Origin of the sequence: Xenorhabdus yunnanensis (assembly GCF_028598805.1) — a bacterium.
Classification (GTDB): Bacteria; Pseudomonadota; Gammaproteobacteria; order Enterobacterales; family Enterobacteriaceae; genus Xenorhabdus; species Xenorhabdus yunnanensis.
The window spans coordinates 1-49,687 of the sequence record NZ_JAQRFI010000035.1 but is presented as its reverse complement, the minus strand read 5'-3'; the positions used below and the strand labels follow the sequence as shown (position 1 = coordinate 49,687).

Sequence of the window (49,687 nt, the reverse complement as noted above, 5' to 3'; positions counted from 1 at the left end):
ACGCGTTTCGCCTCCGAAGTCAAGCGCTTATTTTCGCTTTTCTTCGCTGCCCGCCGCGGCGTGTCTCAGCTCAGCGTCGGTCAGTGGTGGCGCATTATAGGGAGTTTTCCGCGGCTGGCAAGAGTTTTTTTGAAAAAAATTATCGTTTGACTAATCACACAGCAAAACCCCTATTTATACCAAGTTACACACACAATTATCCACAGAGCAATATTTTGATGAAATTTATCGAGCATCACGCAAACGTTTTCGTTACAATCTCGAAGGAAAAATCACCAAGTATTTTTTCCAGATTGTTTTGAAGTGTTATTGAAGAAACCATTTTTTCTATAAATCAGTGGATTTTCCCCAATAGCACATTCTTGTTTTATGAAATTCGAAGGATCACACCAATGCAACAGCTTCGTCCAATCCGTCGTGCCCTGCTAAGTGTTTCTGACAAAGCGGGAGTTATTGAATTTGCCAAAGCCTTATCCAGTCGCGGTATCGAACTGCTTTCAACGGGTGGCACTGCTCGTCTGCTGGCCGAAGCAGGATTGAATGTCACTGAGGTTTCTGACTACACAGGTTTCCCCGAAATGATGGATGGTCGCGTTAAAACACTGCATCCCAAAGTTCATGGTGGCATTTTGGGTCGGCGTGGGCAGGATGATGAAGTGATGGCACAACATCAAATTTCGCAGATTGATATGGTAGTCGTTAACCTTTATCCCTTTGCTCAAACTGTGGCAAAACCAGATTGCTCTCTGGAAGATGCCGTAGAGAATATTGATATCGGCGGCCCGACAATGGTTCGCTCCGCTGCCAAAAACCACAAAGATGTGGCGATTGTTGTTAATAGCCAAGATTACGCTAAAATTATTGAGGAGATGGATAACAACCAAAATTCACTAACACAATCCACTCGTTTTAATTTAGCCATTAAAGCATTCGAGCATACCGCCGCATATGACAGCATGATTGCCAACTACTTTGGCAAACTGGTTCCTCCATATCATGGCGAAATTGATCAACCATCTGGGCGCTTCCCTCGCACGCTAAATCTGAATTTCATTAAAAAGCAAGATATGCGCTATGGTGAAAATAGCCACCAAGACGCAGCCTTCTATATAGAAGAACAAATCGCGGAGGCTTCAATTGCTACGGCAACCCAGTTGCAAGGCAAGGCTCTCTCTTATAACAATATCGCAGATACTGATGCCGCACTGGAATGTGTCAAAACCTTCTTTGAACCTGCCTGCGTCATTGTCAAGCACGCCAATCCTTGTGGTGTTGCGATTGGCACTGACATCCATACCGCCTATGACCGCGCTTTTAAGACCGATCCTACTTCCGCATTCGGGGGCATCATTGCGTTTAACCGTGAACTAGATGCCAATACCGCCCAGATCATCATTGAACGTCAGTTTGTTGAAGTCATCATCGCTCCTTCTATTAATGAAGCAGCTCTGCCAATTCTGGCAACCAAACAAAATGTCCGCGTTTTGGCATGCGGTGAATGGAACACTCCTGTTGCCAACTTAGATTTCAAACGTGTCAATGGTGGCTTACTGGTACAGGATCGTGATTTAGGCATGGTGACAGAAAATGATCTGATTGTTGTATCCAAACGCCAGCCAACAGAACAAGAAATGCAAGACGCCCTGTTCTGCTGGAAAGTCGCTAAATTCGTCAAATCCAATGCTATTGTTTATGCCAAGGATAATATGACCGTTGGCATTGGAGCTGGGCAAATGAGCCGTGTTTACTCTGCCAAAATCGCTGGTATTAAAGCCGCAGATGAAGGTTTGGAAGTTGAGGGCTGTGCCATGGCTTCAGATGCATTTTTCCCATTCAGGGATGGTATTGATGCCGCAGCTGCTGTAGGAGTGAGCTGTATTATCCAGCCAGGTGGTTCCATTCGTGATGATGAAGTAATTGCCGCCGCCAATGAACACGGTATTGCCATGATTTTCACTGGCATGCGTCATTTTCGCCATTAACAACCTCTGCCTTATTAATAGGAGCCTCAGATGAACATATTGATTATTGGCAATGGTGGAAGAGAACATGCATTAGCCTGGAAAGCGGCGCAGTCTCCTCTGGCAAACAAGGTTTATGTCGCACCGGGTAATGCGGGCACCGCGTTGGAAGCAAATTTAGAAAATGTAGACATTGCCGCGACAGACATTGAAGGGTTGCTGGCCTTTGCCCAAGACCATGAGATTGGCCTGACTATTGTAGGGCCTGAAGCTCCACTGGTTATCGGTGTGGTTGATACTTTCAAGCAGGCAGGGCTGACTATTTTCGGCCCAACCAAAGCGGCTGCCCAATTGGAAGGTTCCAAAGCTTTTACCAAGGATTTCCTTGCTCGTCATCATATACCCACGGCAGCCTACCAAAATTTTACAGAAATTGACCCCGCACTGGTTTATTTGGAAAAGATGGGCACACCAATCGTCATTAAAGCCGATGGCCTCGCGGCGGGTAAAGGCGTAGTGGTTGCTACAACCATGGAAGAAGCACAAAGCGCCGTCAAAGATATGCTGGCTGGTAATGCGTTTGGTGATGCAGGGCATCGTATTGTCATCGAAGAATTTCTGGATGGGGAAGAAGCCAGTTTTATTGTCATGGTGGATGGCAAAAATGTAGTTCCTATGGCAACCAGTCAAGATCACAAGCGCGTGGGTGACGCTGATACAGGGCCGAATACTGGAGGAATGGGAGCTTATTCACCAGCGCCGGTAGTAACGAATGAGATCCACCAGTGTGTGATGGAAAAAATCATTTACCCTACTGTGGAAGGAATGGCAGCCGAAGGTCATACCTATGTTGGTTTTCTCTATGCGGGGTTGATGATTGATAAACAGGGTGAACCGAAAGTCATCGAGTTTAACTGCCGATTTGGTGATCCTGAAACTCAACCTATCATGATGCGTCTACGCTCTGATTTGGTCGAATTGTGCCTTGCTGGAGCCAAAGGCCTGTTAGACGAAAAAACATCTGCATGGGACGAACGTCCTGCCTTAGGGATAGTACTGGCAGCGGGAGGTTATCCGGCCAGTTATGCCAAAGGTGATGTTATTAGTGGATTAGTACAAAAATCAGATACCAGTGAATCAGATACAAATGAAAAGATCTTTCATGCTGGAACAGCTTTTAAGGACGGAAATGTTATCACTGCGGGTGGGCGTGTTTTATGTGTTACTGCTTTAGGTTGTGATATTGCTGACGCCCAGAAAAAAGCATATCTGAGGGCTGAACAAATTAACTGGGAAGGTTGTTTTTATCGTAAAGATATTGGCTATCGGGCAATTGTTCGTTTGAAATAGTTCCAAAAATAGATCAACCTAAGCCGACGGAAGTACAGAATTACAGCTTATCTTTCGTCGGCTCCCAACGACAAAAATCATCATTGGCGACCAACAATAACTGTTTTCCTTTAGGCGAATCCAGCCATGCAATAGTCAGTAAAGTGGAGCTGTTACTACTCCTTTCTTCGAGCCACTTCTGATCATAAGGCTCAAATTCAATGAACAATTGTTTTCCTGAACAGGTAGTCACTCTTCCATTCAACCAGTGCCCTTGTAATAACTCAACCTTATCTGCAATTAAAGCGTCACTAATTTTCTCTATTTGCTCAGCATCAGATTTCAGACGAGCCATATCATCATCGGATAACGGTTCATTACGTTTTTGCAATTGACGCAGCTTAAAAATGACAGAGTTATCTTGATCGATACGTAACGTTTCTGCGATTGGAGGGTTATCAAGCACACTACGGCGGATTTGCCACAAGCTACCATGACGATATTCGTAGAAAGTCACCATAGTGTTTCTATTATAAGTATCTTCAATATGGATATTTTGATTGCGGATATCTTGATTATGGTAAGGACTGTAAACACTCATAATAACCTGAGGTTTACCATTTTGATCATTCAAACGCCATAAGCGAACAACGCCTCCGCTCTCGATTACAGAAGCAGTGGCGCTGAAAAGAGGTGTTTTTAGTTGAGTCGAGCAGGCGCTGAGCAAAGAGATGCCTCCTAATGCTAACAGCCCCTGTAGAATCAACAAAAGGGGTTTATTCCCCCCTCTTATTTTTTTTAGCAATACGATTACTTAACTGCGTCTTTCAGTGCTTTACCAGCAGAGAAAGCAGGTACGTTTGCTGCTGCAATTTTGATTTCTTTACCAGTCTGTGGGTTGCGGCCTGTGCGCTCTGCACGGTGGTTAACTTTGAAAGTACCAAAGCCTACCAATTGCACAGCATCACCATTTTTCAGTGATTCAGTGATTGCATTTAAAGTTGATTCCAGGGCAGCTTTAGCCTGAGTTTTATTCAGATCTGCGCCTGCTGCAATTGCATCAACTAATTCAGTCTTATTCATAGATTATCCTTACAGTGTGTTTATCGTTTGCAAAGCATCGAGTGCGACGGATATGCCGATTTGACAGCACCCCTGCATACACGCACCGATAGCCACTTCTTTTCGCCCCCCAATGTAGAACAGAGTGAGGGCAAAAGTGAAGCCTTTAAATGCGGCAAATCAAGCATTAAGTCACGTTTTATGAGTTATTGCTCCAAATTTATGCCGATATTACTAACCTCCGCCTCACGGAGATCAGCCTTTAATCCTTTAATTAATTCGATATCCCGTTCTTCGCAATTTGCCAATAAACGGTAAATCTCCCATTGAATATCCCATTCTTCCTCAATGGCAGGTAGTATTTTCAACTCATCCTCAGTCATTTCCCTACCAGCCTGCGTCATTTCCAGCATAGCAACAGTACGGATAGATATTTCACTGACGGCTATTGTATGCTCTAACGTCGAGCCACTCAGACGAGAATGAATCACTTCACCCAGTGCAATACACGCATCAATCGCTGGGTACACACCATAAATATCATAATCTTCTGATGATGGGATAATAGCTTCCAATTTTTCCAGCTGATTATCAAAATTTATTTTTACATCTTTAACGACCAATACTTCCCACACAAGATCTAAAATGCGTCGATATTGTGCAGGATCTACAAACTCGCTTTGGCGACAAAACACCTGATAATTCGGGTACATTCGCTCACATAGACTAGCCATAAAAGTCAAATGTTGCCAACTTTCGAGTTTCTCCAACCTCAGGTGGATCGGGTTTCTTAACATTGGTCGTTACTCATAATGCCTAATTTGCGTCGAAGTTTACCTGAAAATCAAGAATATCCACACTTTTACGCCAAAATTATAGATTTTTCTGCATTGTTTGCTTAAAAAATGGTCTATTTGAGGCAATCCCATCCGCCCAACGGATTGGTTCAGGCAACTTATAGCCCTTCAGACATTGCTCAACCCAAAATACCGCACTATCAATACTGACCTTATGACCGAGGGAAATATAGAGGGGATTGCATCTTTTTTTGCTTCTCAATACGACACCGATCTGTTCACCATGATCCATCAACGGCTGACGACTTCCCTGAATCTCTCCTACCAGTGCATGCTCACCACACAAACGGCTTTTTGCCACTCCAATTGTTGGGATATCCGCTAATACTCCAAAATGGCTAGCAACTCCAAAACGCCGAGGATGAGCAATGCCCTGACCATCCACCATCACCAAATCAGGCCGCAAGCTTAATTTTTGCCATGCAGCCATCAGTGCAGGATATTCACGAAATGAGAGTAAACCGGGGATATAGGGAAGAACCGTATCAATTCTGGCAATTTGGTATTCGACCAATTCTAGTGAAGGATACTGCAACACCGCAATGGCGGCACGAGTCACCGTACCGCTCTCTTCAAACCCAACATCAGCACCCGCAATGAACTTTGGCATAAAAGATGTAGAAAACGCATCATGGCGGATAACCTGCCGCGATTTTTCTATCTGTTCCTGACGCAATGCTTTTGTCTTAATCATAGAATCATTGATGGTATTTTGCTGAAAGTCGGTGTACTGCTTCGACAAATGCACCTGCGTGCTCTGGTGGAACATCCTGATGGATGCCATGCCCCAAATTGAAAACATGCCCGTTGCCCACACCAAAATCTTGTAAAATTGTCGAAACTTCTTTTTCAATTCGTGCTGGCTGAGCATATAGCATGGAGGGGTCCATATTGCCCTGCAAAGCGACCTTATCGCCAACGCGCCGACGTGCATCAGCAATATTTGTCGTCCAATCCAAGCCAAGGGCATCACAACCGGTTGCTGCCATCGCTTCAAGCCATTGCCCTCCCCCTTTTGTAAACAGGGTAACAGGCACACGACGTCCTTCATGTTCGCGGATCAACCCATCAACAATTTTATGCATATATTGCAGGGAGAATTCCAGGTAATCGCGCCGGGACAAAACGCCTCCCCACGTATCGAAAATCATGACAGATTGAGCGCCCGCTTTTATTTGCGCATTCAGATATAGAATAACGCTGTTTGCCAATTTATCCAGTAGCATATGCAACGTAGCAGGCTCCGCATACATCATGGATTTAATTTTGGTGAAAGCCTTGCTGCTTCCTCCCTCAACCATATAAGTTGCTAATGTCCACGGGCTACCAGAAAAACCAATCAGAGGAACCTGCCCCGCCAATGCCTTACGAATAGTACGTACGGCGTCCATCACATAGCCCAGTTCCAATTCTGGATCGGGTACAGGTAATTTTTCGACATCAGCATGATTTTGGATCGGAGAATGAAAACGTGGCCCTTCACCCGCTTCGAAATAAAGCCCCAGCCCCATGGCATCGGGAATAGTCAAAATATCAGAAAACAGGATAGCCGCATCCAGAGGAAAACGACGCAAGGGCTGGAGAGTGACTTCACAAGCCAATTCAGTGTTTTTGCATAACGAGATGAAATCTCCTGCTGCCTGACGCGTAGCTTTATATTCAGGTAAATATCGACCGGCCTGACGCATCATCCATACAGGTGTTATATCGACGGGCTGACGCAATAAGGCACGCAGATAGCGGTCGTTTTTCAACTCATTCATGACAAGCTCCCTTGATTAATTGGTCACAGCACTTTTCTACAGCGCCGTTCCGCTGAAATATGCACGAAAAACAATATGCACAATAATGACGCACAAAAAACTGGCGCAGTTTAACATGCCTGAAATTGAACTTCTGACATAACCGCCAATAACGTGATTTGCTCACCTATCGCCAAATTACTGATGACAGCATAACGCAACCGTATCTTCGATTAAACGGCGGGCAATCGTGTCAGGGGGAGGAATCAGGGGAAGGTTATCATAACGATACCAATCTGCACTGATAAGCTCGACGGGATCAACCTTGATTTCGCCACTCTCATAATCAGCCAGAAAACCTGTCATTAATGAATTCGGGAAAGGCCATGGCTGAGAAGCAACATAACGCAAATTACGGATCTTAATTCCACTCTCTTCCATTACTTCACGGTGCACAGCCTCTTCCAGCGTTTCCCCCACTTCAACAAAACCGGCAAGCACGGTATGGATGCCATTGCGGTGACGCTGATGCTGTGCCAAAAGAATATGGTCATCACGCCGGATACCAACAATAATGCTGGGAGCAATTTGTGGGTAATAACGCTCATGGCAATGAGCGCATAAACAAGCCCATTCATGCGGGCTGTGCTGCATTTCATGACCACAATAACCACAATAGTGATGCGAGCGATAAAACTCAGCCAATTGGACGCCGCGTCCTACCAGTTGAAATAATTTATCATCCCTACCAGCAATTAAACGGGGGGAGGACATATCAGAAGCCATTTTCTGGCGAATCAGCCAAACCGTTTCTCCCAACCACTCGCCGATGGGCAACGCCATATGGCCTTGCAATGACCATTGATTGGCAGTGCCTGAAGGTAATTCTCCTTGTGGCAGCCAAACTCGATTCTCAAGACTGACAATCCACCAACCCTGCTCTGTACCCGCCAGTTTTTGTTGCATCATCTGTTTCATCATTAGTTATGTGATTGTTCCCACGATACTTTGCCCAAAATCAATACAAACAAAGCATACTCTTTTTTATCTTCTTTCGTATTTAATCTTGTTATATTAACCCTGTTTCTGAATACCCTTTCTCAATTAGGAGTCACAGTAATGTCAAAGAAAATCGCTGTATTTGATCTGGATGAAACACTGATTTGTGGGGATTCCGGCCGCCTCTGGACGAAATATCTATGGGAAAAAAGAATTATTACCGACCCTCGTTTTATAGAGGCAGATAAGAAAATGATATCTGATTACTGTGCAGGAAAGCTGGATATGCAGGAATATCTGGCATTCAGTTTACAAGCACTCAAACAAATTCCCTCTGAACAAATAGACATCTGGTTGACAGATTTTGTGGAAACAAAGATCAAACCGCTCTTATATCCCGCCGCCAAAAAACAATTAGAAATCTACCGCCAGCGAAATGTTCCCATCATTATTATCTCTGCCACAGTTTCCTTCGTAGTCAAAAAAATTGCGGCTGCGTTTGATGTACAAACCGCGATGGGTATCGATATGGTGATGAAAGAGGGTTGTTATACAGGTGATATTCAGGGAGTTCCGACCTTCCGTGAAGGCAAAGTTGCCCGTTTACAACAATGGCTTGCAGAGCAGCAATTATCTCCTGAGCACATTGAATTTTATACAGACTCGATAAATGACTTGCCAATGTGTTTATTTGCCAATGAAGTATTTACCATTAATGCAGATAAGAAATTGCAATCAGAAGCAGAAATTCGCGGGTGGAACCAATTGAATTGGTTGCTTTAAAAAGAGTACAAGTTTTAGGTTGTAGTTTTCACAATCCCCTTTATACTTTAGGGTGTTTTTTTCTTGTCGGAGTGCCTAGCGTTCAACGTATATCACGATGAACACAGGCTGAGACCGTTAATTCGGGATCCGCAGAACCTGATCGGGCTAATACCCGCGAAGGGAACAAGAGTAATCATCCCACTGCCAGTATTATCGTACATTCATGCTAATACCGTGTACAAATACTAGTCAGCACCAACCATTACTCCCTGCGAGCTCCAGACAAGCAATTTTCTCAACTTAAGCCTGTTCAGCAATGAGATAGGCAATAACACAGTCAGGAATTTGCTATGTCTAAGTCCAACGATACCGTTATTTCAAATAGCGCTATTTCAAATGCTACTATTTCCAACCCCATTATTCCAACGGCTGATATTTCGTCAAAAGACCATCCAGCAAGGCCACGTAAGGCTCAGCGAGATGCCGCACAAGCGTTTATTAATTCCGTTCAAGGAGTGGCTTTCCCCAACTCAAAGCGCATTTACCTTGAAGGTTCACGTCAGGATATTCAAGTCCCGATGCGCGAGATCCAACTTTCTCCCACACTACTTTCTCCTGCACCAATAAGTGGCACGAAAGAGAATCCCCAATTTGAGGAAAACGAGCCTATTCCCGTTTATGACACTTCTGGCCCTTATGGTGATCCGACTTCCGTACTGGATGTACAAGTAGGCTTAAATAAGATCCGCCAGTCGTGGATTAATGAACGCAATGATACCGAACCTGTTCCAGTACTCAGTTCTGATTTCACCCAACAACGCCTTGCCGATGCGGGATTGGATCACCTGCGCTTTCACCATCGCCCACATCCACTGAAAGCCAAGCCGGGCAAACGAGTCACTCAATTGCACTATGCGTGCCAAGGTATCATCACACCAGAAATGGAATTTATCGCACTGCGCGAAAACATGGGACGCGAGCGCATCCGCAGTGAAGTTCTGCGCCAACAACATGCAGGACAAAGTTTCGGTGCCAACTTACCGGAAAACATCACACCGGAATTTGTTCGCCAAGAAATTGCGGCTGGTCGCGCGATTATCCCCGCCAACATTAATCATCCTGAATCTGAGCCAATGATTATTGGGCGCAATTTCTTGGTGAAAGTGAATGCGAATATCGGTAACTCCTCCGTCACATCATCCATTGAAGAAGAGTTGGAAAAACTGATTTGGTCTACCCGTTGGGGTGCAGATACTGTGATGGATCTCTCTACCGGACGCTACATCCACGAAACCCGCGAATGGATACTGAGAAATAGTCCTGTTCCGATTGGTACTGTACCGATTTATCAAGCACTGGAAAAAGTCAACGGCATTGCGGAAAACCTGACATGGGAGATGTTCCGCGATACCTTGCTGGAACAAGCCGAGCAGGGCGTAGATTATTTCACTATTCATGCGGGAGTATTGCTGCGTTACGTGCCAATGACTGCCAAGCGTCTGACCGGTATTGTTTCCCGTGGCGGCTCAATTATGGCGAAGTGGTGCCTTTCCCATCATCAGGAAAATTTCCTTTACACCCACTTCCGCGAAATCTGTGAAATTTGTACCGCCTATGACATCTCCCTCTCTTTGGGGGATGGATTGCGTCCCGGCTCAATTCAGGATGCCAATGACGAAGCACAATTTTCAGAACTGCACACGCTCGGTGAACTGACCAAAATCGCATGGGAATACGATGTTCAGGTCATGATCGAAGGGCCGGGGCATATCCCAATGCAACTCATCCGCCGCAATATGACGGAAGAACTGGAGCATTGCCATGAAGCACCATTTTATACCTTAGGGCCACTGACAACCGATATCGCCCCCGGTTATGACCATTTCACCTCCGGCATCGGAGCCGCCATGATTGGCTGGTTTGGCTGTGCCATGCTGTGTTATGTCACCCCCAAAGAACACCTCGGTTTGCCCAACAAGGAAGATGTCAAACAAGGTCTGATTACTTACAAGATCGCGGCACATGCGGCGGATCTTGCCAAGGGTCATCCGGGTGCCCAGATCCGTGACAATGCCATGTCGAAGGCACGTTTTGAATTCCGTTGGGAAGATCAATTTAATCTGGCGCTTGATCCCGACACCGCCCGCGCCTATCACGACGAAACCTTACCGCAGGAATCAGGCAAAGTTGCCCACTTCTGTTCCATGTGTGGGCCAAAATTCTGCTCAATGAAAATTACGCAGGATGTGCGCGACTACGCCGCAAAACTGGAACAAGAATCGGGTATGGAACAGATGTCAGAAGAATTCCGTTCCCGTGGCAGCGAACTCTATCACAGCGTGGAGAAAGTAGTTCATGAAAAGTCAGCCCATAAAAAACCAGTCTGATACATTTGTGATAGACACATCTGTGATAAATAATAAAGCAGGAGTGCTCCCACAAGCTCCTTTTGCTCCAACCGAGCATCGGTTGGGGCTTTATCCTGTTGTGGACTCCCTAACGTGGATCGAGCGATTACTGGAAGCTGGTGTCAGAACCCTGCAATTGCGCATCAAAGACCAACCCGAAGAACAGGTAGAGAAAGATATTCAAGCTGCCATTGCACTTGGTCATCACTATAACGCCCGTTTATTTATCAATGATTATTGGCGTCTGGCGATCAAACACCGAGCCTATGGCATTCATCTGGGCCAAGAAGATCTCGATATCGCTGATCTCAATGCCATCCAGCAAGCCGGATTGCGTCTGGGCATTTCTACCCACGATCAACAGGAACTGGCGCGGGCAAAATCCCTGCGTCCTTCTTATATCGCACTCGGGCATATTTTTCCCACCACCACTAAAAAGATGCCCTCACCACCACAGGGCCTCGAAGCACTCAAACATCAAGTGGATATGACACCGGAATATCCCACCATCGCCATTGGTGGCATTTCATTGGAACGAGTACCAGATGTTGTTGCAACGGGTGTTGGTGGTGTGGCATTGGTCAGTGCTATCACAAAGGCAAAAGACTGGCAGCAGGCAACAGCCAAATTGCTTCATTTAATTGAAGGTCAGGATTTGATTGAAGGCCGGAATTTGGCTGAAGATCAGAAACGGGGGCTTTTATGTTAAACGATCAAGAATTCATGCGTTACAGTCGCCAATTAATGCTGGAAGACATTGGCCCGGAAGGACAAGAAAAATTAAAAGCCAGCAAGGTGCTGATTGTCGGTCTTGGCGGATTAGGATCTCCGGCTGCGCTCTATCTCGCAGCAGCAGGAGTGGGAAACCTTTATCTTGCAGATGATGACAAATTGCATATATCAAACCTGCAACGCCAGATTATCTACCGCACAGCAGATATTCCTGCCAACAAAGCCCAATTAGCGGCAAAACAACTGGCTGAGCTGAACCCGCAGATCAATATCACTGATCTAACGGAACGACAAGATTGTGAGTCTTTGATTAATGCTGTCAGACAAGTCGATCTGGTACTGGATTGCTGCGATAACATGGCAACCCGCCATGCCATCAATGCTGCCTGTATCGCAGAAAATAAGCCACTCATCAGCGGCAGCGCCGTCGGTTTTAGTGGTCAATTGCTGGTATTGACACCGCCTTACCAGCACGGTTGCTATGCCTGCCTTTATCCCGATCAAGAAGAACCTCACCGAAACTGCCGGACAGCCGGAATCTTAGGCCCCATTGTTGGTGTGATCGGTACATTGCAATCATTAGAAGCAATAAAAATGCTGGCAGGTCTTCCTTCTCCATTAAACGGAAAACTCCGGCTGTTTGATGGCAAGCAGCAAAGCTGGAGCACACTACAGCTTACTCGCTCATTACGGTGTCCCATTTGCAAAGCTGTCGGCAACGAAATAGCTGCCGGAGACAATGATAGTGATGAAACACGGTCAGGAACAGAAGTCGCATGAACATTATCGTCAATGATCAAGCCATTACACTAAGTGCGCCCATGACGGTGCAACAATTGCTGGAACATATAAAGCGCACTCAATCAGGTACTGCTTTGGCTATCAATCAAACCATTATTCCGCGCTCAGGGTGGCACACCCATCAGATTAATGACGGGGACAATATCTTGCTGTTTCAGGCCATTGCTGGTGGCTAATATTGCTGGAGGCTAATTTTATGTTAAAAATTGCAGATACCACCTTCCACTCCCGCCTATTTACCGGAACAGGCAAGTTCGCCAATGCCAGCGTAATGATCGAGGCAATCCGCGCCTCTGGTAGCCAATTGGTAACAATGGCAATGAAGCGCATTGATCTTCATGGCAATGACGATGGCATTCTTACACCACTGCAACAGTTGGGTGTCAAACTGCTGCCAAATACATCCGGAGCAAAAACCGCAGAAGAAGCGGTATTTGCCGCCCGTCTTGCACGGGAAGCATTGGGAACTAACTGGATTAAATTGGAGATCCACCCCGATGTAAAATACCTGCTGCCCGATCCGATTGAAACGCTGAAAGGCGCGGAACAATTAGTGAAAGAGGGATTTATCGTCCTGCCCTATTGTGGTGCTGATCCTGTCCTGTGTCGTCGGCTGGAAGAAGTCGGTTGTGCTGCTGTCATGCCATTGGGTGCTCCCATCGGCTCAAATCAGGGACTGCTGACTCGCGATTTTCTACAAATCATCATCGAACAGGCCAACGTGCCCGTTGTTGTGGATGCAGGGATCGGAGCACCGAGCCATGCACTAGCAGCCATCGAACTGGGTGCAGATGCTGTGCTGGTCAACACCGCCATCGCCGTTGCCCGCAATCCAGTGAAAATGGCCCAAGCATTCAAAACCTCTATTGAAGCGGGTGAACTTTCACATCAAGCAGGCTTGGCAAACCAGAAATCCCATGCTGAGGCTTCCAGCCCGCTGACTGATTTTCTGGGGGTACTATGACAAACCGAACATTTAGCCAACGCTGGCAACAACTGGATTGGGATGACATCACCCTACGCATCAACAGTAAAACATCACAGGACGTTGAACATGCACTAACCAGTGCTCGCCTGACCTTAGATGATTTCATGGCCCTGCTTTCTCCTGCGGCATTGCCTTATCTTGAACCGCTCGCCCAACGCGCACAACAACTCACTCGCCAGCGTTTTGGAAATACTGTGGGGTTTTTTATCCCACTCTATCTTTCCAATTTATGCGCCAACGACTGTACTTATTGTGGCTTCTCCATGAGTAATCACATTAAGCGCAAAACGCTCAATGAACAGGAGATTGAGGCGGAATGTCTCACGCTGAAACAACTAGGATTTGAGCATATCCTGCTGGTGACAGGGGAACACCAAAACAAAGTTGGTATGGATTATTTTCGTCGCTATCTTCCCCTAATCCGCCGCCATTTCAGCTCTGTCTCAATGGAAGTCCAGCCACTGGCACAAGAGGAATACACTGAACTGAAAACTCTGGGGTTGGATGGCGTGATGGTCTACCAGGAAACCTACCATCAACCCAGTTATCAATTACATCATTTGAAAGGCAAAAAGCAGGATTTCCACTGGCGCCTGGAAACACCGGAACGCCTTGGGCGGGCAGGAATAGACAAGATTGGGCTAGGAGCCTTGATTGGCCTATCCCACAATTGGCGAACAGACTGCTATATGGTGGCGGAGCACCTCTTTTTCCTGCAAAAACAGTTCTGGAAAAGTCGTTACTCCATCTCTTTTCCGCGACTGCGCCCCTGTGCGGGCGGCATAGAACCGGCTTCTTTAATGAATGAAGCCGAGCTGGTACAACTGATTTGTGCTTTCCGCCTGCTGGCACCCGATGTAGAACTTTCCCTCTCCACCCGTGAATCACCTTTCTTCCGTGATCACGTTGTTCCTCTCGCTATCAACAACATCAGTGCAGGTTCAAAAACTCGGCCGGGCGGCTATGCCGATGAGCATCACGAGTTGGAACAATTCGCTCCCCACGACAACCGTTCTGTTTTTCAGGTCGCGGAAGCCTTGGTCAAATCAGGGTTACAACCTGTTTGGAAGGATTGGGATAATTATTTAGGTCGATAATTATTAGCAAGAAAGTGTTTCTCTTTGGCCTAAATTAGCCAAAGAGAATGAAGTACCAGTATCATTGATCGAAGAAGTTAAATCGAATCTTCATCCGGATATTTAATTGAGCCACTAACTTAAATCATGCAGGTGTTTTTTCAACGATGATGTCAGCCTGAAATCTGAAAACCTCACCTGTAATCCTTCACGTTCTGGCGAGCAGCACATCGCACCGACAAAAATACGCTGGTTATTGTCAATCGTAAAAGGAGACAGTCTCAGTAACGGCCATGTCTCGCCATCAGTGGAATATTGCAACCTGAGCGCTCCATCCCCGTATGTGAGCCGTAACCAGAACTTATCTGGATTACCGGGGAAAATCCCCATGGCCCAGTCAGAACCCCCATTTGTCAATACACTACCGATAGTTGCCTGCCCATCAGAATGTTCAATACCCGCTTTTAGCCAATGTTGCTCATCCACCAACAACATAACTCCGGCCTGATCATACAATTGTTCAAATTGGCCTTCGATACAAAACTGGAAAGTAAAACCTTCTTCAAATTTAAAATCATCAATATAGCCACCAAATACGTGACCACTATGACGCTGAAAACCATACCATGTATCACGCCAGAAATCGGTTTTATTGTCCGTCGTGACATGAAGCTCATCATCCTGACGCTGCCATGAAGCAGGTTCATTCAACCAATGACATTGCTGCAAATTCATCAATATTTACCCTGTTATTTTTTGGTAGGATTAATCAAACCATATCCTGCTAACAATGAAAGGGAAAGCACAGCAATACAGGCAAAAGCACCATGCAACGTTACCTGATGCGCCAAACCACCAATAATTGCCGGCCCAAGCAGAATCCCTGAATATCCCATCGTCGAAACGGCAGAAACTGCCAATGCATCAGGCATCACTTTCTGCTGGCCTGAAGCAGTGAAAAACATCGGGGCCAAATTGGATAACCCTGCTCCTATCATCAGGAAAGAAATTCCCAACTGAGTCATGCTTGATGCCAGATAAATCAGAACAAAACCAGACGTTGCCAAAATCGCGCTGCCTAAAAACACGCGCCGATATCCACACGCCGCAATGATTTTATCGCCCAAAAATCGTCCCGCAGTCATGGTAATGGCAAAAAGCGTATAGCCAAAACCTGCCTGATGACTACTCATGTTATGCACGCTACTTAGCAAGATCCCGCTCCAATCCAGCATGGAACCTTCCATCAAGTAAACGATAAAACAAAGAGAACCAATCAAGATAACAATGCCACGAGGTAAAGCAAAAAATGGCGTGTCCTCCGTCTCCGTTTCAGAGTTATCCAGCATTCCACGCCATGTTGGCAACAACAGTAGAATAACGAATACTGCTACAGCAATTGTGACCTGAAATGGTGGAACTCCCAGAAACAACAATAGGCTGACTGTACCTGCTCCCGCAATTCCACCTAAGCTGAATAATGCGTGGAAGCCTGACATAATCGGTTGATGTACTCGTTTCTCAATATTGACCGCATGGATATTGATGACCACATCTGTCGCTCCAATTCCCATACCAAACACAAATAAAGCACAAGCCAAGGTCAATGGAGTCGAGAACACACTCAAGCTCGGCAATATTAAAACAGCCAACAAGGCAAAAAAGGTAAAAATCTTCCGGCAGCCAAAGCGCGTTGCCAACATTCCTGCTATTGGCATCATAATGAAAGAACCAATACCAAACATCAGTATCAGAACCCCCATTGAGCCATCACTCAGCCCCAGTCGTTCTTTTACCAATGGGATCAGTGGTGCCCAACTTGCAATACTGAATCCCGCAATAAAAAACGAAATTCGCGTTGCCATAACAGGCTGTTTTATTGCAGAGACTGCATATTCTTCAGACAACTTAATTCCTCCAAACGATATCCTCCAGACAAAGCCTTTCGCCAGAACTGGCGAAAGGCTCCCAATATTGGCTTTCAACAAGGCATTACATTTATGTTTATTGCTCTATATTTGCACTTATCTCTGAAAACTGGGGGATATCCGTTAACTTCCCAATGACACAGGAAGCCTGTCCATACTGCTCCGCTCCTGACAAAGCATGAGGCCAAGCATATATCCACGGAATACCCGCCTGTTTTGCCGCCGCAATCCCCAAATCAGTATCTTCAATCACCAAAGTTTGCCGAATATCCATCTCTTTCAATTTCAGCATAGCCAAATAAGGATCAGGGAAGGGTTTAGTTCTTTCCACATCATCACCAGAAATCAAGGCCGGAGGTTCATGTAGATCCAACAAGCTAAGATTTGCTAAACACACATTACGCGGCGCGGTGGAAACAAACCCAAAATTAGTGCCATTTTGTTGCAAAACAGTAATCAAGTCAGTGATCCCCGGTCGCAAGTAATGTGCAGACAATTTTTCTTGATAACGAGAAATAATTTTTTCAGTAATGCTTTTATGCATTGATGAAGGAAGACCAACCTCATTCAACGTTTCCGTAAGGCTTAGCCCGATTAATTGCTGAGGTTGGATATCACGTATTTGAGCAGATGTCTGTTCTCCCGATACATCAGCTAATACATCAAGCAATACATCAAAGTGTAGTTGTTCACTATCGACAATCACTCCGTCGATATCAAAAATGACATTGCATTTATTTACTGGTTCACATCTATTCATCAAATAGCAGTCCTTCAAAAGGATCAATGATTCAGAACAATCAATTAATAAAAACAATCAATTAATCAAAACAATCAATTACTTTAGGTCAGAGATACGAATCAACACCTTGCAGTTTGGTGCATTGAGAGGAACTTGAGCTTTCGATGCAATATCACAACCAACAGTCAGAAAAGCCTGCTGATAATCCTTGAAATCAAAGACTTGGCTAATCAAACGCTCCGCAGGGATTACACCATCGCGGATCATGGCATAGGCGCGTTCAAAACTGTTATTCAAGGAATCAATGGAACCTATCACTGAAAGACTTTTATCCGCAATTTTCATAATATCCAAATTGGCATGCTTGTCTTTCAGGGCAACATTCAACAATTTCCCCCCCGGTGCCAAATGGTTAAAAATATATTCGGTCAACTGCCCCGTCGTATCCACACATAAATCAATCAGAGCTGATGTATCACCATATTCCTGAACCAGTGCTTCATCAAAGCCAGAATACAATTGGCTTCCCGGAGGCAAATTATCTTTTACAAACTGAATTCGACTCTCATTCTTTTCGACCATAAAGGTTTTTACGCCCCGCTCATGCAGCGCCCAAATGTATAACATCCCCATAGGGCCAGCCCCTGCTACCGCTGCACGAATATTAGTGTGGGTGATCCCCAGTTTATCCACTCCGGTTAGTGTGCAGCTCAGTGGTTCAGTCAGTGAGGCTTCTTCCATGCTGACATGATCATCCAGCTTGATAAGTAAATTTTCTTTTGCCAAATATTGATCTGCGAATGCGCCATCATAGGAAACCCCTGCTTCTGTTCCCAGTTTTCTCTCACAATGATTAGGACTTCCCGTCTGACACATCCGGCAATGCCCACAAAAGTAGGTCGGGTTGATCACAACACGATCCCCCACCTGAAACTGAGTAACACCGCTGCCAATTTGCGATACCACGCCAGTAGTTTCATGACCCAAAGTGGTTCCCGGTATTGCAACAGGGTAAGCGCCTGTGATAATTCCCACATCCGTGCCACAAATACCACACACTGCAATATCAACAACAACATCATCGGGTTCAATACAAGACAAAGATTCCACTTGCTGAATTTCAACATCCCAAGCTTGATGATATTTAAGCGCTAGCATGATGCAGCCTCCTTATATACTTGTGCGATAGTCGTTAATTCTGAGAAAGTCAGATCCAGTTTATGCAGGATTTCCGCCAGATGTTCCTGCGTACAAATCAGCGGTGGACGAACTTTGATTGTTTTTCCCTTACCATAACGGGAACCACGTAAGATCAAATTATGGCGGCTGGCAGTGGCTATCGTCTGCGCTGCAAAATCTGGATTTGGTGTATCAAAGCCATACATATATCCCACACCTCTGACTCCCGAGATCTCTGGATATTGACGCTGTAATTTCAACAAACCATCACGCAAGTAAGCTTCATTTTGTTGCACATTTTCTAAAACGTGCTCATCTTCAATAATGTCGATGATTTCATTGAGGGCAACCAAAGAGAGCGGGTTGGCACCAGAAGTGCTGGAATGTTCGAACGATTCCAAAATATCCAGTGAATGACGCATCAATACGCCGCCAGTCGGAATACCGATGCCTCCAGCCCCTTTGGCGAAAACGATGATATCCGGCTCCAGTTCCTTGGCATACCCCGTCGAAGCGAAGAACGTTCCTGTACGACCAAAACCTGTCTGTACTTCATCCGCAATAATGATGATGTCATGCTGATGACAGATTTCCCTGATCTTCCGGTAAAAAGACACAGGGAAAACAGTATTTCCGCCATTCCCCTGAATCGGTTCAATAATCAGACATGCAATATTGTCATTAGAACCTAACTGAATAAACTGCTCTAAATCGACAAATTGCTCTTCATTCGACTGTGATTGTGGCTCTGACAGGACACTGGCTGGCGCAGGAATTTTTATCGAACCATCAATATTTACATGGAAGTCCTTAATTCTGAACGCATTGCCGGAAATTTGTGCTGTTGCAAGAGATTGTCCATGATGGGCAAGAAAGAACGAAATAACACCTGAACGTCCCGTTGATTTTTGCGCTATGCGGATTGCACATTCAACTGCACCCGATCCAGATACATCTCTCAGCCAAATACGATCTATTCCTTCAGGTGTATGTTTAAGTAATTTACTTAAAATATATTGTGACATTTCATGTGTATAAGCCGAACTCAAATGCGTACATCTATCAATCTGCTGTTTGAGTTTGTCTGCAATCCGATCATTCGTGTAGCCTAACGGCAAATTAAAAGTTCCTGATGCCGCGTCAATATATTTTTCACCATCAATGATCAAATAAGGGCCATGACCAACAAAGCGAGAAAGCATACCTTCAAGATGATCTTTATTTTCCATAATCATTCACCACTATTAGTTAGTTTGTATTGAACAATTCGTTGTATTAAACAATGAAAAAACATACTTATTGCGATGAAATCAGATTAAGCGCATTTAAATTTTATTTCGATCACAAAAATGTAATAAAAAATATTAAATAAATTTAAAAAAAAATTTAAATTTGAAAAATCATATATTTATTTATTAATATTTATTATTCATATTAAAGACAAAATAAATCACATTTAGAAATATTCACTAAACCCCTAGCCCTATCATTCGCATCAATTTCTGTGCCTGCTGAATGGCTTCCTGTCGGTGAGTAATTCCCATTTTCTGATATAAATTGCGTATATGGGTTTTTATAGTGGTTGCAGCCACATCCAGTTCTGCGGCAATTTGATCGTTGCTGTAGCCAGAATAAATCAACCCCAACACCTGCCACTCACGCTGAGTAAGTGGGCTGTTACGAATAAGCTCAGGCACGTCAGGATGAGTGAGTAACTGCTCTACAAACGTTTCGTCAAAGTGGGCAAATTTATGTCGGTGCTGTCGGTTGATTTCCCGGAGAATGCGCTGAGCCCTATGCTGTTCCATCTCAGGCAAGATATTAAGTTGGATAAGCTGGCGCAGTTGTAAAGCCATCAGCTCACCTTCAATAATAAAATGGCTGATAAATCCCGTGCGATTGGCCAAACTCAAGGCTTCCATCAAAACATCCTGAGCCTCAGCTTTACGCTCAAGCTGCCAATAAAGCAAATTACACAGCAGGAGATTACGATTTAAGTCGCTGACCAATGCCAATTTTCTTGCATAGGTATTCAGCTTCTCCAAAACAGATTCAGCATCCTCATAGTGACCAAGTAAGATTTGTGCTCGCGCAATGTTTCGCCATTGATTTTGATTGAAGTGGTTACAAAAACTTTCTGGCCGTTCTGCCTGTGCCAACCATTGTGTCAGCGAACTGCTATCTTCCAAACTTTGCCAAATAATGACACGCAATTTATCAGTATTTGTCCGCCAATCCCGGTGGTACTGTCCATTACTCAGTAAGTTTTCGCAGCGGGTCAAGTAGCGACGAGCGTTATCAATATCCCCTCGGATCAAAGAACACTTTGCCAGTTGGGTAAGACATTGTAATTGCTGCTGTGGCTGGTAATTGACCAACACCTCCAGTCCTCGGCGGGCTGCATCTTCTGATTCATCAATACGGGCCCAACACCACAAAAGTTGTGAACGGATCCTGAGCAGAAACTCATGCATCGGTAATTGTTCTAAATGCTGTTCACGTATTAAATCAAAAGCATGGGTCTGAGTATCATAAGCCGCTTGTAAATAACCTTGCGCCAGTAAAATTTCGCTTTGTTGCAACAACGCCCATAAAGCATAGTGGTAAACATGACAAAGGCGGGCAAGTTGCTCCGTTTGCTTCATCAAAGCCAATGCATCGACCAACTGCCCATTGCAATGCAATACCTCTCCTTTCACTGACATCGCCACAATACGGCCATATTGATTGTCTGGCAGTAGGGTCGCCAGCGCTTTTTCAGCCAAAACATCGGCATCAGACGGACAACCATCGTTAATCGCTACCTGGGCTCTCAGGGCATCAAATTCCGCCAGCAATTCCGGCTCAATGGCTATTTGCTTCTGCTTCAATGATTGCTCTGTCTGATTCAATAACGCATTTACTTCATAGTAACGATGCTGACTCTGTGCCAACCATGCTTGTAGCAGGACCAAGCGAGGACTTTCCAATAGTTGTTCATACGGCAGTGCATTCATGCACTCTTCCAGTAGGGACAGTTTGCTGTGGTTAAATAACTCCCAAGCATGTTGCAACAAAATATCCCGCAACAAAGTTGTATCTCCCGCCGCCAATGCATGATGAATAGCTTCCCCCGGATATCCCTGCATCAGCCATCCTTTCACGGCTGCTCGATGTAATTCGGGCAATTTTGCTGCCATTTCCCATTGGCAACGTTGGCGCAGGAATGAAGCAAATAAAGGATGAAAGCAGAACCACTCTCCAGAATCATCCATTCGTTGAATAAATAACCCTTGACGTTCAATATCCTCCAGACGTTGTTGACCGTTGTCCTCTCCTGTCAGGCAAACAATCAGACCATCATTCATGGAACGCAGAATAGAGCTATGCAGCAAGAAATTCCGCGTCGTCTGATCCACCCGATTTAAAACCTCATCCACAAGGTAATCCGCAAGGTGACTGGCATTAATTCCCGAAAGGCGCTTTGCTGACATTTCAGTCGTATTGCCAGATTGACGAGCAGAAAGGGCAATCAACTGCAAAGCAGTTGCCCACCCGGCAACATCATTGCATAACTGTTTACAGTGTTCAGAATCCAGTGGATTGATTAATCGCTTGGCGAAAAATTGCTGCGTTTCCTGATAATCAAAAGCCAACTGTTGGCTATCAATCTCCAATAACTGCTCGCGAACACGTAAGTTAGCAATTCCCAAGGATGGCAAATGGCGTGATAGAATCACCAATGTTAAGTTTTCTGGTTGGTGGCGCAGGAAAAAACGCATTGCTTCATGAATAAGCCCATTCATTATCAGATGATAGTCGTCGATCACCAGAAAAATCGGTTGCTGCCATTCGCTAAGCTCAATAAACAATTGCGCAAACAACGCAGGTAAATTGGCGTATTGGTGTTTCTGGGCCAGTACTTCACTTTTTACACAGTGCCCCTGCGTTGCCTGCTGAATAGCTGCAATCAAATAGCTGGCAAAGCGCTCCGGCTGATTGTCACTATCATCAAGAGAATACCACCCAAGGCGCTCCTGCCCAGCAGCCCATTGTGACATCAATGTCGTTTTGCCATACCCAGCAGGGCTGGTTACCAAGACCAACCGATAACCCTGAACTTCATTGAACTTTTCTAGCAGACGCTCCCGCATAACCATATTATTGAGCCGAAGGGGACGGCTGAGTTTCGATGGGATAAGCATTAATTTTCTCCCCTCACATGCAATGAATAAAACTGATACCTGAATTCTGTCTGATACTATTAAGTCTCACTTACGCCATTAGTATTCGCTAACGCCCAACAAATGTAGAGAAACACTCATCTTTTGCAAACAAGTTGATTGATTTCATTGTGTTAAATTGCACCTTGTCACATTCTTTGATTGCAATTTTGCTATTTCTCTATGAAATTGCGGAAAAACTCGAAAGAAATAGCTACGCCCTTGCACTCCTCCCCGTGAATATTTTTACGGGATGATGTTTCCCATGTCACTAACCTTCAGCATATCCCTCTAAATAATTTCCCAAATTTTCTTCATTCAGTGACAGGATGACGACGCCATGCAACTATCCACATTAGATCAAAAGTCCACATTAGATAAAAAATGCGAATCAGATAAAAACCCGAAGCTCAATAAAGCTTTATTTCAGGCTGCACTTACACGTCAGTGGCAGCGTTTCGGGCTCAGCTCAGCTCAGGAAATGACTCAGCATCAGTGGTGGCAAGCCATTAGTGCAGCAGTTTCTGAATTACTCCCTCTTCCTGTACAGCAGGACCCTGTTAATTCATCTCCTGACAGTCAACGTCATGTGAATTATATCTCGATGGAATTTCTGATAGGTCGACTAACAGCTAACAACTTGTTGAATCTTGGTTGGTATGACGATATTCAGTCTTATTTGGCAGAATATGGCATCATTTTGAGTGATTTGCTGGAAGAAGAAACCGATCCCGCTTTAGGCAATGGAGGATTGGGGAGGCTAGCAGCCTGTTTTCTCGATTCAATGGCGACCCTCAATCAATCCGCTACAGGATATGGCCTCAATTATCAATATGGTCTCTTCCGCCAATCTTTTAAAAAGAGTCAACAAATTGAAGCCCCTGACGATTGGGGGCGCGAGTCCTATCCCTGGTTCCGCCATAACACACAATTAAAAGTTGGCGTCAGTTTTGGTGGTGAAATCGTAACAACTGCCGATGGTCATGAAACTTGGGTTCCCGCATTTAATCTGATTGGCGAAGCGTGGGATTTACCTGTGATTGGGTATAGCAACGGTATAACTCAACCCCTTCGTTTATGGCAAGCAACATACGATAGTCCCTTTGATCTATCACTTTTCAATGATGGGCAATTCCTGCATGCCGAACAACAAGGCATTGAAGCTGCCAGTCTGACCAAAGTGCTCTACCCGAATGATAATCATCAGGCAGGTAAGCGACTGCGCCTGATGCAACAATATTTCCAGTGTGCTTGTGCCGTGGCAGATATTCTGCGACGCCATCAACAAGCAGGACGTAAAATAGAAGAGCTGGCGCGCTACGAAGTTATCCAGCTTAACGATACACATCCAACCATTGCTATTCCTGAAATGATGCGTCTTCTGCTTGATGAATATCAATTGAATTGGGAAACCGCATGGGAAATCACTGGGAAAACTTTCGCCTATACCAACCATACCTTGCTGCCAGAGGGCTTAGAACGTTGGGATGAACAACTAATTAGTGAACTTCTGCCACGTCATCATCGCATTATTCAAGAAATCAACCGACGCTTTAAAAAAACCGTGGAGCAAATCTGGCCTGATAACCAACAAGTCTGGGAAAAATTGGCGGTTATTCATGACAATCAAGTAAGAATGGCTAATCTTTGTGTTGTCGCCTGCTTTGCTATCAACGGTGTCGCAGCACTGCACTCATCCCTGATCGTGACAGATTTATTCCCCGAATATCATCAATTGTGGCCAACTAAATTCCACAACGTGACTAATGGTGTAACCCCTCGTCGTTGGTTAAAACAGTGTAATCCTGCACTCTCTTCACTACTTGACCAAACATTAGGCCATGAATGGATTCATGATCTTGCTGCCTTGAAGAAACTCGAGCCTTATGCCGACGATTCTGCCTTCCGTGAAACCTATCGAGCCATTAAGCAAGACAATAAAATTAGCCTGTCTAACTATGTCAATAAAGTAATGGGACTCAAGATTGATCCCCATGCTATTTTCGATATACAGATAAAACGTTTGCATGAATACAAACGCCAGCATCTGAACCTGCTCCATATCTTGTCACTTTATCGGCAGATTCAGGAAAATCCGGCCTTGGATATCCATCCCCGTGTCTTTCTGTTCGGTGCCAAAGCAGCTCCCGGCTATTATCTGGCCAAAAACATCATCTCAGCCATCAATCATGCAGCCGAAAAGATCAATCATGATCCTATAGTCCGTGATCGCATCAAAATTGCTTTTATCCCTGATTACAATGTTTCCGCTGCGGAACTGATGATCCCGGCTGCCGATGTATCAGAACAAATCTCTACTGCGGGCAAAGAAGCCTCTGGTACAGGCAATATGAAATTAGCCTTAAACGGTGCATTAACCATTGGAACACTGGATGGAGCGAATGTCGAAATCGCAGAACAAGTTGGCAATGACAATATCTTTATCTTCGGAAAAACCGTGGAAGAAGCCAAAGCCTTACTAAACAGCAACTACAATCCACAAAATGTACTCCAACAAAATTATCATTTGAAAGATATTCTTGTTTCTCTCGCCAACGGTGAGTTCAGCCATGGAGAAACGCACTCATTTGATCTCATGTTACATAGCCTGACTGACGGTGGTGATCCTTATTTAGTTCTGACTGATTTTGCCTCTTACTGCCATGCCCATAAGCAAATTGATATTCGATATCGCGATGCTCAAGGTTGGACGCGTAGTACTGTACTAAATACCGCTAGAATGGGTAAATTTAGCTCTGACCGTGCTATCCAAGATTATCAACAAAATATCTGGCAAACCAAATAGGGATTTAGTATGGAAAACAAACGCCTCAATGATTTGGCAACTGAGGCCGGCATTGTCAGCGAATATATTAATGCCTATGGGAAACCGCAGGCGATCCCTGCTGAAACCAGGCATCGAATACTGGAAGCCATGAATACAGATATACCGGTCGGAAGACCGGTTTCTCCTTTACATGCTTCTTCTTTACCTAATGTTAAAGTGGTTATTCAGGAACAAATAGTGACTCTGCCTCTGGAAGATACCAATAACTACCAATGGCAGATATACACTGAGCAAGGCGAAATATTTCGTGGTCATTGCCAACTTCAACTTACTTTGCCGACCGATCTTCCCTTGGGATATCACACACTGTTCCTAATACCGAAGGTGAAACCAGAAACTCACTCTCAGCAATACTCTATACAGCTTATCGTTGCTCCAGAACGCTGTTACGAACCCGATGCCATAACACGTGGTGAAAAACTTTGGGGTGCTTGCGTTCAACTCTATACCCTGCGATCAGAAAATAACTGGGGAATTGGCGATTTTGGCGATCTGAGATACATGCAACAAGAACTGGCACAACGTGGTGGCTCCTTTATTGGTCTGAATCCTCTTCATGCCATATATCCTGCGATGCCTGATAATGCCAGCCCTTACAGCCCATCTTCCCGTCACTGGCTCAATATTATTTACATTGCTGTGAATCAGGTGGAAGACTTTAATTACAGCGCCGAAGCACAAGAGTGGTGGCAATCAACGGAAACACAGTGCAAAATCCAGCAAGCCCGCCAAGCAGAATGGGTCGATTACGCCACTGTCATGACATTAAAAATGGCTGCATTGCGTCTGGCTTATCCGCAATTTAAGTTTCGGTCTGACGATGATCCCCAACAGATCGCTTTCCAGCAATTTGTAAACAAAGGCGGCAAGAATCTTTACTCTCAAGCTGTTTATGATGCTCTGCACCATAAACTATACGAGGAAAATAATGTTTATTGGGGCTGGCCTGTATGGCCGGAAGAATATCGTGAACCGGAGAGTGATGCCGTTAAAGCATTCTGTCATTCACATCCACAGGAGATAGAATTTTTCCTTTGGCTACAATGGCTGGCTGATACTCAACTTGCCGAATGCTTCACTGCCAGCCAAACCAGCCATATGTCGATTGGCCTTTACCGTGATCTTGCCGTCGGGGTTGCTCAAGGTGGCTCAGAAACTTGGTGTAACCGAAGCATCTATTGCACCAAAGCATCTGTAGGAGCGCCCCCTGATATTCTAGGACCACTAGGCCAAAATTGGGGGCTTCCACCAATGAATCCCCATGTTTTAAAAGCTCAAGCCTATCAACCTTTCATTGAATTACTACGTAGCAACATGCGCCATTGCGGGGCATTGCGTATCGATCATGTGATGTCTCTACTCAGGCTCTGGTGGATACCACAAGGAGAAACTGCCGATAAAGGCGTTTATGTCCATTATCCAGTTGATGATTTGTTAGCAATATTGGCACTGGAAAGCCAGCGTAATCGTTGCTTGGTGATAGGCGAAGATTTGGGGATTGTGCCGGAAGAAATTGTCGATAAGTTACGGGATAGAGGTGTTTATTCCTATAAGGTATTTTATTTTGAACGCAACGAACAAGGTGAATATCGCTCCCCTGATGAATATCCCGCACAAGCAATGGCAACCATTACTACCCATGACCTACCTACCTTGCGGGGATTCTGGCAAAATGAAGATTTAACCTTAGGAGAAGCCATCGGTTTATACCCTGATAAAGCGCTTCTTGCCGATTTGTATTCTGAACGTAAACGCTGCAAGCAGGAATTATTAGCCAATTTAAATCGTCACGGCTATTTATTAGAAGAGTTAGGTAAGATATCAGAAGAACTGAGCAAGGCTGATAGCCTTTCCTCGTTACAGAAATCAATATCTCTGGCACAAACTGAATATCCGATGTCAACTGCTATAAATCAAAGCATACATTGTTATATAGCCCATAGTGCTTGTGCCTTATTAGGATTACAACCTGAAGACTGGCTGGATATGGAACGCCCCGTTAATATCCCTGGCACAACAGAGGAATACCCTAACTGGCGACGAAAACTCACTATCACATTGGAAAATATGTTTGCGGATGCTCATATCAACCATTTGTTACAAACCGTAGAAGAGTGCCGAAAACAAAGTTCATAATTTGTTAAGCCATCCACTATACCCAATAAATTTCAAATTGTAGGGCGGTGGCAAAGGAAAAAAATCCCCAATCACATAAATAAATGTGATTGGGGAAAAGTTAAACCAACAAAGAACCAAACCAACAAAAGCGAATAGACGTTAGACAGATCTCAGCCTTTCACTCCTCCCGATGTCAATCCACCCACCAACCAACGTTGGGCAAGTAAGAAAATCACCGTGATAGGAATAGCAGAAAGTACAGCCGCCGCAGCAAAATCTCCCCAGAGATAGTTCTGTGGATGAAGATATTGCTGCATTCCCACTGCCAACGTGTAATTGTCCACGTCACGTAATAGCAGAGATGCAACAGGTACTTCAGTAATGACGCCAATAAACGACAAAATAAATACAACAGCCAATATAGGTACAGAAAGCGGCAGCAGTATCAAACGGAAAATTTGCCACGATGTCGCCCCATCCAACATTGCGGCTTCTTCCAGAGAGCGATCTATCGTTTCGAAGTAACCTTTGATCGTCCAGACATGCAAAGCAATTCCGCCCATATAAGCAAAAATCACACCACCGTGGGTATTGAGACCAAGGAAAGGAATATATTCTCCCAATCGATCAAACAAGGCATAGAGTGCTACCAACGAAAGCACCGGAGGGAACATCTGAAATATAAGCATTCCTTTGAGTAAGGGGCTTTTTCCACGAAAGCGCATGCGGGCAAATGCATAAGCACATGTCGTTGATAGTGCCACAATGCCAGTGGCAGTAATGAATGCAACCTTTACAGAATTCCAAAGCCATTGCATGACAGGAAATGGAGGGAGTATGACTTGTCCATCAGAAGATTCCACACTGTAGCCAAGTGCCAACTTCCAGTGTTCCCATGAAATAGTGTCAGGAATCAAATTACCCGTAGCAAAATTACCCGGACGCAAAGAAATGGCAATTACCATCAGCAGAGGGAACAGAATCAGGGCAATAAAAGCCAGCATAAATGCATGTGTTCCCCATACCCGCCATCGTTGCGATTTGGGCTGTACCATCGCCATCTTCTTTCCTCCTTAATCAAATTTAATGCGGGTGGTTTTCAAATTGATGATGGCTAATGCGCCTACCAACAAAAAGATCAATGTTGCAATTGCTGCCGCCAGACCAAAATCCTGACCACCACCACCCTCAAATGCAATGCGATAGGTATAGCTCACCAAAAGATCGGTATAGCCCGCAGGTGTTGTTGTTCCAATATGATCAGGTTTACCGTTAGTTAACAGCTGAATCAGGACAAAGTTATTAAAGTTGAAAGCAAAGCTGGCAATCAACAACGGTGTCAATGGCTTAATTAATAATGGAAAGGTAATTTTGGTGAAATTCTGCCATGGCCCAGCACCATCAAGTGCCGATGCCTCATAAAGATCATCAGGGATAGACTTCAGCAACCCCATGCAAAGAATCATCATATAGGGATAGCCCAACCACGTATTTACAATAATCAACATTGTTCGAGCGAGTGTTGGATCTGTAAACCAATCCGGTTTAAGGCCAAACAGTCCATTCAGCACCAAATTAATTTCACCAAAACTCTGGTTAAACAATCCCTTGAAAATCAGAATGGAAATAAATGACGGAACAGCATAAGGCAAAATAAGCAATACACGATAAATTGCTCGTCCCTTAAGCGCTTCCCATTGCACAATACAAGCGAGGATCATACCCAGCGCAACGGTCAATACCACTGTCAATAGAGAGAAAACCACTGTCCAGATAAAAATGGACAAAAAAGGTTTTTGAATACCCTCATCCTGTATCACTCTTAAGAAATTTTTCCAACCAATAAAAACTGTGAACCCAGGGCTTAACGTTTCCTTAGTCCACCCTCCTTCAGCATTAATGGATTGGTAGAACCCTATATCCATATTCGGTCGATATTGTAAGCCAGTTTGTTTATCGGTCAGCGTAACCCCATCTTCATCAAGAGAATAAAGAGGATTGATAGCAGAGAACTGGCGTAAAGAACTCATTCTCAATTTACTGCTATCAGGAAGAACTACCACCAATTGCCCCAATGCCTGCCGATGCTGAGTGATGGTGCGTAATGTCGCAGCATCACCTTCAAGTTTTTTATCCTGCTCATGGAGAGGTAATACTATTTCTTCCGCTTCTTCCGCTCCCATGAGAGAAAAAGGATCAGATATCAATAAACTATCACTATCTGTAACGCTTAATGCCAAACGCCATTGTTCAGATGCAGGATAGAGTTTGAAATTAAATGGCTCTCCCGTCTGATAATGGCGACTCATTAATACAGTTTGAGCACGTTCAAATGTCAATTGATTGGTACTGCTATAATTTGTAAAAGCGATAGCAATCGTGCAGATAAGCGGAAACAGTATAAATAGCCCTATTCCAGCAATTCCGGGGTAGGTATAGCGCCAAACATAAGTCTTCCGGTTGGAAAAAACATAGATACCACTCCCCAGCAATACCAGTGTTAACATCGCAAACAGGTATTCTCCCTGCACATACATCAACACAACCAGATACCCAGTAAAAAGCAGGCAAAAACCTACAGAAAACCATTTCAGGGCAGGATGCTGCCACCATACTGTTTTTTCTAATGTCGCTGACATCTTGCACTTCCTGTTACCAATAATAGTGACTGAATCCCAATCACTCAGAACCTATCACAATCAGAACCTATCACAATAAGGTGCTAAAGCTCCTTAGAATCAGGAGCTTGTCATTCGTTTATTTTGTTATTCTCGTTTTAGCATCTTCAAGAGCAGCATCTACCGCCTGACGCCCGCTGACTGTGTTAAGAACAGCACTACGCATTGCGTACCAGAAACTACTCATTTGGGAGATATTCGGCATAATTTCACCTTTTTGAGCGTTTTCCATCGTAGCGGCAATACGTGGATCTTTCGCGAGGATCTCCTGATAGGACTTCAAAGCCACCGCTCCCAACGGCTTATCTTTGTCTATCATTGCCAATCCTTCATTAGTAAGCAGGTAATTTTCCAAAAACTCCTTCGCTAACTCTTTATTGGGGCTGGCCGCATTAATCCCCGCTGTTAAAATGCCAACAAAGGGTTTAGAGGGATTTTCTTTAAAAGTTGGTAATAAAGTCACACCATAATTAATTTTGCTTTTATCTATATTCGCCCAAGCCCAAGGACCGTTAATCGTCATCGCTGTTTTGCCTTTATTGAAGGCAGCTTCGGCGATGGAATAATCAATATCCGCATTGAGGTGTTTATTTTTGACTAAATCAACCAGGAATTGCATTCCCGCTTTAGAACCTGAATTATTCACTCCGCTATCTTTAACATTATAAGTCCCGTTCTCTGCCTTGAAGGCATACCCACCATCAGCAGCAATCAGCGGCCAAGTGAAATATGGTTCCTGCAAATTGAACATGATTGCGCTTTTATTTTGCTTTTTCAGTTCATTATCCAAAGCGGGGATTTCTTCCCATGTTTTAGGGGGGGATTTAATTAAATCTTTATTGTAGATAAGAGAAAGAGCTTCAACTGCGACAGGATACCCTACCAATTTTCCGTCATAACGAACGGCATCCCACGTAAAAGGAAATAGCTTATCAATAAACGATTTATCAGGTGTGATTTCAGCTACTAACCCTGATTGAGCATAACCACCAAAGCGATCATGCGCCCAGAAAATAATATCTGGCCCATCTCCACTGGCCGCAATCTGGGTATATTTTTCTTCCATTTTATCAGGATGCTCAACAGTGACAGAAATTCCCGTTTCTTTTGCAAATTTTTCACCGACTTGCGCCAACCCGTTATAACCTTTATCACCATTGATCCAAATTACCAACTTGCCTTCTTCCAGCTTCGCAAAGGCTGAAGCAGACAGTACACATGTTGTTAAAACGGAAAGCATCAGGGTACGAGTCCCCGCTTTTAAAATTTTCTTGGTCATCATTCCGCCTTTTCATTTGTTAATTCAAGATAACTATCTTTATTACACAGCGATAAAATGGCACCAGTGTGCAATCAATGTAAAAAAGACTCATCCTCCCCCGCTCTACGCCTCATACCGCATGAGTGTGAACTGGCTTACAAAAACAATTAAAATCAGGACGTTAACATCAAGACGACATCCTTTTTTGAGATTTAAGTCACATCTTACCTGACAATTTTTTCCCTCCTTTATCAATCACATTAATCTCGTCCTCCTGACTCCTCCACCATCAAAAATTCTGGGATGGAGGATTCTCACGCTTGTTATTTTATACACAATCCTGCCATCAGTTTTTCACTAAGTTTCTCGCTATGGCGAATAAGAAACGAAGACGAAATAGGAAGCGAACAGAAAACTGAGGTGGCAAATCCGAGAGAGGGAAAAAATGTCTAGTGTCACATTCCACAATGTATCTAAATCATATGGTGAAACGGTCATCTCCAAAGATCTTAATCTTGATATTCAGGAAGGAGAATTTGTCGTATTTGTCGGCCCGTCAGGATGTGGAAAATCGACGTTACTGAGAATGATTGCGGGATTAGAAGACATCACATCCGGTGATTTGCTGATAGCAGGAAAACGAATGAATGATGTTCCACCAGCCAAGCGCAGTATAGGCATGGTTTTTCAATCTTATGCGCTATATCCCCATCTCTCTGTTGCAGACAATATGTCCTTCGGCATGAAACTGGCTGGTGTCAAAAAAAACGATATAAAAAAGCGAGTACAACAAGTTGCAGAAACCCTCCAGCTTGCCCATCTGTTGGATCGCCGCCCCAAGGCACTGTCCGGTGGCCAACGCCAGCGAGTCGCCATTGGTCGAACTCTTGTTGCTGAACCCAATATCTTTCTGCTGGATGAACCTCTTTCCAATCTGGATGCAGCTTTGCGTGTACAGATGAGAATTGAGATTTCACGTCTACACAAGCGACTGCAACGTACGATGGTCTATGTAACCCATGATCAAACTGAAGCCATGACGCTGGCAGATAAAATTGTTGTGCTGGATGGGGGCAATATTGCTCAGGTTGGTAAACCCCTTGAAATTTATCACTATCCTGCCAATCGCTTTGTTGCGGGTTTCATTGGTTCACCGAAAATGAATTTCCTGCCAGTCAAAGTTTCAGCGATTGCCGTCGATCAGGTACAAATTATCCTGCCGAACGGGCAGCCTGTTTGGTTGCCCGTTGAAAGTAAGGGGTTAACTGTCGGTAGTAATGTATCGTTGGGAATTCGCCCCGAACACCTTTTGCCTAATGATGTTGCTGATGTTACGTTAGAGGGGACAGTACAGATCGTGGAACAACTGGGGAATGAAACTCAGATTCACATCCGCATACCTGCCATTCATCAAAATCTGGTTTACCGCCAACCTGATATCGTTCTCGTAAAAGAAGGTGCTGATTTCACTATCGGATTAGCTCCTCACCGATGCCATCTTTTCCGCGAAGATGGAACCGCATGTCAGCGTTTACATAAAGAACCCGGAGTCTAAATCCGCGGCCATAAAAAATAACAGGAGAATCATTATGCGTATATTGTCTCTCTCATTGGCTATGCTAACTAGTTTATTATCCATGCAGGCTATTGCTGTTGATTTCCACGGCTATGCCCGTTCAGGCATTGGCTGGACAGGTAGTGGCGGTGATCAAAAGTGTTCTAAAGCCACTGGGGCACCGAGTAAATACCGCCTCGGCAACGAATGTGAAACCTACGCTGAACTTAAACTAGGGCAAGAATTATGGAAAGATGGGAACAAACGTTTCTATTTTGATACCAATTTAGCCTACTCCGTCAGTCAGGAAAAGGACTGGGAAGCCACCAATCCCGCTTTACGTGAAGTAAACATAAAAGCAACCAATATCATTGATTGGTTGCCCGGTTCAACACTGTGGGCTGGTAAACGTTTCTACCAGCGCCACGATGTACATATGATCGATTTCTATTACTGGGATATTTCCGGACCCGGTGCAGGTTTGGAAGATATTGATCTCGGTTTTGGCAAACTGTCCCTCGCCGTAACCCGTAATACAGAAGAAGGCGGTTCGGTTGGTTGGATTACTGGTGAAAAGAAGAAAACCCCGACCTCTAATGATGTTTTTGATATACGACTGGCAAACTTACCTGTCAATGCTGGCGGCACATTGGAATTGGGCATTGATTATGGACGTGCTAATGCGCGCAAGGGATATCAGCTTGATAACAAGGCATCCAAAGATGGTGTGATGCTGACTGCCGAACATACTCAAAGTATATTAGGTGGTTTCAACAAATTTGTCTTGCAGTACGCAACTGACGCAATGATCTCCAACAATAATGGTCGTTCCGAAGGGGCCAATGTAGAGAACAACGGGCATATGCTGCGAGTTATGAATCATGGTGCGATCAACCTCGCAAAAAAATGGGATCTCATGTATGTCGCCATGTATCAAAACATTGACCGCGACAATAACAACGGCAACACATGGTACACCGTAGGTATCCGCCCAATGTACAAATGGACACCAATAATGAGTACCCTGATGGAAGTGGGTTATGACAATGTCAAATCTCAGCGCACCAAGGCAAACAACAATCAGTACAAGATCACTCTGGCCCAACAGTGGCAAGCTGGCGACAGTATCTGGTCACGCCCTGCCATTCGTTTATTCGCTACTTACACTAAATGGAACGAGAAATGGGGCTATGCTGATAGCAACTCCGGTGTCAGTGGTGTAGCTTACCGTGATACACCAGCACATCGATTCAGTCGTGGGAACAGTGATGAATTTACATTTGGTGCCCAATTTGAGGCTTGGTGGTAATGAAAAAGAAATTACTCTCACTTTGTCTCAGTGCTCTGCTCTGCAACATAATTCCTGCTGTGAGTTATGCTGCATCAGATATCGCACTGTCTGATACAACAGAATCTAGTTCTGTAATAACTAATAAAGCAGGAGTAGATCCAGAAACAACCAACGCTATTGCGCCAGCTTTGTCTCTACCAACTTTGCAGGAACTACAGTGGCAGCCAATTAATACTCATGACACACAGACTATTATTCTTAATAGTACGTCACAGCAGCTTAATAACGGAAATATTAGTGGGGCGATAGCTGCATTTGCTTTACCTGCCAATCAAGGCTCATTGGAAATCACTCTGAACAGCCTGATAAAGGATGAGCAGGTGTATTCACCGAATGTTTTAGTACTTGATGAACAACTCCATCCCTCTGCCTTTTATCCAAGTCACTATTTTCGTTATCAACAACCGGGCATAATGTCCACTGATAGGCTTGAGGGTGTATTAAAGCTAACACCCGCATTGGGGCAACAGCGGATTTATTTGCTGATTTATACCACCCGTTCAGATTTACAAACTTCAACACAAATGATCGATCCTGCTAAGGCTTATGCTAAAGGAGTCGGTAATTCTATCCCTAATATTCCCGATCCGATCGCACGCCATACAGAGACAGGAACATTAACGCTAAAAGTAAAATCAGAACGCAATGCAGGCAATATTCTGATCGGTCAGGTATTTTCTACACCTATTTCTACAACTACGTCCAAACCGATCACAGTCGGTTCTACACAAGCAATATCTATACCTGTAATAACAGCTCCTACAGCTACCCCTCACTCCACCACGTCACCTACAGTTAAACCTGTACTGAACGATACTGAAAAATATTTCAATGACGCCATCAAGAAAGCCATTAGTCATGGCGATATTGATAAGGCATTGAAACTATTGGATGAAGCGGAGCGCCTTGGCTCACCAACTGCACGGGAAACTTTTATCAATACGATAAAAAGTAAGAAATAATTTTTATTAAAGGGTTATAGTGATATTTAGTTTTAGAACTCTATAAGCTATAACCCTATCATTATTACCTAACAATATTTCATTACAATTAGTTATTATCAATGTGTTTACTTAAACCAATCCATAATTCCCTTTTTATTAAAATAATTTTTTATCTTCCCTCGAAATTTATAAATAAAACAAACCAATATTGATAATAATATCATATTGAACAGAAATCTCGTCATTACTGCTGAGAATATAATGAGGAATAAAATACTTATAGAAAGTAACGAAATGGTGATATTTTTAACTGAAATATTAAATATCCAAGCTAAAAACTTGAGAGTATACTTTATGATTTTATAAAATATTTCAAATATCGTAAAAAAGAAGTCTGCCAATACATCCATAACTATAACCCTATATAAATCGCTAATGTTATTCTCTTAAGTGCTTTAACTATTATTTTTTTAAATTGCTATTTTTTAATATAAATACGATTAAGTACCATTTTCTCATAAGAGATATTTTTGTCTCAATACCATTCACAGCAAAACACATCATAGGAAAAAATCAAAGGAAAAATAAAGCCTATTACGATGAGGTAGCTTTTATTAATTTTAGCGTGTTTCCAGCGACAAGATATTTTCCACCCGATAAAAAAATGCCCTCTACAAAGAGAGGGCATTTCACGATTAGCTATATGTATAGAGTATGCTACTTACCACGATATTATTCGTTATTGCTGCTACCAAAACCTGCATTCAACAATTCAGCAAGGTTTGCAGTGGCTTCGTCAACGCTAACTTGTGGTGCTTCAACCACTTCGTTTTCGTGACGACGACGGATGCGATCCTGATGGTAAGCATAACCTGTACCCGCAGGGATCAGACGACCAACGATAACGTTCTCTTTCAGGCCACGCAGTTCATCACGTTTACCTGCAACAGCTGCTTCAGTCAGTACGCGGGTTGTTTCCTGGAACGACGCCGCAGAGATGAAGGATTCTGTTGCCAGTGATGCTTTGGTGATACCCAACAGATCACGATGGAAGATAGCTGCTACTTTACCATCCTGCTCCAGTTTACGGTTCGCAACTTTAACGCGTGCGTATTCAACTTGCTCACCTTCAAGGAACTCAGAGCTACCCGCATTCGCGATAGTTGCTTTACGAAGCATCTGACGAACGATAACTTCAATGTGTTTATCGTTAATCTTAACGCCTTGCAGACGGTAAACTTCCTGTACTTCGTTAGTGATGTAACGAGCAACCGCGTGAACACCACGCAGGCGCAGAATGTCATGTGGAGATTCTGGGCCATCGGAGATCACGTCACCACGTTCAACAACCTCACCTTCGAATACGTTGAGCTGACGCCATTTAGGGATCATCTCTTCGTAAGCATCACTACCATCCAATGGGCTGATTACCAGACGGCGCTTACCTTTAGTTTCTTTACCGAAGGAAACAATACCGCTGATTTCTGCCAAGATAGCAGGCTCTTTCGGACGACGCGCTTCGAACAGATCCGCAACGCGTGGCAGACCACCGGTGATATCTTTAGTACCGCCAGATTCCTGAGGAATACGCGCCAATGTATCACCCGCAGAGATGGATATACCATCTTCCAGCTGAACAATCGCTTTACCCGGCAGGAAGTACTGAGCAGGCATATCAGTACCTGGGATCAGAACATCATTACCCTGAGCGTCAACGATTTTCAGTGCTGGACGCAAGTCTTTACCGCTACCGGTACGCTCTGCACTATCCAAAACCACCAGTGAAGATAGGCCAGTCAGTTCATCCGTCTGACGGGTAATGGTTTGACCATCAACTATGTCAGAGAACTGAATAATACCGGATACTTCACTCACAACTGGCATGATATGTGGATCCCAGTTCGCAACGGTTTCACCGCCGGTTACTGTCTCACCATCACCTTTCGCCAATACCGAGCCGTAAGGTACTTTATAACTCTCTTTGGTACGACCGAAATCGTCGATCAGGCGCAATTCGGTATTACGAGAAGTAATAACCAGTTTACCTGCTGAGTTCGTAACGAATTTCGCGTTGGTCAGTTTCAGATGACCTTTGTTACGTACCTGAATGCTGGATTCTGCTGCCGCACGAGATGCCGCACCACCAATGTGGAACGTACGCATCGTCAACTGTGTACCTGGCTCACCGATTGACTGTGCTGCGATAACACCAACAGCTTCACCTTTATTGATCAGGTGACCACGAGCAAGGTCACGACCGTAACACTTAGCACAAACACCGAAGTCAGTTTCACAGCTTACTACGGAGCGTACTTTCAAGCTGTCAACGGAGTTTTCTTCTAACAGATCACACCATTTTTCGTTCAGTAAGGTGTTACGTGAAACCAGAATGTCCGCTGTGCCAGGTTTCAGAACGTCTTCAGCCGTCACACGACCCAATACACGTTCACGCAGTGGTTCTTTAACATCACCACCTTCGATAACCGGAGTCATCATGATACCGTCGTGAGTACCACAGTCATCTTCAGTCACTACCAAGTCTTGAGCAACGTCAACCAGACGACGGGTCAGGTAACCGGAGTTCGCGGTTTTCAATGCGGTATCCGCAAGACCTTTACGAGCACCGTGGGTTGAGATGAAGTACTGGAGTACGTTCAGACCTTCACGGAAGTTCGCGGTAATTGGGGTTTCGATGATGGAACCATCTGGAGTTGCCATCAGACCACGCATACCCGCCAACTGACGGATCTGAGCAGCAGAACCACGCGCACCTGAGTCGGCCATCATAAAGATGTTGTTGAAAGAAACCTGCTGCTCTTCTTCACCGTTACGGTTAATAACAGTTTCGGTAGACAGGTTTTCCATCATCGCCTTAGCAACACGTTCGTTAGCCGCAGCCCAGATATCGATAACTTTGTTATAGCGTTCGCCAGCAGTTACCAGACCTGACTGGAACTGTTCCTGAATTTCGGCCACTTCTGCTTCTGCTTCTGCGATGATGCCTTCTTTCTTCTCAGGAATTACCATGTCGTCAATACCTACGGAAACCCCGGAACGGGCAGCGTAAGCAAAACCGGTGTACATGGTCTGGTCAGCTAAGATAACGGTTGGTTTCAGGCCCAGTATGCGGTAACAGGTGTTCAGCATTCTGGAAATTGCTTTTTTACCCAGCGCCTGGTTAATCAGTGAGTATGGCAGACCTTTCGGTACAATCATCCACAAGATGGCCCGACCGATAGTCGTATCAACCAGACCTGTGTTGACAGTAACATTGCCTTCACCGTCTCTCACTTCTTCAGTGATACGAACTTTGACACGAGCGTGCAAAGAAGCCAGACCTGCGCGGTAAACACGCTCTGCTTCTTTAGAACCGCTCAGAACCATGCCTTCGCCTTTTGCGTTAACACAGTCACGAGTCATGTAGTACAGACCCAATACAACGTCCTGAGATGGAACGATGATTGGTTCACCACTCGCAGGAGACAGGATGTTGTTGGTAGACATCATCAACGCACGCGCTTCCAACTGGGCTTCCAGTGTCAACGGTACGTGAACAGCCATCTGGTCACCATCGAAGTCGGCGTTATAAGCCGCACACACTAGTGGGTGCAACTGGATCGCTTTACCTTCGATCAGAACCGGTTCAAATGCCTGAATACCCAGACGGTGAAGGGTCGGTGCACGGTTCAGCAGAACTGGGTGCTCACGGATAACTTCATCCAAGATATCCCATACAATGGCTTCTTCGCGCTCAACCATTTTCTTGGCTGCTTTGATGGTAGTCGCCAGACCACGCAGTTCCAGCTTGCCGTAAATGAATGGCTTGAACAGCTCCAGTGCCATCTTCTTAGGAAGACCACACTGATGCAGACGCAGGTATGGACCTACGGTAATTACAGAACGGCCTGAGTAGTCAACACGTTTACCCAGCAGGTTCTGACGGAAACGACCCTGTTTACCCTTGATCATATCTGCCAAGGATTTCAGAGGGCGCTTGTTAGAACCTGTAATCGCGCGACCGCGACGACCGTTGTCCAGCAATGCATCAACCGCTTCCTGCAACATACGTTTTTCGTTACGTACGATGATATCTGGCGCAGCCAGATCCAACAGGCGCTTCAGACGGTTATTACGGTTAATGACGCGACGATACAGATCATTCAAATCTGATGTAGCGAAACGACCGCCATCCAGTGGAACCAGTGGACGCAAATCCGGTGGCAAAACTGGCAGAACGTTCAGAACCATCCACTCTGGCTTGTTACCAGACTGAATGAAAGCTTCCAGCAATTTAATACGCTTGGTCAGCTTCTTACGTTTGGTTTCAGAGTTAGTCTCGTTCAGCTCTTCACGCAAGTTTTCACATTCGTTTTCCAATTCGATGTTTTTCAGCAAAGATTGGATTGCTTCTGCACCCATTTTTGCATCGAATTCATCACCAAACTCTTCCAGCGCGTTCAGATACTCCTCTTCAGACAGGATTTTTCCACGCTCAAGATTAGTCATACCACCTTCGACAACAACATAGGATTCGAAGTACAGTACGCGTTCAATGTCACGCAAAGGCATATCCAGCAGCAAACCGATGCGGGATGGAAGAGATTTCAGGAACCAGATGTGAGCGGTTGGAGATGCCAGCTCGATGTGTCCCATACGTTCACGACGAACTTTGGTTTGGGTTACTTCAACGCCACACTTCTCACAAATCACACCACGGTGTTTTAAACGTTTGTATTTACCACACAAACATTCGTAATCTTTTACTGGCCCGAAAATACGCGCACAGAAAAGACCGTCACGCTCAGGCTTGAACGTACGGTAGTTAATGGTTTCCGGCTTTTTTACTTCCCCGAATGACCACGAACGGATCATATCTGGAGAGGCCAGAGCAATTTTGATCGCATCAAACTCTTCGGTCTTGGTTTGCGCTTTCAGAAACTTCAATAAGTCTTTCACGAAATGGCTCCTGTCGGAGTTAGACCTGTTAGGTGAGTGGCCCATGCCACTCCCCTCTATAACCAGTATAACCACTGGGACCAGTGCAACCACTGGCTGGTAAACTGTCCGGCATCTTTATACCGGACAGTACCAGCGGGAAAACGATTTATTCGTCTTCCAGCTCGATGTTGATACCCAACGAACGGATTTCTTTCAGCAATACGTTGAAAGATTCCGGCATGCCTGGTTCCATCTGGTGGTTACCATCCACGATGTTTTTATACATCTTGGTTCGACCGTTAACATCGTCGGATTTAACTGTGAGCATTTCTTGCAGGGTGTACGCAGCACCGTATGCTTCCAATGCCCACACTTCCATCTCACCGAAGCGCTGTCCACCGAACTGTGCCTTACCACCCAGCGGCTGCTGAGTAACCAGACTATAAGAGCCGGTAGAACGGGCGTGCATCTTGTCATCAACCAAGTGGTTCAATTTCAGCATATACATGTAACCGACGGTTACTTGACGCTCGAATTGTTCACCTGTACGGCCGTCGAACAAAGTAATCTGACCAGAAGTCGGCAAACCACCCAGTTTCAACAACTCTTTGATTTCAGTTTCTTTTGCACCGTCAAAGACAGGTGTTGCGATAGGCATACCTTTTCTCAGGTTTTCTGCCAGACGCATTACTTCTTCGTCGGTGAAGGTGTTCAAGTCAACTTCCTGACGAGTATCATCACCCAGATCATAAGCTTTCTGGATAAACTCACGCAGTTTGGCAACTTCTTGCTGCTGTTTCAGCATTGCATTGATTTTGTCACCAATGCCTTTTGCCGCCATACCCAAGTGAGTTTCCAGAATCTGACCGATGTTCATACGTGATGGTACACCCAGCGGGTTCAGTACGATGTCTACTGGTGTGCCGTTTTCATCGTAAGGCATGTCTTCAATCGGGTTGATCTTGGAGATAACACCTTTGTTACCGTGACGACCTGCCATCTTGTCACCAGGCTGAATCTGACGCTTCACAGCCAGATACACTTTGACAATTTTCAGCACGCCAGGTGCCAGATCGTCGCCTTGTGTGATTTTGCGGCGTTTAGCATCCAGTTTTTTCTCGAACTCAATTTTCAGTTCGTCATACTGTTCTGCCAGCTGCTCCAGCTGATTCTGTTTTTCTTCATCAGCCAGACCCAGTTCCAACCAACGCCCACGAGGAAGTTTAGCAAGTTTTTCCGCTTCAACACCACCGGCAACCAGTACAGAGTGGATACGAGCAAACAGGCCAGCTTCGAAAATTTGCAGTTCTTCTGTAAGGTCTTTCTTAGCCTCACGCAACTGCATCTCTTCGATTTCCAACGCACGCTTGTCTTTCTCTACGCCATCACGGGTAAAGACTTGTACGTCGATAACAGTACCAGAAACACCATTTGGTACGCGCAGTGAGGAGTCTTTCACATCAGACGCTTTCTCACCGAAGATCGCACGCAGCAGTTTTTCTTCTGGCGTCAGCTGAGTTTCACCTTTCGGTGTCACTTTACCCACCAGAATGTCGCCGCCTTTCACTTCCGCACCGATATAAACGATACCGGATTCGTCCAGTTTAGACAGCGCAGCTTCACCCACGTTAGGGATGTCAGCAGTAATCTCTTCAGGCCCCAGTTTGGTGTCACGAGACACACAAGCCAGTTCTTGAATGTGAATGGTAGTGAAACGGTCTTCCTGAACAACACGTTCAGATACGAGGATGGAGTCCTCGAAGTTATAACCATTCCATGGCATGAATGCCACGCGCATGTTCTGACCCAGAGCCAGTTCACCCAAGTCGGTGGATGGGCCATCAGCCAGTACGTCGCCACGTTCTACCAATTCGCCCAAAGAAACACATGGCATCTGGTTGATACAGGTGTTTTGGTTGGAACGGGTATATTTGGTCAGGTTATAGATATCAATACCCGCTTCACCCGCGAGCATTTCATCTTCGTTAACCTTGATTACGATACGGGATGCGTCAACGTACTGAACCATACCACCACGTTTAGCAACAGAGGTTACACCGGAGTCAACTGCTACCGCACGCTCCATGCCTGTTCCGACCAGTGGCTTATCAGCACGCAAAGTTGGAACCGCCTGACGTTGCATGTTCGCACCCATCAATGCACGGTTGGCGTCATCGTGTTCAAGGAATGGGATCAGAGATGCACCGACGGACACGATCTGTTGTGTCGAAACGTCCATGTACTGAACCTGATCACGGTTGAACAAGCTGGATTCATCGTAATGACGGCAAGTTATCAATTCTTCAACGAAGTGACCTTCTTCATCCAATACGGTGTTCGCCTGTGCAATGACGTAGTTACCTTCTTCGATCGCGGACAGATAGTGGATTTCATCAGTCACTACACCATCACGAACTAAGCGATAAGGCGTTTCAAGGAAACCATACTCATTGGTACGCGCATAAACGGACAATGAGTTAATCAGACCGATGTTTGGACCTTCAGGCGTTTCGATTGGACATACACGACCATAGTGAGTTGGATGTACGTCTCGAACTTCAAAGCCTGCACGCTCACGAGTCAGACCGCCTGGACCCAACGCAGAAATACGGCGTTTATGGGTAATTTCAGACAGTGGGTTGTTCTGGTCCATGAACTGGGACAACTGGCTGGAGCCAAAGAACTCTTTCACCGCCGCAGAAATTGGTTTGGCGTTGATCATGTCCTGAGGCATCAGAGTATCCAGATCGCCCAGAGACAGACGCTCTTTCACTGCACGTTCTACACGAACCAGACCGACACGGAACTGGTTTTCGGCCATTTCACCAACGGAACGGATACGACGGTTACCCAAGTGGTCGATATCATCGACTTCACCTTTACCGTTACGGATATCGATGAGCTTCTTCATCACATCAGTGATGTCTTCTTTGCTCAGAATACCAGCACCTTCAATCTCTTCACGATCCAGCGAACGGTTGAACTTCATACGACCAACCGCAGACAGATCATAACGATCTGAAGAGAAGAACAGGTTCTCAAACAGGTTTTCTGCGGCTTCACGTGTTGGTGGTTCACCCGGACGCATCATGCGATAGATTTCAACCAATGCATTAGTACGATCATTGGTCGGGTCAACACGCAGAGTTTCGGAAATGTAAGCACCGTGGTCCAGATCATTGGTAAACAAGGTCTCGATAGATTTGTGACCAGACTGACTCAAACGTGCCAGCAGATCCAAAGAGAGTTCCATGTTAGCAGCACAGATGATTTCACCTGTGTTCTGGTCGATGTAATCTTTTGCTACAACTTTACCCGCGATATATTCAACAGGTACCTCAATACGGTCGACCTGATCTTTTTCTAACTGGCGGATATGACGAGCTGTGATACGGCGGCCTTTTTCAACATAGACCTTGTCGTTTGCTTCGATATCAAATGAAGCAGTTTCGCCACGCAGACGTTCTGGTACCAGAGCCATCTGCAATTTATTGCCACGAATTTCGAATACAGTTTTGTTGAAGAACAGATTCAGAATGTCTTCAGTAGAATAATTCATCGCGCGCAGAATAATCGAAGCCGGCAGCTTACGGCGGCGGTCGATACGCACAAACAGGTTATCTTTTGGATCGAATTCGAAATCTAACCATGAACCACGGTAAGGGATAATACGTGCGTTATACAGTACTTTACCGGATGAATGGGTTTTACCCTTATCGCTGTCAAAGAAAACGCCTGGGCTACGATGCAACTGAGATACGATAACGCGCTCAGTACCGTTGATAACGAAAGTACCGTTATCGGTCATGAGTGGAATTTCACCCATGTAGACTTCTTGTTCTTTGATAGCTTTAACTGTGCCTTCTGGCGCTTCGCGCTCATAAATCACCAAGCGCAGCTTAACGCGCAGCGGTGCTGAATATGTCACACCACGGATCTGACACTCTTTAACATCAAAGACAGGTTCGCCAAGACGATAGCTTACATATTGCAACTCAGAATTGCCGTTGTAGCTCTGAATTGGAAACACTGAACGGAAGGCCGCTTCCAGTCCATTCTGGCCTTCGGGATCTTGCTCGAGAAACTTCTGGAACGAGTCAAGTTGGATAGAAAGAAGGTATGGAACATCCAAAACTTGTGGACGTTTACCAAAGTCCTTACGAATACGTTTTTTCTCGGTATAGGAGTAAACCATAGGGTTCCTCAGCTCGCTGACAAGTGACCCACTCTGCCCGCCCTTGAAGGACAGCGCTCTGCAACACTATTTTTTCGGACAGAAAATAGAATATTTTCCGTAATACTCATTGCTATTACTCTTAAATCATTTCATTGCGTTACCTTACTACCGAGCTACCCGAGTGGATCGTAGCTGAGAACACAGTATATTAAGGCGTCAATAGGAAAAAGTATTTTGGGTTTATTAGCAGCCAAACAGTGTGAAATGCTACTAACTCCCTACATAATGCCTTTCAGGCAATATGGCTCTGTAGGCAATGCCCTTACAGCGCAAAAAGGCTGGCGATTAAAAAATCGCCAGCCGCCAGCCTTAACTAATCAGGCTGCGAACTTCAAACAGATCTTACTTGATCTCAACAGAAGCACCTGCTTCTTCCAGAGATTTTTTCAGAGCTTCAGCGTCGTCTTTGCTGATGCCTTCTTTCAGAGTTGCTGGTGCGCTTTCAACCAAGTCTTTAGCTTCTTTCAGACCCAGGCCAGTTGCGCCACGTACTGCTTTAATTACAGCAACTTTGTTAGCGCCAACGCCAGTCAGGATGACGTCGAATTCAGTTTGTTCTTCAACAGCTTCAGCAGCGCCGCCAACTACAGCTACAGCTGCAGCAGCAGAAACGCCGAATTTTTCTTCCATCATGCTGATCAGTTCAACAACGTCCATTACAGACATTTCTGCAACTGCGTCCAGAATTTGTTCTTTAGTGATAGACATAACAAGTGTTCCTAAAATTCAGAAAAAGTTTATACGTTAAAAAGCAACGAAGGAAATAGACAATTAAGCTGCTTCTTTCTGATCGCGTAGCGCAGCCAGAGTGCGAACCAATTTGCCTGCAGAGGCTTCTTTCATGGTTGCCATCAGGCGTGCGATTGCTTCTTCGTAAGTTGGGAGTGTTGCCAGACGATCGATATTTGATCCTGGGATAAACTCACCTTCAAAGGCTGCCGCTTTAATCTCGAATGCTGGGTTCGCTTTCGCGAAATCTTTGAACAAGCGAGCAGCTGCGCCCGGATGTTCAAAAGAGAAAGCAATCAAGGTTGGACCAACAAACGCTTCTTTCAGGCACTCATACTCAGTACCTTCAACAGCACGACGCAGCAGAGTATTACGTACAACACGTACGTTAACGCCAGCTTCACGGCATGCTTTACGCAGTTCAGTCATTTTATCTACGGTAACGCCACGAGAATCCGCAACAACCGCAGACAGCGCACCTTTGGCTACTTCGCTGACTTCAGCAACAATCGCTTGTTTGTCTTGAAGATTTAGTGCCATTAGCTTCTTGCTCCTGGATTAACCGGGAAAACCCGGAACTCACTTCACTCAAGGCACAAAATGTGCATGAGCGCTAAAACACGGTGAGCAGAATCCAGGAAATAAATTTCATTTGGCTCTGTCACCGTCTACGCAGGATATTAAGTAATTACTTACGCCTGCGGTCTTGGACGGGGCTTGGATTAGGCCAAGCTCCAACCGAAAACTTGTTATTTGCCGATACAACCTTATCTTGCAAAAGTTGTGTGTCATAGAGCACACTATCAGGCAAATTTGAAGCGTCAGATTTTAGACAAATCTGACGCTAAGGTAAAGCGTTATTCTCAGCTTAAATAATTAAGCTGATGCACTCAGACCAGACTGGTCGACTGCAACACCTGCACCCATGGTAGTAGACAGGCTAACTTTCTTGATGTAAACGCCTTTAGCAGAAGCTGGTTTAGCTTTTTTCAGCGCAACCAGCAGAGCTTCCAGGTTTTCTTTCAGTTTGTCAGCGTCAAAGTCAACTTTACCGATAGTAGTGTGGATGATACCGTTCTTGTCGTTACGGTAACGAACCTGACCCGCTTTAGCGTTCTGTACAGCTTCAGCAACGTTAGGAGTTACAGTACCAACTTTCGGGTTTGGCATCAGACCACGTGGACCCAGGATTTGGCCCAGCTGACCAACAACGCGCATTGCATCTGGAGATGCGATAACTACGTCGAAGTTCATCTCGCCTTTCTTAATCAGTTCAGCCAGATCTTCCATACCTACCAGTTCAGCGCCAGCAGCTTTAGCCGCTTCAGCGTTTGCGCCCTGAGCAAATACAGCAACACGTACTGAACGACCGGTACCGTGTGGCAGTACAGTTGCACCACGAACGTTCTGGTCAGATTTACGAGCATCAATGCCAAGATTAACAGCTACGTCAACGCTTTCTACGAACTTAGCAGTAGCCAGTTCTTTCAGCAGAGCAACAGCTTCGTTGATGTCATATTGTTTAGTTGCATCAATTTTTTCACGGATAGTGCGCATGCGCTTAGTCAGTTTAGCCATTGATTAATCCTCCACTACCAGGCCCATGGAACGAGCAGTACCTTCGATTGAACGCATCATTGCGTCAACGTCAGCACCAGTCATATCCGCAGCTTTAGTTTCAGCAATTTCACGAACCTGAGCGCTGGTTACTTTACCAACTTTATCTTTGTTCGGTTTGCCGGAACCAGATTTGATGCCTGCTGCTTTTTTCAGCAGAACAGCCGCTGGTGGGGTTTTAGTAACGAAAGTGAAAGAACGGTCTGCATAAACAGTAATAACAACTGGGATTGGCAAGCCTTTCTCAATGCTTTCAGTTTTAGCATTGAACGCTTTACAGAATTCCATGATGTTAACACCCTGCTGACCCAGAGCTGGGCCAACTGGTGGGCTTGGGTTAGCCATACCAGCTGCAACTTGCAGCTTAACGTAGGCTTGTACTTTCTTAGCCATTATATTTCCTCTATGTGGGTGTTATCGCCTCAAAATGAGGCTCCCCTGACAATTTAAGCCCCGTCTAAAAGACCAGACCACTTAAAATATTACCTAAATTATCTAGGAAACATCATCTAAAATGACGCCTAGATAAAAACAAAAGGCGCGAAATTGTATGCTAATTTCACACCCTTTGCAAGCAGAGCCGCTTAATTAAGCGTCAGTTCAGGCTTTCTCTACCTGACTGAAATCCAGCTCAACTGGTGTAGCACGACCAAAGATAGAAACCGATACTTTCAAACGGCTCTTCTCGTAATCGACTTCTTCCACCACACCATTGAAGTCTGCAAACGGACCATCGCTGACTCGAACCATTTCTCCTGGTTCGAACAGAGTTTTTGGCCTTGGCTTATCACCAACCTGTTGAAGACGATTCATGATCGCATCAACTTCTTTATCGCTGATTGGTGCTGGGCGGTCAGAAGTGCCACCGATAAAACCCATTACGCGAGGTACACTACGAACCAAATGCCAAGTCGCATCGTTCATTACCATCTGTACCAAGACATAGCCCGGGAAGAATTTACGCTCGCTTTTACGGCGCTGGCCACTGCGGATTTCAACAACCTCTTCTGTCGGCACCATCACTTCGCCAAAAGAATCTTCCATCTCTTGTAATTTGATATGTTCACGCAGAGATTGGGCGACGCGACCTTCAAACCCAGAAAATGCCTGGATGACATACCAACGCTTTTTTGGGGATTCAGACATTTTTTAAAACCTCAGGCCTGTAATAAATGAAACTAAACGCACCAGAATACCATCAAGCCCCCACAAAATAAGAGACATGACAGCCGTTACAACTGCAACAATCAAAGTTGTCTGCAGTGCTTCCTGGCGAGTTGGCCAAATGACTTTACGCATTTCAATGCGGGCTTCACGGGCAAATGCTAATGCAGATTTACCTTTTACAGTCCACAATGCAACTGCTCCTGCAAGGGCAACAATAGCAACCACGGCTATCGCGCGCAGAGGCAGGTTATACTCTCGGTAATAGTAATTACCCACAATAGCAACCACCAGCAGCACTGCTACCAATAGCCATTTTGCTATATCAAGACCACGCCCGCTTTGTTGAGCATCGCTATTCGCACTCATAAACCAACCTGTAACTATATGTAAGTAACTATGATGTAAATAGATAGCCAGCTTGCCTCGCAAGAGCAAAACAAATCAGACCGAACCCAAAGATAATTGTAATTGTATCTGACTCGGCGCCATAATTCAGTAGGACTTTTATACCTTAATGATATTTAAGTCCACCCGTTGTATCAGAGCCTATCTCACCAATAATTAAGAATAGCAATCAAATAGCAATTTATCTGCCATTAAATGGCTAATTATGAGCAAATATTGATGAGATAGGTTCTTCCTAAGACAACGTATAAAAAGGGCATCTGTCGATGCCCTTCCAAAATGAACACATTAAAAAAATTATGCGATCACTTTAGCAACAACACCAGCACCTACAGTACGACCACCTTCACGGATTGCGAAACGCAGACCGTCATCCATGGCGATTGGGGCAATCAGGTTCACGATCATGTTGATGTTGTCACCTGGCATTACCATCTCAACGCCTTCTGGCAGTTCGATAGTACCGGTTACGTCAGTTGTACGGAAGTAGAACTGTGGACGGTAACCTTTGAAGAATGGAGTATGACGGCCACCTTCATCTTTGCTCAGGATATACACTTCTGATTCGAACTGAGTGTGTGGGTGGATAGAACCGGGTTTCGCCAGAACCTGACCACGCTCAACGTCATCACGCTTAGTACCACGCAGCAGAACACCTACGTTCTCACCAGCACGGCCTTCGTCCAGCAGTTTGCGGAACATTTCAACGCCAGTACAAGTCGTTTTCGTGGTTTCTTTGATGCCCACGATTTCTACTTCGTCGCCTACTTTAACGATACCACGCTCTACACGACCGGTTACAACAGTACCACGACCGGAGATGGAGAATACGTCTTCGATTGGCAGCAGGAATGGCTTGTCAATGTCACGCTCTGGTTCTGGGATGTAAGAATCCAGCGCTTCTGCCAGTTCAATGATCTTCGCTTCCCACTCTGCTTCGCCTTCCAGCGCTTTCAGAGCAGAACCACGGATGATTGGCGTATCGTCGCCTGGGAAATCGTACTGAGACAGCAGCTCACGTACTTCCATTTCTACCAGTTCCAGCAGCTCTTCATCATCAACCATGTC

Annotated in this window: 38 protein-coding genes and 1 riboswitch; of the genes, 14 read left to right on the top strand and 24 right to left on the bottom strand. The window is 45.0% G+C overall.

Features of this window, described 5'->3' with window-relative positions:
• Positions 1-392: 392 nt before the first annotated feature.
• Positions 393-1,982 (top strand): bifunctional phosphoribosylaminoimidazolecarboxamide formyltransferase/IMP cyclohydrolase, encoded by a 1,590-nt coding sequence (gene purH, locus PSI23_RS14445; protein WP_273555744.1) that lies wholly within the window; start codon positions 393-395, stop codon positions 1,980-1,982.
• A 30-nt stretch (positions 1,983-2,012) separates the two neighbouring features.
• Complete coding sequence (purD, locus tag PSI23_RS14440) at positions 2,013-3,311, top strand: phosphoribosylamine--glycine ligase (protein WP_273555743.1); 1,299 nt, start codon at positions 2,013-2,015, stop codon at positions 3,309-3,311.
• A gap of 40 nt (positions 3,312-3,351) precedes the next feature.
• Here the strand turns inward: purD and PSI23_RS14435 are convergent, their stop codons facing one another.
• From PSI23_RS14435 to nudC, 6 genes are all read right to left on the bottom strand, one after another.
• Complete coding sequence (locus PSI23_RS14435) at positions 3,352-4,059, bottom strand: DUF1481 domain-containing protein (RefSeq protein ID WP_306309598.1); 708 nt, start codon at positions 4,057-4,059, stop codon at positions 3,352-3,354.
• 41 nt (positions 4,060-4,100) lie between these two features.
• A complete protein-coding gene (hupA, locus tag PSI23_RS14430; RefSeq protein WP_273555742.1) occupies positions 4,101-4,373 on the bottom strand; it encodes a nucleoid-associated protein HU-alpha in 273 nt (90 codons plus the stop codon).
• A gap of 185 nt (positions 4,374-4,558) precedes the next feature.
• A complete protein-coding gene (locus PSI23_RS14425) occupies positions 4,559-5,149 on the bottom strand; it encodes a YjaG family protein (protein ID WP_273555741.1) in 591 nt (196 codons plus the stop codon).
• Positions 5,150-5,225: 76 nt separating this feature from the next.
• The gene (gene nfi / locus PSI23_RS14420; protein WP_273555740.1) at positions 5,226-5,903 is read right to left on the bottom strand and encodes a deoxyribonuclease V; all 678 of its coding nucleotides are present in this window, start codon (positions 5,901-5,903) and stop codon (positions 5,226-5,228) included.
• A 4-nt stretch (positions 5,904-5,907) separates the two neighbouring features.
• Positions 5,908-6,972 (bottom strand): uroporphyrinogen decarboxylase, encoded by a 1,065-nt coding sequence (hemE, locus tag PSI23_RS14415; RefSeq protein WP_273555739.1) that lies wholly within the window; start codon positions 6,970-6,972, stop codon positions 5,908-5,910.
• A gap of 177 nt (positions 6,973-7,149) precedes the next feature.
• On the bottom strand, positions 7,150-7,920 hold the full coding sequence (nudC, locus tag PSI23_RS14410; RefSeq protein ID WP_273555738.1) for an NAD(+) diphosphatase: 771 nt from the start codon (positions 7,918-7,920) through the stop codon (positions 7,150-7,152).
• Between the two features lie 150 nt (positions 7,921-8,070).
• Between nudC and PSI23_RS14405 the strand changes: the two genes are divergently transcribed.
• The 7 genes from PSI23_RS14405 to thiH all read left to right on the top strand — a co-directional run bounded on the left by PSI23_RS14405 (position 8,071) and on the right by thiH (position 14,741).
• Positions 8,071-8,733: an HAD family hydrolase gene (locus tag PSI23_RS14405; protein WP_273555737.1), complete on the top strand. Its 663-nt coding sequence runs from the start codon at positions 8,071-8,073 to the stop codon at positions 8,731-8,733.
• Positions 8,734-8,790: 57 nt separating this feature from the next.
• A riboswitch (TPP riboswitch) is annotated at positions 8,791-8,915 on the top strand.
• 150 nt (positions 8,916-9,065) lie between these two features.
• On the top strand, positions 9,066-11,102 hold the full coding sequence (thiC, locus tag PSI23_RS14400; RefSeq protein WP_273555736.1) for a phosphomethylpyrimidine synthase ThiC: 2,037 nt from the start codon (positions 9,066-9,068) through the stop codon (positions 11,100-11,102).
• Entirely contained in the window at positions 11,086-11,832 is a 747-nt protein-coding gene (gene thiE / locus PSI23_RS14395) for a thiamine phosphate synthase (RefSeq protein ID WP_373567338.1), read from the top strand. The genes thiC and thiE overlap by 17 nt, the downstream gene beginning before the upstream one ends.
• Complete coding sequence (locus PSI23_RS14390; protein WP_273555734.1) at positions 11,826-12,635, top strand: HesA/MoeB/ThiF family protein; 810 nt, start codon at positions 11,826-11,828, stop codon at positions 12,633-12,635. Before thiE ends, PSI23_RS14390 begins: the two co-directional genes overlap by 7 nt.
• Positions 12,632-12,832, top strand: coding sequence for a sulfur carrier protein ThiS (gene thiS, locus PSI23_RS14385; protein ID WP_273555733.1), 201 nt, complete (start codon positions 12,632-12,634; stop codon positions 12,830-12,832). Before PSI23_RS14390 ends, thiS begins: the two co-directional genes overlap by 4 nt.
• Positions 12,833-12,852: 20 nt before the next feature.
• The gene (locus PSI23_RS14380) at positions 12,853-13,620 is read left to right on the top strand and encodes a thiazole synthase (RefSeq protein ID WP_273555732.1); all 768 of its coding nucleotides are present in this window, start codon (positions 12,853-12,855) and stop codon (positions 13,618-13,620) included.
• Positions 13,617-14,741 (top strand): 2-iminoacetate synthase ThiH, encoded by a 1,125-nt coding sequence (gene thiH / locus PSI23_RS14375; RefSeq protein ID WP_273555731.1) that lies wholly within the window; start codon positions 13,617-13,619, stop codon positions 14,739-14,741. Before PSI23_RS14380 ends, thiH begins: the two co-directional genes overlap by 4 nt.
• A gap of 114 nt (positions 14,742-14,855) precedes the next feature.
• On the opposite strand, the gene PSI23_RS14370 is transcribed toward thiH, so the two are convergent.
• From PSI23_RS14370 to malT, 6 genes are all read right to left on the bottom strand, one after another.
• Positions 14,856-15,455, bottom strand: coding sequence for a DUF1349 domain-containing protein (locus PSI23_RS14370; protein WP_273555730.1), 600 nt, complete (start codon positions 15,453-15,455; stop codon positions 14,856-14,858).
• Between the two features lie 14 nt (positions 15,456-15,469).
• The gene (locus tag PSI23_RS14365; protein ID WP_373567336.1) at positions 15,470-16,585 is read right to left on the bottom strand and encodes an MFS transporter; all 1,116 of its coding nucleotides are present in this window, start codon (positions 16,583-16,585) and stop codon (positions 15,470-15,472) included.
• A gap of 139 nt (positions 16,586-16,724) precedes the next feature.
• Complete coding sequence (locus PSI23_RS14360; protein WP_273555728.1) at positions 16,725-17,408, bottom strand: HAD family hydrolase; 684 nt, start codon at positions 17,406-17,408, stop codon at positions 16,725-16,727.
• A gap of 78 nt (positions 17,409-17,486) precedes the next feature.
• Positions 17,487-18,548, bottom strand: a complete 1,062-nt coding sequence (locus PSI23_RS14355) for a zinc-dependent alcohol dehydrogenase (protein ID WP_273555727.1) — start codon at positions 18,546-18,548, stop codon at positions 17,487-17,489.
• Positions 18,542-19,798: a class-III pyridoxal-phosphate-dependent aminotransferase gene (locus tag PSI23_RS14350; RefSeq protein ID WP_273555726.1), complete on the bottom strand. Its 1,257-nt coding sequence runs from the start codon at positions 19,796-19,798 to the stop codon at positions 18,542-18,544. Before PSI23_RS14350 ends, PSI23_RS14355 begins: the two co-directional genes overlap by 7 nt.
• A gap of 240 nt (positions 19,799-20,038) precedes the next feature.
• Positions 20,039-22,753 (bottom strand): HTH-type transcriptional regulator MalT, encoded by a 2,715-nt coding sequence (gene malT, locus PSI23_RS14345; RefSeq protein ID WP_273555725.1) that lies wholly within the window; start codon positions 22,751-22,753, stop codon positions 20,039-20,041.
• A 358-nt stretch (positions 22,754-23,111) separates the two neighbouring features.
• On the opposite strand from malT, the gene malP reads away from it, so the two are divergent.
• Together malP and malQ are read left to right on the top strand one after the other, a co-directional pair.
• Complete coding sequence (gene malP / locus PSI23_RS14340) at positions 23,112-25,577, top strand: maltodextrin phosphorylase (RefSeq protein WP_273555724.1); 2,466 nt, start codon at positions 23,112-23,114, stop codon at positions 25,575-25,577.
• 9 nt (positions 25,578-25,586) lie between these two features.
• Positions 25,587-27,755 (top strand): 4-alpha-glucanotransferase, encoded by a 2,169-nt coding sequence (gene malQ, locus PSI23_RS14335; protein WP_273555723.1) that lies wholly within the window; start codon positions 25,587-25,589, stop codon positions 27,753-27,755.
• Positions 27,756-27,907: 152 nt separating this feature from the next.
• Here the strand turns inward: malQ and malG are convergent, their stop codons facing one another.
• The 3 genes from malG to malE form a co-directional block, all read right to left on the bottom strand.
• Positions 27,908-28,798 (bottom strand): maltose ABC transporter permease MalG, encoded by an 891-nt coding sequence (malG, locus tag PSI23_RS14330; RefSeq protein ID WP_273555722.1) that lies wholly within the window; start codon positions 28,796-28,798, stop codon positions 27,908-27,910.
• 12 nt (positions 28,799-28,810) lie between these two features.
• On the bottom strand, positions 28,811-30,376 hold the full coding sequence (malF, locus tag PSI23_RS14325; protein WP_273555721.1) for a maltose ABC transporter permease MalF: 1,566 nt from the start codon (positions 30,374-30,376) through the stop codon (positions 28,811-28,813).
• 118 nt (positions 30,377-30,494) lie between these two features.
• Positions 30,495-31,694, bottom strand: a complete 1,200-nt coding sequence (gene malE, locus PSI23_RS14320) for a maltose/maltodextrin ABC transporter substrate-binding protein MalE (RefSeq protein WP_273555720.1) — start codon at positions 31,692-31,694, stop codon at positions 30,495-30,497.
• 427 nt (positions 31,695-32,121) lie between these two features.
• On the opposite strand from malE, the gene malK reads away from it, so the two are divergent.
• From malK to malM, 3 genes are read left to right on the top strand one after another with little or no spacing between them, the layout of a single operon-like run.
• Positions 32,122-33,231, top strand: coding sequence for a maltose/maltodextrin ABC transporter ATP-binding protein MalK (gene malK, locus PSI23_RS14315; protein WP_273555719.1), 1,110 nt, complete (start codon positions 32,122-32,124; stop codon positions 33,229-33,231).
• A 34-nt stretch (positions 33,232-33,265) separates the two neighbouring features.
• The gene (locus PSI23_RS14310; RefSeq protein ID WP_273555718.1) at positions 33,266-34,540 is read left to right on the top strand and encodes a maltoporin; all 1,275 of its coding nucleotides are present in this window, start codon (positions 33,266-33,268) and stop codon (positions 34,538-34,540) included.
• The gene (gene malM / locus PSI23_RS14305; protein ID WP_273555717.1) at positions 34,540-35,544 is read left to right on the top strand and encodes a maltose operon protein MalM; all 1,005 of its coding nucleotides are present in this window, start codon (positions 34,540-34,542) and stop codon (positions 35,542-35,544) included. The genes PSI23_RS14310 and malM overlap by 1 nt, the downstream gene beginning before the upstream one ends.
• 714 nt (positions 35,545-36,258) lie before the next feature.
• Here the strand turns inward: malM and rpoC are convergent.
• The 9 genes from rpoC to PSI23_RS14260 all read right to left on the bottom strand — a co-directional run.
• Entirely contained in the window at positions 36,259-40,482 is a 4,224-nt protein-coding gene (rpoC, locus tag PSI23_RS14300; RefSeq protein WP_273555716.1) for a DNA-directed RNA polymerase subunit beta', read from the bottom strand.
• A 148-nt stretch (positions 40,483-40,630) separates the two neighbouring features.
• Positions 40,631-44,659 (bottom strand): DNA-directed RNA polymerase subunit beta, encoded by a 4,029-nt coding sequence (gene rpoB, locus PSI23_RS14295; RefSeq protein ID WP_273555715.1) that lies wholly within the window; start codon positions 44,657-44,659, stop codon positions 40,631-40,633.
• 384 nt (positions 44,660-45,043) lie between these two features.
• Positions 45,044-45,409 (bottom strand): 50S ribosomal protein L7/L12, encoded by a 366-nt coding sequence (gene rplL, locus PSI23_RS14290; protein WP_273555714.1) that lies wholly within the window; start codon positions 45,407-45,409, stop codon positions 45,044-45,046.
• A gap of 63 nt (positions 45,410-45,472) precedes the next feature.
• Positions 45,473-45,970 carry a 50S ribosomal protein L10 gene (gene rplJ / locus PSI23_RS14285; RefSeq protein WP_273555713.1) on the bottom strand — a complete coding sequence of 166 codons (498 nt, stop codon included), beginning with the start codon at positions 45,968-45,970 and terminating at the stop codon, positions 45,473-45,475.
• 336 nt (positions 45,971-46,306) lie between these two features.
• Positions 46,307-47,008: a 50S ribosomal protein L1 gene (rplA, locus tag PSI23_RS14280; protein ID WP_273555712.1), complete on the bottom strand. Its 702-nt coding sequence runs from the start codon at positions 47,006-47,008 to the stop codon at positions 46,307-46,309.
• Positions 47,009-47,011: 3 nt separating this feature from the next.
• Positions 47,012-47,440 carry a 50S ribosomal protein L11 gene (gene rplK, locus PSI23_RS14275; RefSeq protein ID WP_092519797.1) on the bottom strand — a complete coding sequence of 143 codons (429 nt, stop codon included), beginning with the start codon at positions 47,438-47,440 and terminating at the stop codon, positions 47,012-47,014.
• Between the two features lie 207 nt (positions 47,441-47,647).
• Positions 47,648-48,193 carry a transcription termination/antitermination protein NusG gene (gene nusG / locus PSI23_RS14270; RefSeq protein WP_092519796.1) on the bottom strand — a complete coding sequence of 182 codons (546 nt, stop codon included), beginning with the start codon at positions 48,191-48,193 and terminating at the stop codon, positions 47,648-47,650.
• Positions 48,194-48,196: 3 nt separating this feature from the next.
• A complete protein-coding gene (gene secE / locus PSI23_RS14265; RefSeq protein WP_092519795.1) occupies positions 48,197-48,580 on the bottom strand; it encodes a preprotein translocase subunit SecE in 384 nt (127 codons plus the stop codon).
• A 336-nt stretch (positions 48,581-48,916) separates the two neighbouring features.
• The coding region (locus tag PSI23_RS14260; RefSeq protein ID WP_273555711.1) for an elongation factor Tu at positions 48,917-49,687 on the bottom strand (771 nt) is incomplete at its 5' end.

Coding starts and splice junctions, on each gene's coding strand:
- purH (WP_273555744.1), top strand. CDS start 393: ATGCAACAGCTTCGTCCAATCCGTCGTGCCCTGCTAAGTGTTTCTGAC.
- purD (WP_273555743.1), top strand. CDS start 2,013: ATGAACATATTGATTATTGGCAATGGTGGAAGAGAACATGCATTAGCC.
- hupA (WP_273555742.1), bottom strand. CDS start 4,373: ATGAATAAGACTGAATTAGTTGATGCAATTGCAGCAGGCGCAGATCTG.
- PSI23_RS14425 (WP_273555741.1), bottom strand. CDS start 5,149: ATGTTAAGAAACCCGATCCACCTGAGGTTGGAGAAACTCGAAAGTTGG.
- nfi (WP_273555740.1), bottom strand. CDS start 5,903: ATGATTAAGACAAAAGCATTGCGTCAGGAACAGATAGAAAAATCGCGG.
- hemE (WP_273555739.1), bottom strand. CDS start 6,972: ATGAATGAGTTGAAAAACGACCGCTATCTGCGTGCCTTATTGCGTCAG.
- nudC (WP_273555738.1), bottom strand. CDS start 7,920: ATGATGCAACAAAAACTGGCGGGTACAGAGCAGGGTTGGTGGATTGTC.
- PSI23_RS14405 (WP_273555737.1), top strand. CDS start 8,071: ATGTCAAAGAAAATCGCTGTATTTGATCTGGATGAAACACTGATTTGT.
- thiC (WP_273555736.1), top strand. CDS start 9,066: ATGTCTAAGTCCAACGATACCGTTATTTCAAATAGCGCTATTTCAAAT.
- PSI23_RS14390 (WP_273555734.1), top strand. CDS start 11,826: ATGTTAAACGATCAAGAATTCATGCGTTACAGTCGCCAATTAATGCTG.
- thiS (WP_273555733.1), top strand. CDS start 12,632: ATGAACATTATCGTCAATGATCAAGCCATTACACTAAGTGCGCCCATG.
- PSI23_RS14380 (WP_273555732.1), top strand. CDS start 12,853: ATGTTAAAAATTGCAGATACCACCTTCCACTCCCGCCTATTTACCGGA.
- thiH (WP_273555731.1), top strand. CDS start 13,617: ATGACAAACCGAACATTTAGCCAACGCTGGCAACAACTGGATTGGGAT.
- PSI23_RS14370 (WP_273555730.1), bottom strand. CDS start 15,455: ATGAATTTGCAGCAATGTCATTGGTTGAATGAACCTGCTTCATGGCAG.
- PSI23_RS14365 (WP_373567336.1), bottom strand. CDS start 16,585: ATGGCAACGCGAATTTCGTTTTTTATTGCGGGATTCAGTATTGCAAGT.
- PSI23_RS14360 (WP_273555728.1), bottom strand. CDS start 17,408: ATGAATAGATGTGAACCAGTAAATAAATGCAATGTCATTTTTGATATC.
- PSI23_RS14355 (WP_273555727.1), bottom strand. CDS start 18,548: ATGCTAGCGCTTAAATATCATCAAGCTTGGGATGTTGAAATTCAGCAA.
- PSI23_RS14350 (WP_273555726.1), bottom strand. CDS start 19,798: ATGGAAAATAAAGATCATCTTGAAGGTATGCTTTCTCGCTTTGTTGGT.
- malT (WP_273555725.1), bottom strand. CDS start 22,753: ATGCTTATCCCATCGAAACTCAGCCGTCCCCTTCGGCTCAATAATATG.
- malP (WP_273555724.1), top strand. CDS start 23,112: ATGCAACTATCCACATTAGATCAAAAGTCCACATTAGATAAAAAATGC.
- malQ (WP_273555723.1), top strand. CDS start 25,587: ATGGAAAACAAACGCCTCAATGATTTGGCAACTGAGGCCGGCATTGTC.
- malG (WP_273555722.1), bottom strand. CDS start 28,798: ATGGCGATGGTACAGCCCAAATCGCAACGATGGCGGGTATGGGGAACA.
- malF (WP_273555721.1), bottom strand. CDS start 30,376: ATGTCAGCGACATTAGAAAAAACAGTATGGTGGCAGCATCCTGCCCTG.
- malE (WP_273555720.1), bottom strand. CDS start 31,694: ATGACCAAGAAAATTTTAAAAGCGGGGACTCGTACCCTGATGCTTTCC.
- malK (WP_273555719.1), top strand. CDS start 32,122: ATGTCTAGTGTCACATTCCACAATGTATCTAAATCATATGGTGAAACG.
- PSI23_RS14310 (WP_273555718.1), top strand. CDS start 33,266: ATGCGTATATTGTCTCTCTCATTGGCTATGCTAACTAGTTTATTATCC.
- malM (WP_273555717.1), top strand. CDS start 34,540: ATGAAAAAGAAATTACTCTCACTTTGTCTCAGTGCTCTGCTCTGCAAC.
- rpoB (WP_273555715.1), bottom strand. CDS start 44,659: ATGGTTTACTCCTATACCGAGAAAAAACGTATTCGTAAGGACTTTGGT.
- rplL (WP_273555714.1), bottom strand. CDS start 45,409: ATGTCTATCACTAAAGAACAAATTCTGGACGCAGTTGCAGAAATGTCT.
- rplJ (WP_273555713.1), bottom strand. CDS start 45,970: ATGGCACTAAATCTTCAAGACAAACAAGCGATTGTTGCTGAAGTCAGC.
- rplA (WP_273555712.1), bottom strand. CDS start 47,008: ATGGCTAAACTGACTAAGCGCATGCGCACTATCCGTGAAAAAATTGAT.
- rplK (WP_092519797.1), bottom strand. CDS start 47,440: ATGGCTAAGAAAGTACAAGCCTACGTTAAGCTGCAAGTTGCAGCTGGT.
- nusG (WP_092519796.1), bottom strand. CDS start 48,193: ATGTCTGAATCCCCAAAAAAGCGTTGGTATGTCATCCAGGCATTTTCT.
- secE (WP_092519795.1), bottom strand. CDS start 48,580: ATGAGTGCGAATAGCGATGCTCAACAAAGCGGGCGTGGTCTTGATATA.